The 57,671-nt window shown below is 66.1% G+C and carries 37 protein-coding genes, 2 rRNA genes, 7 pseudogenes and 1 other annotated feature (2 of these 47 cut by a window edge); of the genes and pseudogenes, 15 read left to right on the top strand and 31 right to left on the bottom strand.

The genetic code is table 11. The features are described 5' to 3' along the window. Both egtB and egtD read left to right on the top strand, forming a co-directional pair. Nucleotides 1-1,094, top strand: partial view of an ergothioneine biosynthesis protein EgtB gene (gene egtB, locus G4Q83_RS21140; protein WP_128420126.1) — the 3' portion only. It extends 196 nt beyond the left edge of the window; the window shows 1,094 of its 1,290 coding nt (coding positions 197-1,290); its start codon lies off the left edge, out of view; the stop codon is at nucleotides 1,092-1,094. Next, a complete protein-coding gene (gene egtD / locus G4Q83_RS21135; RefSeq protein WP_128420127.1) occupies nucleotides 1,091-2,074 on the top strand; it encodes an L-histidine N(alpha)-methyltransferase in 984 nt (327 codons plus the stop codon). Before egtB ends, egtD begins: the two co-directional genes overlap by 4 nt. A 231-nt stretch (nucleotides 2,075-2,305) precedes the next feature. Here the strand turns inward: egtD and G4Q83_RS21130 are convergent, their stop codons facing one another. Together G4Q83_RS21130 and G4Q83_RS21125 are read right to left on the bottom strand one after the other, a co-directional pair. After that, a complete protein-coding gene (locus tag G4Q83_RS21130; protein WP_128420128.1) occupies nucleotides 2,306-3,943 on the bottom strand; it encodes an NAD+ synthase in 1,638 nt (545 codons plus the stop codon). A gap of 275 nt (nucleotides 3,944-4,218) precedes the next feature. Then, nucleotides 4,219-5,169 (bottom strand): LysR family transcriptional regulator, encoded by a 951-nt coding sequence (locus tag G4Q83_RS21125; RefSeq protein ID WP_211288290.1) that lies wholly within the window; start codon nucleotides 5,167-5,169, stop codon nucleotides 4,219-4,221. Nucleotides 5,170-5,246: 77 nt separating this feature from the next. Here G4Q83_RS21125 and G4Q83_RS23855 point away from each other — a divergent pair. After that, a pseudogene (locus G4Q83_RS23855) lies at nucleotides 5,247-6,350 on the top strand (MFS transporter); the annotation flags it as partial. A gap of 518 nt (nucleotides 6,351-6,868) precedes the next feature. Here G4Q83_RS23855 and sucD read toward each other — a convergent pair. Both sucD and sucC read right to left on the bottom strand, forming a co-directional pair. Beyond that, nucleotides 6,869-7,741 carry a succinate--CoA ligase subunit alpha gene (gene sucD, locus G4Q83_RS21120; protein ID WP_128420130.1) on the bottom strand — a complete coding sequence of 291 codons (873 nt, stop codon included), beginning with the start codon at nucleotides 7,739-7,741 and terminating at the stop codon, nucleotides 6,869-6,871. Between the two features lie 26 nt (nucleotides 7,742-7,767). Then, complete coding sequence (gene sucC, locus G4Q83_RS21115; RefSeq protein WP_128420131.1) at nucleotides 7,768-8,931, bottom strand: ADP-forming succinate--CoA ligase subunit beta; 1,164 nt, start codon at nucleotides 8,929-8,931, stop codon at nucleotides 7,768-7,770. A gap of 241 nt (nucleotides 8,932-9,172) precedes the next feature. On the opposite strand from sucC, the gene G4Q83_RS21110 reads away from it, so the two are divergent. Both G4Q83_RS21110 and G4Q83_RS21105 read left to right on the top strand, forming a co-directional pair. Then, nucleotides 9,173-10,780, top strand: coding sequence for a sensor histidine kinase (locus G4Q83_RS21110; protein WP_128420132.1), 1,608 nt, complete (start codon nucleotides 9,173-9,175; stop codon nucleotides 10,778-10,780). Nucleotides 10,781-10,859: 79 nt separating this feature from the next. Then, entirely contained in the window at nucleotides 10,860-12,245 is a 1,386-nt protein-coding gene (locus tag G4Q83_RS21105) for a sigma-54-dependent transcriptional regulator (protein WP_128420133.1), read from the top strand. A gap of 148 nt (nucleotides 12,246-12,393) precedes the next feature. On the opposite strand, the gene pilB is transcribed toward G4Q83_RS21105, so the two are convergent. Next, entirely contained in the window at nucleotides 12,394-14,130 is a 1,737-nt protein-coding gene (pilB, locus tag G4Q83_RS21100) for a type IV-A pilus assembly ATPase PilB (protein WP_128420134.1), read from the bottom strand. 143 nt (nucleotides 14,131-14,273) lie between these two features. Next, nucleotides 14,274-14,735, bottom strand: coding sequence for a pilin (locus tag G4Q83_RS21095; protein WP_128420135.1), 462 nt, complete (start codon nucleotides 14,733-14,735; stop codon nucleotides 14,274-14,276). Between the two features lie 380 nt (nucleotides 14,736-15,115). On the opposite strand from G4Q83_RS21095, the gene G4Q83_RS21090 reads away from it, so the two are divergent. Genes G4Q83_RS21090 through coaE form a run of 3 tightly spaced genes read left to right on the top strand, consistent with a single transcriptional unit; the run spans nucleotide 15,116 to nucleotide 17,876 of the window. Beyond that, the gene (locus G4Q83_RS21090; protein WP_128420136.1) at nucleotides 15,116-16,372 is read left to right on the top strand and encodes a type II secretion system F family protein; all 1,257 of its coding nucleotides are present in this window, start codon (nucleotides 15,116-15,118) and stop codon (nucleotides 16,370-16,372) included. Nucleotides 16,373-16,378: 6 nt separating this feature from the next. Continuing rightward, on the top strand, nucleotides 16,379-17,242 hold the full coding sequence (locus G4Q83_RS21085; RefSeq protein WP_128420137.1) for a prepilin peptidase: 864 nt from the start codon (nucleotides 16,379-16,381) through the stop codon (nucleotides 17,240-17,242). 13 nt (nucleotides 17,243-17,255) lie between these two features. Further along, the gene (gene coaE, locus G4Q83_RS21080; protein WP_128420138.1) at nucleotides 17,256-17,876 is read left to right on the top strand and encodes a dephospho-CoA kinase; all 621 of its coding nucleotides are present in this window, start codon (nucleotides 17,256-17,258) and stop codon (nucleotides 17,874-17,876) included. 259 nt (nucleotides 17,877-18,135) lie between these two features. Here coaE and G4Q83_RS21075 read toward each other — a convergent pair whose 3' ends face one another. After that, nucleotides 18,136-19,473: a sensor histidine kinase gene (locus G4Q83_RS21075; protein ID WP_128420139.1), complete on the bottom strand. Its 1,338-nt coding sequence runs from the start codon at nucleotides 19,471-19,473 to the stop codon at nucleotides 18,136-18,138. A gap of 373 nt (nucleotides 19,474-19,846) precedes the next feature. Further along, the gene (locus G4Q83_RS21070; RefSeq protein ID WP_128420148.1) at nucleotides 19,847-20,524 is read right to left on the bottom strand and encodes a response regulator transcription factor; all 678 of its coding nucleotides are present in this window, start codon (nucleotides 20,522-20,524) and stop codon (nucleotides 19,847-19,849) included. Between G4Q83_RS21070 and G4Q83_RS21065 the strand changes: the two genes are divergently transcribed. Then, nucleotides 20,490-21,035, top strand: a complete 546-nt coding sequence (locus G4Q83_RS21065) for a hypothetical protein (protein WP_170069160.1) — start codon at nucleotides 20,490-20,492, stop codon at nucleotides 21,033-21,035. The genes G4Q83_RS21070 and G4Q83_RS21065 overlap by 35 nt on opposite strands. 223 nt (nucleotides 21,036-21,258) lie before the next feature. Here the strand turns inward: G4Q83_RS21065 and rimK are convergent, their stop codons facing one another. After that, nucleotides 21,259-22,152, bottom strand: a complete 894-nt coding sequence (rimK, locus tag G4Q83_RS21060; protein ID WP_128420140.1) for a 30S ribosomal protein S6--L-glutamate ligase — start codon at nucleotides 22,150-22,152, stop codon at nucleotides 21,259-21,261. A gap of 253 nt (nucleotides 22,153-22,405) precedes the next feature. Here rimK and G4Q83_RS21055 point away from each other — a divergent pair, with 253 nt between their 5' ends. After that, complete coding sequence (locus G4Q83_RS21055; protein WP_128420141.1) at nucleotides 22,406-24,691, top strand: TonB-dependent receptor; 2,286 nt, start codon at nucleotides 22,406-22,408, stop codon at nucleotides 24,689-24,691. Between the two features lie 164 nt (nucleotides 24,692-24,855). On the opposite strand, the gene G4Q83_RS21050 is transcribed toward G4Q83_RS21055, so the two are convergent. From G4Q83_RS21050 to G4Q83_RS21035, 4 genes are all read right to left on the bottom strand, one after another. Beyond that, nucleotides 24,856-26,943, bottom strand: a complete 2,088-nt coding sequence (locus G4Q83_RS21050) for a phosphocholine-specific phospholipase C (RefSeq protein ID WP_128420142.1) — start codon at nucleotides 26,941-26,943, stop codon at nucleotides 24,856-24,858. A 243-nt stretch (nucleotides 26,944-27,186) separates the two neighbouring features. After that, the gene (locus tag G4Q83_RS21045; protein WP_386272687.1) at nucleotides 27,187-28,956 is read right to left on the bottom strand and encodes a methyl-accepting chemotaxis protein; all 1,770 of its coding nucleotides are present in this window, start codon (nucleotides 28,954-28,956) and stop codon (nucleotides 27,187-27,189) included. Nucleotides 28,957-29,402: 446 nt separating this feature from the next. Further along, the gene (locus G4Q83_RS21040; RefSeq protein ID WP_128420143.1) at nucleotides 29,403-29,798 is read right to left on the bottom strand and encodes an H-NS histone family protein; all 396 of its coding nucleotides are present in this window, start codon (nucleotides 29,796-29,798) and stop codon (nucleotides 29,403-29,405) included. A gap of 291 nt (nucleotides 29,799-30,089) precedes the next feature. After that, entirely contained in the window at nucleotides 30,090-30,311 is a 222-nt protein-coding gene (locus G4Q83_RS21035) for a hypothetical protein (RefSeq protein WP_128420144.1), read from the bottom strand. Nucleotides 30,312-30,350: 39 nt separating this feature from the next. Between G4Q83_RS21035 and G4Q83_RS21030 the strand changes: the two genes are divergently transcribed. Continuing rightward, complete coding sequence (locus G4Q83_RS21030) at nucleotides 30,351-30,770, top strand: IS3 family transposase (RefSeq protein ID WP_128420145.1); 420 nt, start codon at nucleotides 30,351-30,353, stop codon at nucleotides 30,768-30,770. A gap of 155 nt (nucleotides 30,771-30,925) precedes the next feature. On the opposite strand, the gene G4Q83_RS21025 is transcribed toward G4Q83_RS21030, so the two are convergent. The 8 genes from G4Q83_RS21025 to G4Q83_RS20995 form a co-directional block, all read right to left on the bottom strand. Next, nucleotides 30,926-32,157, bottom strand: a protein-coding gene (locus G4Q83_RS21025; RefSeq protein WP_185817288.1) for an IS3 family transposase whose coding sequence is annotated in 2 segments (ribosomal slippage) — nucleotides 30,926-31,875 and nucleotides 31,875-32,157 — 1,233 coding nt in all. Because the reading frame shifts where the segments join, the coding sequence is not laid out codon by codon here. After that, nucleotides 31,760-31,876: a sequence feature (AL1L pseudoknot), on the bottom strand. (Overlaps the previous gene by 117 nt.) Nucleotides 32,158-32,187: 30 nt before the next feature. Beyond that, nucleotides 32,188-34,602, bottom strand: a complete 2,415-nt coding sequence (locus G4Q83_RS21020) for a hypothetical protein (protein ID WP_246432414.1) — start codon at nucleotides 34,600-34,602, stop codon at nucleotides 32,188-32,190. Next, a complete protein-coding gene (locus G4Q83_RS23850; RefSeq protein ID WP_246432190.1) occupies nucleotides 34,542-35,396 on the bottom strand; it encodes a hypothetical protein in 855 nt (284 codons plus the stop codon). Before G4Q83_RS23850 ends, G4Q83_RS21020 begins: the two co-directional genes overlap by 61 nt. Continuing rightward, on the bottom strand, nucleotides 35,393-36,802 hold the full coding sequence (locus G4Q83_RS21015; protein WP_128421297.1) for an RHS repeat domain-containing protein: 1,410 nt from the start codon (nucleotides 36,800-36,802) through the stop codon (nucleotides 35,393-35,395). Before G4Q83_RS21015 ends, G4Q83_RS23850 begins: the two co-directional genes overlap by 4 nt. Continuing rightward, nucleotides 36,792-37,502 (bottom strand): DUF6531 domain-containing protein, encoded by a 711-nt coding sequence (locus G4Q83_RS21010; RefSeq protein ID WP_185817287.1) that lies wholly within the window; start codon nucleotides 37,500-37,502, stop codon nucleotides 36,792-36,794. The genes G4Q83_RS21015 and G4Q83_RS21010 overlap by 11 nt, the downstream gene beginning before the upstream one ends. Nucleotides 37,503-38,003: 501 nt before the next feature. Further along, nucleotides 38,004-42,161, bottom strand: a complete 4,158-nt coding sequence (locus G4Q83_RS21005) for a two-partner secretion domain-containing protein (RefSeq protein WP_185817286.1) — start codon at nucleotides 42,159-42,161, stop codon at nucleotides 38,004-38,006. 106 nt (nucleotides 42,162-42,267) lie between these two features. After that, on the bottom strand, nucleotides 42,268-43,932 hold the full coding sequence (locus G4Q83_RS21000) for a ShlB/FhaC/HecB family hemolysin secretion/activation protein (RefSeq protein ID WP_128421294.1): 1,665 nt from the start codon (nucleotides 43,930-43,932) through the stop codon (nucleotides 42,268-42,270). A 520-nt stretch (nucleotides 43,933-44,452) separates the two neighbouring features. Beyond that, nucleotides 44,453-46,027 (bottom strand): SDR family NAD(P)-dependent oxidoreductase, encoded by a 1,575-nt coding sequence (locus tag G4Q83_RS20995; RefSeq protein WP_128421293.1) that lies wholly within the window; start codon nucleotides 46,025-46,027, stop codon nucleotides 44,453-44,455. 291 nt (nucleotides 46,028-46,318) lie between these two features. Here G4Q83_RS20995 and G4Q83_RS24915 point away from each other — a divergent pair. Then, nucleotides 46,319-46,426 (top strand): annotated as a pseudogene (locus G4Q83_RS24915) (transposase); the annotation flags it as partial. Nucleotides 46,427-46,504: 78 nt separating this feature from the next. Here G4Q83_RS24915 and G4Q83_RS20990 read toward each other — a convergent pair. Continuing rightward, nucleotides 46,505-46,828 (bottom strand): annotated as a pseudogene (locus G4Q83_RS20990) (integrase core domain-containing protein); the annotation flags it as partial. On the opposite strand from G4Q83_RS20990, the pseudogene G4Q83_RS20985 reads away from it, so the two are divergent. Beyond that, nucleotides 46,815-47,171, top strand: a pseudogene (locus G4Q83_RS20985) (integrase core domain-containing protein); the annotation flags it as partial. The pseudogenes G4Q83_RS20990 and G4Q83_RS20985 sit on opposite strands and share 14 nt — an antisense overlap. Before the next feature lie 267 nt (nucleotides 47,172-47,438). Here the strand turns inward: G4Q83_RS20985 and G4Q83_RS20980 are convergent. After that, nucleotides 47,439-48,589 (bottom strand): annotated as a pseudogene (locus tag G4Q83_RS20980) (IS3 family transposase). 37 nt (nucleotides 48,590-48,626) lie between these two features. Here G4Q83_RS20980 and G4Q83_RS20975 point away from each other — a divergent pair. Further along, nucleotides 48,627-51,098: an AAA family ATPase gene (locus G4Q83_RS20975; protein ID WP_185817285.1), complete on the top strand. Its 2,472-nt coding sequence runs from the start codon at nucleotides 48,627-48,629 to the stop codon at nucleotides 51,096-51,098. A gap of 118 nt (nucleotides 51,099-51,216) precedes the next feature. Here G4Q83_RS20975 and G4Q83_RS20970 read toward each other — a convergent pair whose 3' ends face one another. Then, a complete protein-coding gene (locus G4Q83_RS20970; RefSeq protein ID WP_128421899.1) occupies nucleotides 51,217-52,500 on the bottom strand; it encodes a hypothetical protein in 1,284 nt (427 codons plus the stop codon). Nucleotides 52,501-52,653: 153 nt separating this feature from the next. Here G4Q83_RS20970 and tnpA point away from each other — a divergent pair. Further along, a pseudogene (gene tnpA / locus G4Q83_RS20965) lies at nucleotides 52,654-53,085 on the top strand (IS200/IS605 family transposase). 73 nt (nucleotides 53,086-53,158) lie between these two features. Here the strand turns inward: tnpA and G4Q83_RS20960 are convergent. The 7 genes and pseudogenes from G4Q83_RS20960 to G4Q83_RS20930 all read right to left on the bottom strand — a co-directional run. Next, a complete protein-coding gene (locus G4Q83_RS20960) occupies nucleotides 53,159-53,989 on the bottom strand; it encodes a TIGR02391 family protein (RefSeq protein ID WP_128421943.1) in 831 nt (276 codons plus the stop codon). A 22-nt stretch (nucleotides 53,990-54,011) separates the two neighbouring features. Further along, entirely contained in the window at nucleotides 54,012-54,314 is a 303-nt protein-coding gene (locus tag G4Q83_RS20955; protein WP_020831613.1) for a helix-turn-helix domain-containing protein, read from the bottom strand. Continuing rightward, complete coding sequence (locus G4Q83_RS20950; protein ID WP_128421944.1) at nucleotides 54,298-54,681, bottom strand: type II toxin-antitoxin system RelE/ParE family toxin; 384 nt, start codon at nucleotides 54,679-54,681, stop codon at nucleotides 54,298-54,300. Before G4Q83_RS20950 ends, G4Q83_RS20955 begins: the two co-directional genes overlap by 17 nt. A 138-nt stretch (nucleotides 54,682-54,819) precedes the next feature. Then, nucleotides 54,820-55,209, bottom strand: coding sequence for a tyrosine-type recombinase/integrase (locus G4Q83_RS20945; RefSeq protein WP_425480346.1), 390 nt, complete (start codon nucleotides 55,207-55,209; stop codon nucleotides 54,820-54,822). 136 nt (nucleotides 55,210-55,345) lie between these two features. After that, nucleotides 55,346-55,983: pseudogene (locus tag G4Q83_RS20940) on the bottom strand (transposase); the annotation flags it as partial. A 254-nt stretch (nucleotides 55,984-56,237) separates the two neighbouring features. Further along, a 5S ribosomal RNA gene (rrf, locus tag G4Q83_RS20935) occupies nucleotides 56,238-56,352 on the bottom strand. Between the two features lie 169 nt (nucleotides 56,353-56,521). Beyond that, nucleotides 56,522-57,671: ribosomal RNA gene (locus tag G4Q83_RS20930) — 23S ribosomal RNA — on the bottom strand; it runs 1,730 nt beyond the window's last position.

Below are 57,671 nucleotides of genomic sequence, written 5' to 3'. Positions count from 1 at the left end.
GTTTCGTGCTGGCCGCCGACGGCGGCTACCGCGCGGTCGATCCGCAATGGGACTTCCTGTTCAACAGCTATTACCAGAGCGTCGGCCCGATGCATGCGCGGCCGCGCCGCGGCGTGCTGTCGCGCCCGTCGATGGCGCAGGTGCGGGACTACCGCGCCGAAGTCGAGGCGCGGGTGCTGGCGCGACTGCGGACCGGCGATCTGTCGGCGCAGACGCTGCATGTGCTGGAACTGGGCCTGCACCACGAGCAGCAGCACCAGGAGCTGCTGCTGACCGACATCAAGCACGCGTTCTGGAGCAATCCGCTGGCCCCGGCGTATCGCCACGACCTCGCGGCGGCGCCTGCGCCCGCCAGCGCGTTGCGCTGGATCCAGCGCGACGAGCAGCTGTGCGAGATCGGCGCCCCTGGCTGGCCGGCGCATGCCGCGTTCGCGTACGACAACGAGTCGCCGCGGCACCGCGTGCTGGTGCCGGCGCACGCGCTGGCCAGCCGCCCGGTGAGCAACGCCGAGTACGCCGCGTTCGTGGCCGACGGCGGCTACCGCAACGTCGCCCTGTGGCTCAGCGATGGATGGGCGCGGCGCAACGCCGGGGACTGGCAGCGGCCGCTGTACTGGCATGCCGACGGCGAGCGCGAGTTCACCCTGGGCGGCTGGCGCGCGCGCGATCCGCATGCGCCGGTCTGCCATATCAGCCTGTTCGAAGCCGATGCCTACGCGCGCTGGGCCGGTGCCCGCCTGCCAACCGAGGCCGAATGGGAACAGGCCGCCACCGGCGTCGCCATCGCCGGCAACTTCGCCGACGCCGACGCGCTGCATCCGCACTCCGCCGCACCGAACGAGGCCGGCCTGCAGCAGTTGTTCGGCGATGTCTGGGAATGGACCGGCAGCGCCTACCTGGCCTACCCCGGCTTCCGCCCATGGTCGGGCGCGCTGGGCGAGTACAACGGCAAGTTCATGAACGCGCAGTGGGTGTTGCGCGGCGCCAGCTGCGCGACGCCGCACGACCATGTGCGCGCCAGCTACCGCAACTTCTTCCCCTCCGATGCGCGATGGCAGTTCGCCGGCGTGCGCCTGGCCAAGGATCCCGCATGAACGCCGCGACCGCCCGCGCGCTGACCGAAGCCGCGCTGACCGACCTGCATCCGCAGCCCGACGACATCGCCGCCGACGCGATCGCCGGCCTGTCGCGCCGCCCCAAGCAATTGCCGTCCAAGTACTTCTACGACGCCGAAGGCTCGCGGCTGTTCGAGGCGATCACCCGCCAGCCCGAGTACTACCTGACCCGCACCGAGCTGGATCTGCTGGAAGCGCGAATGCCCTCGATCGCGCAGGCGGCCGGCAGCGGCGCGCACGTGGTGGAACTGGGCAGCGGCAGCGGGCGCAAGACCGAACTCTTGCTGGAAGGCTTGCGCGCGCCGGTGGCCTACACCCCGATCGAGATCTCGCGCGACATGCTGATGTCCAGCACCGCGCGCCTGGCCGAGCGCTTCCCGCGCATCCAGATGCTGCCGGTCTGCGCCGATTTCACCGCCCCGGTGGCGCTGCCGGCGCCGCGGCGCGCCGCGCGCCGCACCCTGGTGTTCTTTCCCGGCTCCACGTTGGGCAATTTCACCCGCGAGGACGGCGTCCGGCTGCTGGCCTCGATGCGCGAGACCATGCGCCACGATGGCCGCGCCCTGATCGGCATCGATCTGGACAAGGACCCGGCGCTGCTGGACGCCGCCTACAACGACGCGGCCGGCGTCACTGCCCAATTCACCGTGAACCTGCTGCGCCGCCTCAACCGCGAGATCGGCAGCGACTTCGACCTGGCGCAGTTCCGCCACCGCGCGGTGTACGCGCGCGACCGCCAGCGCATCGAGACCTTCCTGGTCAGCCAGCGCGCGCAGCAGGTGCACGTGGCCGGACGCCGCTTCGACTTCGCCGCCGGCGAAGCCATGCAGGTCGAATACAGCCACAAGTACACCGACCAGAACTTCGGCGAGATGGCCGCGGCCGCCGGCCTGCGGGTCAGCCATGGCTGGAACGCGCAGGACGACGCGTTCGGGTTGCGGCTGCTGCAGGCGGTGTGAGAAACACCGGGACTCGGAACCGGGGACTCGGGACTCGGACAGCGGCGAGCGACGCGCCGCACGTTCCCGGCGGCGGGCGCCGTCGGGGCTGAAGGCCCTCCAGTGCATCACTCCGGCGCCGCTTCCCGCCCCCTGCAGAAGCGGTTTTGACCGCGACCGACACCCGGCAACACGGCACATGGGGATGTGCTGCGAAGCGAACGCCGCCAGACCGCGGCGGCGGCGTCCCGACTACGCCTGGTACCCATTGGTGATCGGATAACGCCGCTCGCGGCCGAACGCGCGCCGCGACACCTTCGGTCCCGGCGCGGCCTGGTGCCGCTTCCATTCGGTGATGCGCACCAGCCGCACCACGTGATCGACCACCTCCGCGGCGTAGCCGGCGGCGACGATCTCGTCGCGCGATTGCTCCTGGTCGACGTAGCGGTACAGGATGCCGTCGAGCACGTCGTACGGCGGCAGCGAATCCTGGTCGGTCTGGTTGGCGCGCAGCTCCGCCGACGGCGGCCGCGCGATCGCCGCCGGCGGGATCACCGGCGCGCCGCCCACCGTGTTGCGCCATTTCGCCAGCCCGAACACTTCGCTCTTGTACAGGTCCTTCAGCGGCGCGTAGCCGCCGCACATGTCGCCGTAGATCGTGGCGTAGCCCACCGCGTACTCGCTCTTGTTGCCGGTGGTCAGCAGCAGCCCGCCGAACTTGTTGGACAGCGCCATCAGGATCACGCCGCGGCTGCGCGACTGCAGGTTCTCTTCGGCGACGTCGGGCTGTGTGCCCTCGAACAAGGGACCGAGCGCCTGCAGCAGGCCTTCGAACGCCGGCTCGATCGCCACCGTCTCCAGCTTCACGCCCAGTGCGCGGCACTGCTCGGCGGCCAGGTCGTTGGACAGGTCGGCGGTGTAGCGCGACGGCAGCCGCACCGCGGTGACCTTGTCCGCACCCAGCGCGTCCACCGCCATCGCCAGCACCAGCGCCGAATCGATGCCGCCGGACAGGCCCAGCCAGACCTTGGCGAAGCGGTTCTTGCCGCAATAGTCGCGCAGCCCGCGCACGACCGCGCGCCAGGCCAGCGCGTCCACGCTTTCGTCGCCGTCGTCGATCCAGCGCAAGAGGGTGAACGAACGGGTCTGCGCCGCGTAGTCCACCACCAGCCATTGATCGGTGAACGCCGCCGCGGCCGGATGCACGCTGCCGTCGCCGTCGGCGACCACCGAAGCGCCGTCGAACACCAGTGCGTCCTGGCCGCCGACGACGTTGAGATAGGCCAGCGCCACGCCGGTCTGGCGGGTGCGCTCGGCCAGCAGCGCGTCGCGCTGCGCGTGCTTGCCGCGCTCGTACGGCGAGGCATTGGGCACCAGCACCAGTTCGGCGCCGCTGCGCGCGGTATCGGCCAGCGGTTCGGGGAACCACAGGTCCTCGCAGATCACCACGCCGACCGGCGTGCCCTTGACCTCGAACACGCAACTGCCGCCGTCCGGATCGACGTCGAAATAGCGGCGCTCGTCGAACACCGCGTAGTTGGGCAGCTCGCGCTTGCGGTAGGTGCGCTCCACGCGCCCGCCGCGCAGCACGCTGACGGCGTTGTAGACCACGCTGCCGGCGCTCTGCGGCCAGCCGACCACCGCGACGATGCCGTGCACACGCACCGCGATGCGCTGCACCGCCAGTTCGCAATCGGCGAGGAAGCCGGGGCGCAGCAGCAGGTCCTCCGGCGGATAGCCGCTGACCGCCAACTCCGGGAACAGCACGATGTCGGCGCCGTACTCGTCGCGCGCCTCGTCGATCATCGCGACGATCCGGTCGGTGTTCTGGGTCACGGCGCCGACCGGGAAATCGAACTGGGCCATGGCGATGCGAAGGGAGGCGGACATGGGCAGACAGGCGGACTCGAGCGAAGGAAGGCGCGCATTGGCCGCAGGACGCTCGACGACAGGACCGGCGCCAGCGTCGGCGGCACCGGCCAGCGGCGGGCCCGCGCAGCGCAATGGCGCAGTGTAACCGTTGCGCCGCACCGCCGGCATGGCGCACCGCGCGGCGGTCGGCGACAGCGACGGATACGACCGGCGACGGCCGCCATGCGCCGCAAAGGCGTTGTGCCGCACCGTCGGAACGCGCACCGACGCAACGCCGCACCACCGCGCGCTCATCACTGCGGCCGCTGGCCGCCGCCGATGCCCCGCTGCCGCGTGATCTCGACCAGCGCACTGCGAAAGCGCGCCAGCGGCAATGCTAGCCTGCCGCTGCACAGACCTGGCGCATGCAGCAGCCACATGCACAGACCGTTCTCGAACTCGGGCACCGACAGAGCCCGTACTTGCTTGCGGAACGCGCTGCGCCTGAGCGCACTCGGGATGGTGATGCCGATGCCCACCCCACGCGCCACCAGCGACAACTGCAATTCGGCGCCGAAAGCCTCCACCGCCACGTCGAAAGGCAGGCGCCGCCGCTCCAGCGCCTGACCGATGGCACTGCGCATGCCGCAACCATCCTGGTTCAGCACCCAGGCATGTGCGGCCAGTTCCTCCAGACCGAGATCGCCCCTGCGCAATGGCGACAACCGTGCCGCCACGACCAATGCCGACTCGCGGCTCAGCACCTGCACCCGCAGCGGCGCCGGCGGCGGCACGCCATCCGGCACGACCACGACCGCGGCATCAAGGGTGCTTTTCTCCAGCATCTGCATCAGCCCCGGCGACCAGGCCGCAGTGACGCGGATGCTCAGATGGGGAAACTCGGCGCGCAGGCAGTCCAGCGACGCGGCCAGCACCACTTCGGAAAGAAACGGCGGCACGCCCAGCCGCCATTCGCCGCACGCCTCGGCCTGCGGCGACACCCGGTCGAGCAGATCGTCGATCGACGCCAGCACCCGGCGTCCCAAAGCATAGGCGTCGCGTCCGGCCTGGGTCGGCCGCAGTGGCTTGGATTGCCGGTCGAGCAACTCGACGCCGAGCCGGCTTTCCAGGCTCTGCACCCGCCGGGTGATGCCGGGCTGGGTCGGATGCGGCCGCGCCGCGGCGGCGACATGGAGCCGGTCTCGACCACTGCGAGGAACGCTTGCAGGTCGCGCGGACTCAACACGCTCTCGCATACTCTTCATTACGATGATTCAATTGTTGCATAGACTGCGCTTGCCTACCCTCTGGCTCCCGACTCGACCGATGCGGTCGACGCCAGATGAATGCCGTCATGCAACAGCGCAGCGAACCGCAGACCGGCGGCAGCGACCGGCCATCCGCTTCGACGACCGCCGGCAGCCCGGCAGCAAAGCGCATGGCCCCGCTCATGACCTTGCTGTTCGCCGTCGCCGTCGCCGTCGCGATCATCGTCATGAATCTCTACGCCGCGCAGCCGATGCTGGCAGCGATCGCCGCCTCCCTGCATGAGCCCGGCGCGGCCATCGGACTGATCGCCATGCTGCCGTTGCTGGGCTCTACCTGCGGCCAGTTCCTGCTGGTGCCGCTGGCCGACCTGCTCGAGAACCGCGGCCTGATCGTGCGCCTGCTCTGGGGCTGCGCGCTGTGCCTGGGCGTGGCGATGCTGAGTGCGCAGGCGTGGCTGTTCCTGACCGCGATCTTCCTGGCCGGCGCGCTGTCCAGCGCCATCCAGATGCTGGTGCCGATGGCCGCCTTCATGAGCGACGAGGCCGCGCGCGGCCGCATCATCGGCAACGTGATGAGCGCACTGATGCTAGGGATCATGCTGTCGCGTCCGATCGCCGGCGCGCTGGCCAGCAGCACCGGCTGGCGCGCCGTCTATGGCCTGCTGGCACCGACCGTCGGGCTGCTGGCGCCGGTGCTGGCCCGGGTGCTGCCAGAGCGCCGGCCGCATTCGCCGCAGCGCTATGGTCAGATCCTGCGTTCGCTGTGGCAGTTGCTGCGCCATGAGCGCGTCCTGCAATGCGGCGCGCTGACCGGCGCACTGGGGATGGCGATCTACATGGCCTACTGGACCACCATCGCGCTGTTGCTGACCAGTCCCCCGTTCTCGTTGCATGCCGGCGCAGTGGCCGCGTTCGCCCTGATGGGCGCCACCGCGGTCTGTGTCACCCCGCTCGCCGGACGCGCCGGCGACCGCGGCCACGGGCGCATCGCCTCGCGTGGCAGTCATCTGGCCATGCTGGCGGCAGCGCTGGTCGCCGGCATGGCCGGCGCCGGCTGGGGGCGCTGGATCGGCATCGACTTGCACGGGCATGCCACCGTCGCGCTGCTGGCGGCGATCCTGCTCGACGGCGGCATGGCGGCCGACCAGACGCTGATCAATCTCATGCCGCCGCACCTGCGCGGCCGCCTGAATGGCCTGTTCGTCGGCCTGCTGTTCATCGGCGGCGCGCTGGGCGCGGCGGCATCGAGGGATGGGCATGGAAACTGGGCGGCTGGTCGGCGGTCTGCCTGCTGCAACTGGGCCTCGACCTGGCGATCCTGCTGGTGGGCGCACACAGACAGTGCAACTGAGCCCGGCCATCGGCAATGGCGTTCGCCGTCGAAGGAAACGCCTGTGGCGCAACGCCGCGACCGCCGCGGCACTGCCCCGATCGCGCAAGGACTTCGGACGGCCGCCGACCATCGGCGCCGAAGACATCGGGGACCGTTCGCCGAGTGGCGTCGCAGGCTCGCCCCGCCCCGCCCGACGCCCGATCGTCGCGCGCGGCCTGGACGTCGCACCACCATGGCGCATGCATGCCCTGCCGCCCGATCGAACACGCGACGACGAAAAAGGCCTCGCTCGCGCGAGGCCTTCCCGATCACGGCAGCGGCAACGACGCAACCGCGTTGCGCCGCCGTCGCGGCAGTGGCCGCTTACTTCACCAGCGCCGCGATCGCCGCGCCCAGGTCGCCCGGCGAGCGCACGGTCTTGACCCCGGCCGCTTCCATCGCCGCGAACTTGCCTTCGGCGGTGCCCGAACCGCCCGAGGCGATTGCACCGGCGTGGCCCATGCGCTTGCCCTTCGGCGCGGAGGCGCCGGCGATGAAGCCGACCACCGGCTTCTCGACGTGCTGCTTGATGTACTCGGCGGCGGCTTCCTCGGCCGCGCCGCCGATCTCGCCGACCATGATGATGCCTTCGGTCTGCGGGTCTTCGTTGAACAGCTTGAGGCAATCGACGAAGTTCAGGCCGTTGATCGGATCGCCGCCGATGCCGATCACGGTGGACTGGCCCAGGCCGGCAGCGGTCGTCTGCTTGACCGCTTCATAGGTCAGCGTGCCCGAGCGCGAGACGATGCCGATCTTGCCCTTCTGGTGGATGTGGCCCGGCATGATGCCGATCTTGCACTCGCCCGGGGTGATGATGCCGGGGCAGTTCGGGCCGATCAGCACCACGTCCTGGTGCTGCTTCAGCACGTTCTTCACCCGCAGCATGTCCAGCACCGGAATGCCCTCGGTGATGCAGACGATGACCTTGATGCCGGCCGCGGCCGCTTCCAGGATCGCGTCGGCCGCGAACGGCGGCGGCACGTAGATCACCGACGCATCGGCGCCGGTGGCTTCGACCGCTTCGTGTACCGTGTTGAACACCGGCAGGTCGATATGGGTGGTGCCGCCCTTGCCCGGGGTCACGCCGCCGACCACCTGGGTGCCGTACTCCACCATCTGGGTGGCGTGGAAGGTGCCCTGCTGGCCGGTGAAGCCCTGCACGATGACCTTCGTCTTGGTGTTGATCAGAACAGACATGAATTCTTCCTAGTCTCGTGGGGGGGTCAGGCGGCGACCGCGGCGACGGCCTTCTTGGCGCCGTCGTTGATGTCGTCGGCCGGGGTGATGGCCAGGCCGGATTCGGCCAGCAGCTTCTTGCCCGCTTCCACGTTGGTGCCTTCCAGGCGCACCACCACCGGGACCTTGACGTCCACTTCCTTGACCGCGGCGATGATGCCCTCGGCGATCATGTCGCAGCGGACGATGCCGCCGAAGATGTTGACGAAGATCGCCTTGACCTTGTCCGAGGACAGGATCAGCTTGAACGCCTCGGTCACGCGCTGCTTGGTGGCGCCGCCGCCGACATCCAGGAAGTTGGCCGGCGCGCCGCCGTTGAGCGCGATCACGTCCATCGTCGCCATCGCCAGGCCGGCGCCGTTGACCATGCAGCCGATGTTGCCGTCCATGGTCACGTAGTTGAGGTCGTACTCGCTGGCCTTCACCTCGGTCTCGTCCTCCTGCGTGGTGTCGCGCATGGCGGCGAGGTCCTTGCGGCGGAAGGTGGCGTTGTCGTCGGAGTTGACCTTGCCGTCCAACGCGTACAGGTTCTGGTCGTCGAGGATCGCCAGCGGATTGAGCTCGACCAGCGACAGGTCCTTGTCGTTGAACAGCGTGTACAGGCCGCCCATGATGGTGGCGAGCTGGCTGGCCTGCTTGGCGGTCAGGCCCATCTTGAAGCCGATCTCGCGGCCCTGGTACGGCTGCACGCCTTCGGCGTAGTCCACGACCAGGGTGTGGATCTTCTCGGGGGTGTTCGCGGCGACCTCCTCGATGTCCACGCCGCCTTCGCTGGAGACGATGTAGGTGATCGACTTCTGGTCGCGGTCGACCAGCAGCGACAGGTACAGCTCCTTGACGATCTCGCCGGCGGTGGTGACCAGCACCAGGTTGACCGGCAGGGCCACGCCCGCGGACTGGTAGGTGGCCATGTGGGTGCCGAGCATCTTGTCCGCGGCGGCCTTGACGTCGTCGGTGGTCTTGCAGAACGTCACGCCGCCGGCCTTGCCGCGGCCGCCCGCATGGATCTGGGCCTTGACCATCCAGGGGCCGTTGCCCAGGGCAGTGGCCGCTTCGACAGCATCTTCCGGCGTGGACGCGACGCGTCCGGCCGGGACCGGGATGCCATAGTCGGCAAACAGTTGTTTCGCCTGGTATTCGTGGAAATTCATGCGTCACCGTGGGAAGAGGAACGACCGTCCCGCAGCGGTCCGGGCCCTGGGTGGCGGCCGGGACGGTACGGACGGGGCGCGTATTGTCGCCGACCCTGGGCGGCGGCGCAAAAGCCGGCGGCCCTGCGTCCCGGCGCGGGCCGCCCGCGGCGAACGCAGGCCGACCTCGCCGCCGCCATCGCATTGGTTCGCCGGCACCGCGCCTATACTCGCGTCGTCCCTCGTCTGGCTGGAGTCCGGCTTGCCCACAAGCCCCTCGCTCATCGACCGCATCGAATCCATCCCTCGCCGCGAACTGTATTTCTTCGCGCTGTACCGGGTGCTGGTGGCCGGGCTGATCGTGGCACTGGTATTCGGTCCGTTGAACGCGCTGGTCGGCGCCCCGCGCTTTCCACAGCTGGCGACATGGCTGGCCGGCGTCTACCTGGCGGTGGCGTTGCTGCTGCTGATGTGGGGCCGCAACGAACGCCATCTGACCCCGATCGTGCTCTGCGGCGCGACCGTGGACATCGCCGCGGCCACGCTGACCGCGCATGCGCTGCCGGCGGCCAGCGCCGGCAGCGCGATGATGCTGCTGTTCAACGTCGCCGCCGCGGCGATGCTGCTGCGGCTGCGCTACGGTTTCGGCGCCGCCCTGCTGGCCGCGGCGGCGACCTTGCTGGAGTACCTGTGGACCACGCTGGACGGGGGCGAGAACACCCGCAGCCTGGCCGAGCTGGCGATGTTCGCCACCAGCTATCTGGCGGTGGCCTACATCTGCCATCAGATCGGGCAGCGCGCGCGCAGCAGCCAGACGCTGGCCGAGCGGCGCGGCGCGGAAGTGGCCAATCTCTACGAAATCAACGAGTTGATCATCCGCCGCATGCGCACCGGCGTGCTGGTGGTGGACGCGCAGAACCGCGTCACCCTGGCCAACGAGGCGGCCTCGGTGCTGCTCGGCGACGCCGACGGCAACAGCGGCCGCCTCGACCTGCTCAGCGCCGCGCCGGAGCTGGTGCGGCGGCTGCGGCGCTGGCGCAACGGCTGGAACCAGGAAGAGGCGCCGCTGCAACTGTCCCCGGACCAGCCGGAGGTGCAACCGCGCTTCGCCCGGCTGCTGATGGAAGACGACCTGACCCTGGTGTTCCTCGACGACGCGAGCGTGGTATCGCGGCGCGCCGAGTCGCTGACCCTGTCGGCGCTGGGCCGTTTCTCGGCCAGCCTGGCGCACGAGATCCGCAACCCGCTGGCCGCGATCAGCTACGCCTCGCAGCTACTCGAGGAATCGCCGGCGATCGGCGATGCCGACCGCCGCCTGCTGCAGATCATCCACCTGCAGTGCCAGCGCACCAACGGCATCGTCGAGAGCGTGCTGGGGCTGGCCCGGCGCGAACGCTCCCATCCGGAGAACCTGGACCTGGGCGCGTTCGTGCGCCGCTTCGTGCTGGAATACCGGCAGACCCTGTCGAGCGAGACCGACAGCCTGGAGGCGATCCTCGCCCCGCAGCCGGTGCAGGCGCTGGTCGACCCCAAGCACCTGCACCAGATCCTCGGCGCGCTGGTGCACAACGCGCTCAAGTACGGGCGGGTGATGGAGGAACCGGCGCGGGTGCGGTTGCGCGTGGCGGTGCAGGAACGCAACGCCATCGTCGACGTGATGGATCGCGGCCCCGGCATCCCCGAGGCGGTGGCGGCGCAGTTGTTCCGTCCGTTCTTCACCACCTCCGAGCACGGCACCGGGCTGGGCCTGTACATCGCCCGCGAACTGTGCCGGGCCAACCAGGCACGGCTGGAGTACGTGCCGGTCCCGGCGGGCGGGGCCTGCTTCCGCGTGGTCCTGCCCGGCCCCCGCGCCATGCGGTCGGGTTGAGGGATCGCGCCGCCAGGACAGCATCTGCGTCGAACGATTGGCGCCCCACCCCATCCCTGGGCTATCTTTAGATCCCGACATGAACGAAACCCGAAGCGCGCTCGTCGTCGACGACGAGCGCGACATCCGCGAGTTGCTGGTACTGACCCTGGGCAGGATGGGGCTGCGCATCGGCACCGCCGCCAACCTCGCCGAAGCCCGCGAGCTGCTGGCGAGCAACCCCTACGACCTGTGCATCACCGACATGCGCCTGCCCGACGGCAACGGCATCGAACTGGTCAGCGAGATCGCCCGCCATTATCCGCGCACGCCGGTGGCGATGATCACCGCCTTCGGCAGCATGGACCTGGCGGTGGAAGCGCTCAAGGCCGGCGCTTTCGACTTCGTCAGCAAGCCGGTGGACATCCACGTGCTGCGCGGCCTGGTCAAGCATGCGCTGGAACTCAACAACAGCGAGCGCGCCGCACCGGCGCCGGCGCCGGAACAGGCCAGCCGCCTGCTCGGCGCCTCGACCGCCATGGACGCGCTGCGCACCACCATCGCCAAGGTCGCGCGCAGCCAGGCGCCGGTCTACATCCTCGGCGAGTCCGGCGTGGGCAAGGAACTGGTCGCGCGCACCATCCACGCGCAGGGCGCGCGCGCCGCCGGGCCGTTCGTGCCGGTCAACTGCGGCGCGATCCCGGCCGAACTGATGGAAAGCGAGTTCTTCGGCCACAAGAAGGGCAGCTTCACCGGCGCGCATGCCGATCAGGCCGGCCTGTTCCAGGCCGCGCACGGCGGCACCCTGTTCCTGGACGAAGTCGCCGAGCTGCCGCTGCCGATGCAGGTCAAGCTGCTGCGCGCGATCCAGGAGAAGTCGGTGCGCCCGGTCGGCGCGGCGACCGAGGCGGCGGTGGACGCGCGCATCCTGTCGGCCACGCACAAGGACCTGGCCGGGCTGGTCGCCGACGGCCGCTTCCGCCACGACCTGTACTACCGCATCAACGTGATCGAACTGCGCGTGCCGCCGCTGCGCGAGCGCGGCGGCGACCTGCCGCAACTGGCCGCGGCGATCCTGGCGCGGCTGGCCAAGGGCCATGGCCGGGTCGTCCCGCTGCTGTCCCCGTCCGCGCTGGACGCGCTCGACCGCTACGCCTTCCCCGGCAACGTGCGCGAACTGGAGAACATCCTCGAGCGCGCCCTGGCGATGGCCGAGGGCGACCAGATCAACGCCGCCGACCTGCACCTGCCGCAACCGGGCAACGCCGCCCGCGCCGCGGCCGAGGCCGCCCCCGTGCTGCCGCCGGGCGTGGTCGACATCGACCCGGCCGCGTCGGCCCTGCCCTCCTACATCGAGCAACTCGAGCGCGCCGCGATCCAGAAGGCGCTCGAGGAAAACCGCTGGAACAAGACCCGCACCGCCGCCCAGCTCGGCATCACCTTCCGCGCGCTGCGCTACAAGCTCAAGAAGCTGGGGATGGAATAGAGGGGCCGGGATCGGCGTTCGGGTTGGGGATTGGCGAGCAACGGCCTTCCCTCCCCTGCCCCCCCAACCCGGCCCCAGTCGACGCCGGATCGAGGAACCGGGCGAGGAGCCGCTACTGTGCTCTTGCCAATCCCCAATCCCGGCTTCATCAATCCTTGGTGACGCGATTGATCTCGGCCAGGCTGGTGACGCCGTTGCACGCCTTGCGCAATGCCGACTGGCGCAGGTCCTTGACCCCGATCCTCTGCGCCGCCGCGGCGATGTCCATCGCGTTGCCGCCCTGCAGCACGATCGCCGCGATCTCGTCGTTCATCGGCATCACCTGGTAGATGCCGGTGCGGCCCTTGTAGCCCTCGGTGCACTCGTCGCAGCCGACCGCCTCGTACAGCTTGACGCCGGCGGCGACTTCCGCCGCGGTGAAGCCCTCGGCCAGCAGCGCGTTTTCCGGCAATTGAGTCGGGCGCTTGCAGTTGTTGCACAGCCGCCGCGCCAGGCGCTGCGCGATCACCAGGGTCACCGAACTGGTGATGTTGTACGGCGCGATGCCCATGTTCATCAGCCGCGCGATGGTCTGCGGCGCATCGTTGGTATGCAGCGTGGACAGCACCATGTGCCCGGTCTGCGCCGCCTTGATCGCGATCTCGGCGGTCTCCAGGTCGCGGATTTCGCCGACCATGATGATGTCCGGATCCTGTCGCAGGAACGAACGCAGCGCCGCGGCGAAGGTCATGCCGCGCTTGTTGTTCTGCTGCACCTGGTTGACCCCGGGCAGGCGGATTTCCACCGGGTCCTCGGCGGTGGAGATGTTGCGGGTGTCGTCGTTGAGGATGCCCAGCGCGGTGTACAGCGACACCGTCTTGCCCGAACCGGTGGGGCCGGTCACCAGCACCATGCCGTAGGGCTTGTGGATCGCATCCAGGAACAGCTTCTGCTGCTCCGGCTCGTAGCCGAGCTTGTCGATGCCCAGCTTGGCCGCGCTGCCATCCAGGATGCGCAGCACGATCTTCTCGCCGAACAACGTCGGCAGCGTGCTGACGCGGAAGTCGATCTGCTTGCTCTTGGACAGGTTGAGCTTGATGCGCCCGTCCTGCGGCACGCGCTTCTCGGCGATGTCCAGCTGCGCCATCACCTTCAACCGCGCCGCGATGCGCTGGTTGAGCTTGACCGGCGCCCTGGCCACGCTCTTGAGCAGGCCGTCGATGCGCAGGCGCACCCGGTAGTCGTCCTCGTACGGCTCGAAATGGATGTCCGAGGCGCCGCGGCGGATCGCATCGACCAGCACCTTGTTCACGAACTTGACCACGGGCGTGTCGTCGCCCTTGGCATCGACGCCGCTATCGCCGCCGCTGCCCATGTCCTCGTCGCCGGCCCCGACCTCGAGGTTGTCCATGCCCTCGTCGTCGCCGCCCAGCCCATTGCCGAGCGAATCGTTGCTCGCCTGCCACTGCTCCAGGGTGCGCCGGATCTGGTCCTCGTCGACCAGGATCGGCTCGACGGTGAGATTGGTATGGAACTTGATGTCGTCCAGCGCCCGGGTCTGGGTCGGATTGCTGATTCCCACGAACAGACGCGTGCCGCGCTTGAACAGCGGCAGCACCTGGTGCTTGTGCAGCAGCTCCTCGCTGACCAGCTTCATCGCATGCTGGTTGGCGTCGAACACCGAGACATCCATCAACGGCATGCCGAACTCCACCGCATTGGCCGCCGCCAGCTGCGCGGCGGTGACCAGCTTCTTCTCCGCAAACCACTGCGGCAGCGGGATCTTGGCCTCGGCGGCATGGGCCATGGCGGTGCGGGCGACGGCTTCCTCCATCGCGCCATCCTGAACCAGGCGGCGGGCGATGCCGGTGATGCCGACCAGGTTGGCGGATGTCAGAGCATTCATATGGCCTCCAGGCGGCTTCGGCAAGGATAGCGCATTGGCCAATCGGAGATGGTGCTCACAGCCCCGACAGAAGCAAACCTCGAAATTAATCAATTGCAAAAAAGAACCCCGGCATAACCGGGGTTCTTGTTGATGCTTGGAAGTTAAGAGCTGGTGCCGGTGCAAGCAGTCGGCAAATACTTCTGCTGGGCAGTGGACGTGCAAGCCCAGACGTTGGAACCTTTGTCAGCGTTCGACAGCGTCAGAGTCAAAGTCTTGCCTTGGATGCCCTGGGAAATGCCTGTAGATTTCATGGTAGCCACGATCGTGCAATTACCGGTAACCGCAGCAGTGCCACCGACCTGCACCTGGCTTACGTACTTACCATTGATATCACTCGCTGCGGCGAAACCGTCACTAGCAGTAGTATTCGAAGGGCAGGTGGCCTTATTAGCGAAGACTTCAGACACTCCAACTTTTTGCCCACTTGCCAAGGTCATCGCCTCGGACATCTGGGCACGTGCGATGTAGTCCTGATAGGCCGGGATAGCAATGGCGGCCAGGATGGCGATGATTGCGACGACGATCATCAGTTCGATCAGGGTAAAGCCCTGCTGCTTCTTCATGGTGAATTCCCTAGAGATGGTGTGTGATTGGGCAGAACTCCGCTCGCAAGGCTTCCACCCCTCGAGCATCGCGCGGCAGAGCGCCACGTGGAGATGTACAAGCAGACAGCGTGCCAACTTCCTGGTGCGCCTCCCGACTTCCCGGACGCATGATGCCTCAGTGGCCTCTCGTCGAGCAGGGGCGAAAATGGGATTTGCGACAGGATCGTCGCTCCGCCTGAACACGTCACAATGTGACGCAAAGCGTCAGTCCGACACTCCTGCCTGCGGGCGGGTCCACGGCAGTGGCACAGGCGACCGCCCGCGGATGCGGGAGGCAGGGGAAACCGATACCATGCAGCAAGTGTCCGCCTGGGGATGGCTGGACGGGAGCCCACCTGATGTCCGCAACTCGCAGCGCAGTATCCAAACAGCCCGTCACGCGGGGAACCAGCCAGCAGGTGCCTTTCGTGTGGGAGGGAACCGACAAGCGCGGCGTCAGGATGAAGGGCGAGCAGGCCGCCAAGAACGCCAACCTGCTGCGCGCGGAGTTGCGCCGCCAGGGCATCACCCCATCGCTGGTCAAGCCCAAGCCCAAGCCGCTGTTCGGCGCGGCCGGCAGCAAGATCAGCGCCAAGGACATCGCCTTCTTCAGCCGCCAGATGGCGACGATGATGAAGTCCGGCGTGCCCATCGTGGGGTCGCTGGAGATCATCGCCAGCGGGCACAAGAACCCGCGCATGAAGAAGATGGTGGACCAGATCCGCACCGACATCGAGGGCGGCTCGTCGCTGTACGAGGCGATCAGCAAGCATCCGGTCCAGTTCGACGAACTCTACCGCAACCTGGTCAAGGCCGGCGAGGGCGCCGGCGTGCTCGAAACCGTGCTGGAGACGGTGGCGGCCTACAAGGAAAACATCGAGGCGCTGAAGGGCAAGATCAAGAAGGCCTTGTTCTATCCGGCCATGGTCATGGCGGTCGCCTTGATCGTCAGTTCGATCCTGCTGGTGTGGGTGGTGCCGCAGTTCGAGGATGTGTTCAAGAGCTTTGGCGCGGAGCTGCCTGCGTTCACGCAGATGATCGTGGCCGCCTCGCGCTTCATGGTCGCCTACTGGTGGATGCTGCTGTTCGTGTTGGTGGGCAGCATCGTCGGCTTCATCTTCGCCTACAAGCGCTCGCCATCGATGCAGCACGGCATGGATCGGCTGATCCTGAAGGTGCCGATCATCGGCCAGATCATGCACAACAGCTCGGTGGCGCGCTTCGCGCGCACGCTCGCGGTGACCTTCCGCGCCGGCGTGCCGCTGGTGGAGGCGCTGGACATCGTCGCCGGCGCCACCGGCAGCAGCGTCTACGAGAAATCCGTGCTGCGCATGCGCGACGACGTGTCGGTGGGCTATCCGGTCAACGTGGCGATGAAGCAGACCAACCTGTTCCCGCACATGGTCATCCAGATGACCGCCATCGGCGAAGAGGCCGGCGCGCTGGACGCCATGCTGTTCAAGGTGGCCGAGTACTTCGAGCAGGAAGTGAACAATGCGGTCGATGCGCTGAGCAGCCTGATCGAGCCGCTGATCATGGTGTTCATCGGCACCATCGTCGGCGGCATGGTCATCGGCATGTACCTGCCGATCTTCAAGCTGGCGTCCGTGGTCTAGTAGCGCATGGCATTTCTCGATCAACACCCCGGCCTCGGCTATCCCGTCGCGGCCGGGCTGGGCTTGCTGGTGGGCAGTTTCCTCAATGTGGTGATCCTGCGCATGCCCCGGCGCATGGAATGGCAGTGGAAGCGCGACTCGCGCGAGATCCTGCAGTTGCCGGACCTCTACGATCCGCCGCCGCCCGGCATCGTGGTCGAGCCGTCGCACTGCCCGCACTGCAAGCACAGGCTGTCCTGGTACGAGAACATCCCGCTGTTCAGCTGGCTGGCCCTGCGCGGCAAGTGCCGGCATTGCCATGCGCCGATCTCGATCCAGTACCCGCTGGTGGAGTTGCTGACCAGCCTGCTGGTGGTGGCCAGCGTGTGGCGCTTCGGCTTCGGCTGGCAGGGCTTCGGCGCGATCGTGCTCAGTTGCTTCCTGGTGGCGCTGTCCGGCATCGATCTGCGCACCCGCCTGTTGCCGGACCAGTTGACCTTGCCGCTGATGTGGCTGGGCCTGGTCGGCAGCATGGACAATTTGTACATGCCGGCCAAGCCGGCGCTGCTCGGCGCGGCGGTCGGCTATGTGTCGCTGTGGTCGGTATGGTGGCTGTTCAAGCAGATCACCGGCAAGGAAGGCATGGGCCATGGCGACTTCAAGCTGCTCGCGGCGCTGGGCGCCTGGTGCGGACTGAACGGCATCCTGCCGACCATCCTGATCTCCTCGCTGGTCGGCGCGGTGCTCGGATCGCTGTGGCTGGCGATCAAGGGCCGCGACCGGGCCACGCCGATTCCGTTCGGCCCGTATCTGGCCATCGCCGGCTGGATCACGTTCTTCTGGGGCACGGAAATCATCAACACCTATATGCGCTGGTCCGGGCTGCGCTGAGCGGGGCGCGGCGATGAGCGGCTTCATCGTCGGCCTCACCGGTGGCGTCGCCTCCGGCAAGAGCGCGCTGGGCCGCCGTTTCGAGGCCAAGGGCATCGTCGTGGCCGATGCCGACATGGCCGCGCGCGCGGTGGTCGCGCCCGGGCATCCGGCGCTCGCGCGGATCGTGGGCCGGTTCGGGCCGCAGATCCTGCGCGGGGACGGCAGCCTGGACCGGGCCGCGCTGCGCCAGCGCATCTTCGCCGATCCGGTGGCGCGGCGCGACCTGGAGGCGATCACCCATCCGGCGATCCGCGCGCTGCTGCAGCAGGCGTGTCGCCAGGCCGCCAGTCCCTACGCGATCGCGGCGATCCCGCTGCTGACCGAGGCCGGCGCGCGCACCGCCTATCCCTGGCTGGACCGGATCCTGGTGGTCGATGCGCCCGAAGCGACGCAACATGCGCGCCTGATGCAGCGCGACGGCATCACCGCCGAGCTGGCGCAGCGGATGATCGCGGCGCAGGCCACGCGCGCGGCGCGGCTGGGCATCGCCGACGATGTCGTGGTCAACGATGGCGATGCGGCGCAGTTGCGCGACGCGGCGGATGCGCTGGATCGGCGGTATCGCGCGTTGGCGGCGGCGAAGACCGCCTAGAGCACGTTCGATCCAAGCGATGCCCGTGTGGGAGCGACTCCGCTGGCTGCACATACCAGCGTCGGAAATGCTCCGGGCGTTTTCGGTCCGGGGCGCGACCGTCCAACACGGGTGGGAACGGCCCCGGTCGCGCTGGTCTGCATCGGTACGGCTTGAACGATGCCGAACGCCGGCAAGCGTGCGTCGAACGGCCCGATGACCGGCTGCCGGGAAAGCGAAGCATCTCAGGCAAACCCAAGACACGACAGCGGCGCATCCATCACGCCGGCCTGAACCACAGCGTCGCCACCACGCCCTTGGATGCGCCCGGGCGCACGTTGACCTGCCAGCCGTACAGATCGCACAGGCGGCTGACGATCGACAGGCCGATGCCGCCGCCCTGCGAGTGCCCGGCGTGGGTGCCGCGGTAGCCGCGCTGGAACAGCTTGGCGGCGTCTTCCTCGCTGAGGCCGGGGCCGGAATCGATCACCTGCACCGCGTCGCTCAGCACCCGCACCACCACCCGGCCTTGCTGGGTGTACTTGACCGCGTTGCCGATCAGGTTGCCCAGCGCCACCGACAGCGCCGCCTCCGGTGCGTCGATGGTCAGGTCGCGCTCGCCCTCCAGCAGCAGTTGCAGCGGCTTGCCGCCCAGTTGCGCGCGATGCGACTCGATCAGATGCTCGGCGACCCTGGCCACGTTGCTGTGGCCCTGCCCGCGCTCGTTGCGCGACAGCAGCAGCAGCGAACCGATCAGGTCGCTGCACTGCTGTTCGGCACGCTGGATGCGCTGCAGGCGCTGCAGGACCTTGTCGTCGAGGTTGGGGCGGGTCAGCAGCAGTTCGGTGGCGCCGCGGATCACCGCCAGCGGCGTGCGCAGTTCGTGGCTGACGTCGGCGTTGAACTCGCGGTCGCGCTGCACCACTTCGGTGAGCCGGGCCGAGTAGTCGTCCAGCGCTTCGGCCAGCTGCCCGACTTCGTCGTCGGGGAAATGCGGCGCCAGCGGCTTGGGCTCGCTGGTGCCGCCACGGTAGGCGCGCAGGCGCGCGGCCAGGTCCGACACTGGGCGCATGACCTTGGACGCCGACCACCGACCGATCAGCAGTGAAAAAAAACCAAACAGCAGAACTGAAAGGTACAACCAAGCCCTCAACCGATCCTGGGCAACGCTGGCTCGCGTCGTATCGTACGCAAGGAAAAACCAGGCATCGGGCGTCTTTCGCACTGCAACCTGGTACACCAGCGGCTTATTGAATTCATCTGTTCCGCTGTAGCCCTGGATACCTTCCTGCATCGTTCCCCACCCCGGAAAATCTCGCGCAAGCCGCGCCATCGCTTCCGGATCGTTCGGATTGACTGCGCGCGCATACATCTGTTCGACCTGAAGCGTGGGCTTCGCATCCGGATTCGCCGCATATGACCGCGCCATCACTTCGATGTTGCGATTCATCACGTCCTCGATCATCTTGGCTTCGATGTATCGATTAGCCCAGATTGTCGCAAGCGCAAACAGAATCGTCAGCCCAGTACCGAACAACAAGAACGACAGGATGATGCGGGTGCGTAGACGCCGCCGGCTACGGACCTTCATTATTCGCACCACTAATTCGGACCTCATGGCAAGACCGGCATACGGATGCCGACACTGCAGACAACCACACGAATCAGCAAGTCACACTCCGCAAAACAATAGCGGCCCGCTTGGGCCGCTATTACGAATCATGACAATCAAAATGGATTAGAAGATGCAGAATCAGCCCCCAGCGCCAGCCCAACCAACGCCACAATGGAAAATAGCTTCCTCATCTTTTGCTGTCCTCGCCGTCTGGACATGGTTGTTAGCCACCGCCTATCGATACAACAATAATTTTTTTGCGCCGAATAACTCACCGTACACCATCTAATGGCGAGGAAGCAATCCTCAGGAACCGCGTAGACGGCGTGAACCAACAACACGTGTTTCCGAAGGGACGACAGTGAGCCTTCAGCCGTCAGGCCTCGGGCGCGGCGATGCGGTAGCCGATGCCGTGGCGGGTCTGGATCATCGGCACCTCGAAGGGCTTGTCGACCACCGCGCGCAGGCCGTGGATGTGCACGCGCAGCGAGTCCGAATCGGGCAGTTCCTCGCCCCAGACGCGGGTCTCCAGTTCCTGCCGGGTCACCACGGCGGGCGAGGCTTCCATCAACGCCTGCAGGATCTTCAGCGCGGTGGGGTTGAGTTGCAACAGCTTGCCCTGGCGCCGCACTTCCAGCGTGTCCAGGTTGTACTCCAGGTCGCCGGTCTCCAGCACGCGGGTATGCACGCCCTTGCCGCGGCGCGACAGCGCATTGAGCCGCACCTCCACTTCCTGCAGCGCGAACGGCTTGATCAGGTAGTCGTCGGCGCCGGAGTCGAAGCCCGCCAGCTTGTTGTCCAGCGAATCGCGCGCGGTGAGCATCAGCACTGGGGTCTGCTTGCGCGCTTCGTTGCGCAGCTTGCGGCAGACCTCGATGCCGTCCATGCCGGGCAGGTTGAGGTCGAGCACGATCGCATCGAATTCGTGCACCACCGCCAGGTGCAGGCCGGTGACGCCATCGGCGGCGAAATCCACCGTATGCCCGCGGTCTTCGAGGTAGTCGCCCAGATTGGCAGCGATGTCGCTGTTGTCTTCGATCACTAGAATTCGCACCAACATTTACCCCATCAGTCGTACTTGCCAGTTGGATTGCGCCGCATCAAGTTCCTGCGCATCCTCGTTGTCGCGGCGGCGTTCCGCCACGGTCTTGCATTGCGTCGTGGTGCGCAGCGACCCGACGACCGCTTCGCGCCCGCAGATCGGCCGGCGGTCCGATGCGGCCTTGGGCAGCAGCGCGTCGACCGCTTCCTGGTCGTCGGACGGCGCGACCTTCTACTCCTCGCGCAGCGTGCCGACGTCGGAATGGGCGTTCAGCAGCGCGGCCATGCGCGGCAGCCTCCACCGTGCGGCGATGTTCTGCACCGAGTTCGGCATAGGTCTTGCCGTCGTCCAGTTGCTGGCGGATTGTACTGAGTTGCTGCGCGAACGATTTGTTCACGTTCATGAGCGCCTCACTTTTCGGCGCTGCGACCGCGGTGCACGCCAGCGCCATCCCGCATCGGACCGATCAACGCCTTCATCCCTGCCCCTACGCGATTGGTGGTGTGAATCGTCACGACTGTAGCCGTCCTGCGAACCGGGCCGCAAGCGGCGCGCGGCAGCGGTTCGGCACGCGCGCAAGACACCGGCGCCGCACGCACAAAAAGGCCCAAGCGGCGACGCCGCTTGGGCCGAAAGTGATACCCCGATACCGTTCCTGCGGAGGAGCGCAGAGCTGCGGCCCGACGAAACATACGCCGCCTGGAATTAAACCCTCGTTAAGCAAGAAAGGAGGGGTGAACATTGTCTCAAGTGACTGATTTCCTTCGGATCAGGCTGTTTTCAAGATGATCGATGACCTTGCCGGCGATATCCATGCCGCAGACCGTCTCGATGCCTTCCAGGCCGGGGGTGGAATTGACCTCCAGCACCAGCGGGCCACGCCGCGAACGGATCAGATCGACGCCGGCCACGCCCAGACCCAAGGCCTTGGCCGAGCGGACCGCCACGTCTTGCTCGCTGCGACTGGCGCTGGCCAACTGCGCGCTGCCGCCCAGATGCAGATTGGAGCGGAAGTCCCCTTCCGGCGCCTGCCGGCGCATCGCCGCGACCACCTGGTTGCCGACCACGAAGCAGCGCAGGTCGGCGCCTTCGGCCTCGCCGATGAACTCCTGCACCAGGAAATTGGCGTACAGGCCGCGCAGCGCCTCGACCACGCCACGCGAGGCGCTGGCCTTCTCGGTCAGGATCACGCCGGTGCCCTGGGTGCCCTCGTTCAACTTCACCACGTGCGGCGGGGGGCCCAGCATCGACAGCAGATCGCCGGTGTCGTCGGGGTTGTCGCCGAACACGGTCATCGGCATGTCGATGCCCTTGGCCGCCAGCAGTTGGTGCGCGCGCAACTTGTCGCGGGCGCGCAGGATCGCGTCGGACGGATTCGGGGTACGCACGCCCATCATCTCCAGCTGGCGAAGCACCGCGGTGCCGTAGCGGGTGATGGAATTGCCGATGCGCGGGATCACCGCGTCATAGCCGGTGATCGGCTTGCCCTTGTAGTGCATGGTGAAGGCGCCGGCGGCGATGCGCATGTAGCAGCGCAACGGGTCGAGCACGCGCACCGTATGCCCGCGCTCGCGGCCGGCCTCGACCAGGCGGCGCGTCGAATACAGCTTGGTGTTGCGGGACAGGATGGCGAGCTTCATCGAGGCACGACGGCGGTGGCAGGCCCGGCATCATACGTTGCGCCGTCTGCGCGCCGCCGCCCGGGCGCCCGCGCACGCGCCGGTGCAGCACGGGAAAGCGACCGGACGCGGTGCGCGCGCTGTCCCGCAGCCGACACGGAACCGCCCCGAAACCTTCACAAAACACTTGCATGGTGGCGAGCGGGCCGCACCGGCCGTGTGCTGGCCGTCACGCGGCAGGCCGGCGCCTCCCCTCTCCCACTGGTGAATTTCGATGACCCCTACTCCCAGATCCTTGCGCCTGCATGCGCTGGTGCTTGCCGTCGCGGCCGCGCTGCCGGCGTTCGCCGCGCTGGCCGAGACCGCGCCGGCCGCCGCCGAGACCGGCGGCAGCGACGCGACGAGGCTAGATGCGATCACCGTGGTGTCCACCGGCACCACCCGCCAGGTGCAGCGCATCACCCGCCAGGACATCGGCACCGCCGCGCCGGGCACCAGCGCACTGAAGGTGCTGGACAAGCTGCCCGGCGTGCAGTTCCAGTCGGCCGATGCATGGGGTGCGTACGAATGGTCGACCGCGATCAGCCTGCATGGTTTCGACCAGAGCCGCCTGGGCTTCACCCTGGACGGCGTGCCGCTGGGCAACATGAGCTACGGCGTCAGCGACGGCCTGCAGGTGACCCGCGCGATCATCTCCGAGAACATCGGCTCGGTGGAACTGGCGCAAGGGGCCGGTGCGCTGGGCACCGCCTCGAGCAGCAACCTCGGCGGCACCGTGCGCTACTACTCCGACGACCCGGACGCCGAGCCGGGCATCCGCTTCAGCCAGACCTTCGGCTCCGACTCCGCGCGCCGCAGCTACCTGCGCGGCGACACCGGCGACATCGACGGTTTCTCGCTGTACACCTCGGTCGTGCACGGCGAAACCGACAAGTGGAAGGGCTACGGCAACAACGTCTACAACCAGGCCAACGCCAAGGCGCTGTACCAATGGGGCGACGGCAACCGGCTCAGCCTGTTCCTGGACAGCTCCAAGCGCAAGGAATACGACATCATGGACCTGTCGCTGACCTCGCAGAAAGTGCTGGGGTGGGACTGGGACTACCTGATGCCGGACTGGAACAGCGCGGTGCAGATCGCCAACGCGCTCAACGGCCGCGGCGGCTACCCGGCGTCGTTGAACGGCCTGCCCGCCGGCTACGGCAAGGCCGACGCCTCGTACTATTCCGGTGCCGGCCTGCGCCGCGACAACCTGGCCGCGCTCAGCGGCGGCTTCAACCTCGGCGGCGCCGCCACGTTGAACCTGACCGGCTACTACCACGACAACACCGGCGAAGGGCAATGGACCACGCCGTACGTGCCCTCCTCGGCCAGCGTTCCGCTGTCGATGCGCACCACCGACTACCGCCTCGACCGGCACGGCGCCACCGCCTCGCTGAACTTCACCGTCGCCGGCAACGAGATCGAGATCGGCGGCTGGTACCAGAACGCCAAGACCGTGCAGGAGCGCAACTACTTCCGGCTCGACGGCCCGTTCACCGACCTGTTCTATTTCAACAGGTCCGGCACCCTGTTCGCGCGCCAGTTCGCCCAGCACTACGACACCCACACGCGCATGGTCTATGCGCAGGACACGCTGCGCCTGCTCGACGAACGGCTGACGCTGAACGTCGGCGCCAAGCATCTGCAGGTGGACGCCACCGCGCGCTCGCTGGTGCCGACCGGCTCCAACGCGGCCGGCAAGATCGAGGCCGACTCGGACCTGCTGCCGCAGGTGGGCGTGAACTACAAGCTCGACGAGCGCCAGGAAATCTACGCGTCCTACAACAAGAACATGGCCGGCTTCGGCTTCACCCCGTTCCAGGAATCGCAGGCCGCTTTCGACGCGATCAAGGGCTCGCTGCAACCGGAGACCGCGCAGACCTACGAACTGGGCTACCGGGTGCGTGGCGCCGGCATCGAGGCGTCGCTGGCGCTGTACCACACCATCTTCGACAACCGCCTGCTGGTGACCTCGCCATGCAGCGCGATCCAGACCTGCCCGGCCACGCTCAACAACGTCGGCTCGGTACGCAGCCAGGGTGCGGACCTGGCGGTGATGTGGCGCCCGATCGCGCAGCTGCGCTGGCTGAACTCGCTGTCCTACGACGATTCCAGCTACCAGGACGACTACCTCAGCGGCGGCGTGGTGGCCACGGCCGGCAAGCGCGTGGTCGGCATCCCGCAATGGATGTTCTCCAGCAGCCTGGCCTACGAGAACGCCGGTTGGCACGCCGCGCTGGACGGCAAGTACACCGGCCGCCGTTACATCAGCTACCTCAACGACTCGTCGGTGCCGAGCTACTGGCGCTTGGACCTGAGCGCCGGCTACGACTTCGGCCAGGTCGGCATGATGCAGAACCTGGGCCTGAGCGCCAATGTCACCAATCTGCTGGACAAGCGCTACTTCGCCACCGTCGGCACCAACGGCTACGTGGTCTCCGATCCCAACGGCTACAACCAGACGCTGATGGCCGGCGCGCCACGGCAGTTCTTCGTCACCCTCAGCGGCAAGTTCTGACCCGGCGCATCGCCAGGGAAGGCGCCCGCCTGTGGCGGATTTGCCGCACGGAAGAAGCCGCCGGTCGGTGGCTTCTTCCGATTGTGCATGGCGTTGCCGGTGACGTTGTCGCAGGCTGCGGAGGCGACACCTGTCGCGGCTGCAGCCGCGACGTGGGCCGGCCGCTAACCGGCAACGCCTGCGCCGATCGCCGGATCGCTCATGCTCGGGCGGCCGGTCTCGATGTGCCCGGCCAGGCGTCGCCGCCACTGCGGCATGGTCTGGCTCGCGACATCCAGGTCGTACCAGTGATGCTGCGCCGGCAAGGGAAAACACAGCCGCCTGCGCTCGCCGGCGGCCAGCTGATGCGCCTGTTCGGCCCCGTCGCGGTAGCCGTCGCGGACACGCAGCCGGCACGCCCGCGCGCCGGCATTGCGCAGTTCCAGCAGCAGGCATTGCGTGGCCGCGTCGTAGTCGGCATCGGCCTGCAAGCCGGCGTCGGCCACGCCGTCGCCGCAAAATTCGCGCAGGAAGCCGTTGGGACCATGCACGCGCAACGCATAGCCGGTGTCGGCCGCAGCGCCGCGCCAGGCGCGCGCGTCGTGCAGTTCGCTGCCCGCCGCCAGCGTGTAGAACCACGGTCCGGCGATGCCGCCATCGGCATAGGCATTGAAGGCCACACCGACCGCACTGCGATTGAGCATGCGCAGCGTTTGCCCCTGCGGCCCCGCCTGCAGCCGCACGTCGAAATCGTAGGGCAAGGCACGCGCCGGTCGCTGCCCAGGCTCCTGGGCGGGCAGCGCCTGCTGCACGGGCCGCTGCGGCGGCGGCAATGCCGCGCTCGCATCGATGCGAGCGACGAAAGCGCGCGTGTCCGGCAACGCGACACGGCCATCGTCGTGGCCGGCGAAATCCAGCGCCGAGGTCAGGTCGCCGGCGATCGCGCGCCGCCACGGGCTGATGTTGGGCTCGGCGACGCCGAACCGGCGCTCCAGGAAACGGATCACCGAGGTATGGTCGAACACCTGCGAATCGACCCAGCCGCCGCGGCTCCACGGCGACACCACCAGCATCGGCACGCGCGGGCCGAGGCCGACCGGAACGCCGTGGTAGTCCTCACCGCGCAGGTCCACGTTGCTGGCGCCCAGTGCCGGATCGATCGCCGGCAGCGCCGGCGGCACGTGGTCGAAGAAGCCGTCGTTCTCGTCGTAGTTGATCAGGAACACGGTCCTGGACCAGACCTGCGGCGCGCCTGCCAGCACCTCCAGCAGACGCGCGCTCAGCGATTCGCCATAGGCCGGGGTGGCGTCGGGATGCTCGCTGAGCAGGTACGGCGCCACGATCCACGACACCTGCGGCAGCCGGCCGCCGCGCACGTCGCGTTCGAACGCGGCGAGCAGATGTTCGCCGCGCGAGGCCTTGGCATTGTCGGCGGTGGAACCCGCCGCCCAGGCGCGGCCGCGTCGGTACAGCGGCGAGTGGCGGTCCAGATGGCGGAAGCGGGCGAAGTACGGATGGCTGTTGTCGCCGTAGTTGTCGAACTCCTGGTACACCTGCCAGCTGACGCCGGCCTGTTGTAGGCGCTCGGAATAGGTGGTCCACGCATAGCCGGGGAACTGCGGGTCGTCACGCGCCATGTCGGCGGTCCAGTTGCCGTCGTCGCGATTGTTCACCGCCTGCTCGCCGTCGTCGCCGACGCTCAGGCCGCTGGTCCCGGTGAACAGGTACATGCGGTTGGGATTGGTGGGGCCGAACAGCGAGGCGTGGTAGCCGTCGCAGATGGTGAAGGCATCGGCCAGCGCGTAGTAGAACGGCAGGTCTTCGCGCTGGAAATGGCCCATGCTCATCGCGCTCTTCTGCGCAATCCAGGCATCGTGGTGCTTCCATGTGTGGTGCGATCCCTTCCAGTCGTGGTTGAGATCCTTCATCCACTGCGCGCTGCTGGTCTGGCTGTTCAGGCGGAACGGCAATACGTAGCGATCGCCGGCGCCGGCCTCGGGCTGGTACCAGACCGGACGCCCGCCGGGCAAGCGCAGCGGCCGCGGGTCGCCGAAGCCGCGCACGCCGCGCAGGCAGCCGAAGTAGTGGTCGAACGCGCGGTTCTCCTGCATCAGGACCACCACGTGCTGCACGTCCTGCAAGGTGCCGGTGACCCGTGCCGGCGGCACCGCCAGCGCACTGCGGATCGCACCGGGCAACAGCGGCGCGGCCGCGCCGGCGCCGAGAGCCAGCGACGCACGGGCGAGGAAACGACGGCGACTGTGTTGGACCACGGGAGAGGGCCGGCGACGAGCATGCGCTCATGGGCCGTCCAGCGTAGGCGCGGCGGATGAAGCGGATTTGACAGGCCGGCCAGGGCCGGGAACGCCGCCCGCACGATGCCGCCCCGCCGCGCGCGCTTGCCTGCCGCATCATCGCCATGCATGGCGATATGCAAGCGGGCGCGGCGGCATGGATGCGGGCGCAGCGCGCCCCGCCGGCCCTGGGCCGGACGGTTCAGCGTGCTCCGGGTAACATCACGCCACGATCGCCGACGCTGGCTTGGAGGCGGAACGCCGCGAATTGCCGGCGACGCTTTTCGCCAGCGCGGTCGCCTGGTCCTCCAGCGCGCGGGCCGAAGAGGCCATCGTTTCGACCAGGACGGCGTTCTGCTGCGTGACCGTGTCCATCTGCACGATGCTCTGGTTGATCTGGTCGATGCCCGCGCTCTGCTCCTGGCTGGCGGCGGCGATGCCGCCCATGATGTCGTTGACCTGCTTCACGGCAACCAGCAGTTCCTGCATCGCCTGGCCCGCCACGTTGACCTGCTGCGCGCCCTGGCCGACCTTGGCGCCGGACTCGGAGATCAGGTCGCGGATCTCTTTCGCAGCGGTCGTGCACCGCTGCGCCAGGCTTCGCACTTCGGACGCGACCACGGCGAAGCCGCGTCCCTGCTCGCCCGCGCGCGCCGCCTCCACGGCGGCATTGAGCGCAAGGATGTTGGTCTGGAACGCGATGCCATCGATGACGGTGATGATCTCTCCGATCTTGCGCGAGGACGCTTGGATGTCGGCCATGGTGCTGACCACCCCGTTGACCAGCTCGCCGCCGCGCAACGCCGTCTCGGCGGCGCCGCTCGCCAACCCGTTGGCCTGGTGCGCGCCATCGGCGTTCTTGCGCACGATGCTGGTCATTTCTTCCATGGAACTGGCGGTTTCCTCCAGCGCCGCGGCCTGCTGTTCGGTACGGCGCGCCAGATCGTCGTTGCTTCGCACAATGTTCCCCGCCGCGCTGCTGAGCGTGTTCGCCACCTCGCCAAGCTGGCGTCCCGCCTCGACATCCATCAACGCCCCCACGGCGCGCAACGGGGTGCCGTCCGCTGCGCGCTTGGTCAGGCCGCGTGCCCTGAACCAGCGATACTGCCCGCTCTTGAGTTGCAGGCGATACTCGATGTCGAAGCCGGTGCGGCCGCTACGGTCGTTCAGGTGCGCGGCGAAGGCGTTCAGCGACCGCTCCTTGTCCTCGGGATGCAGGCGTGACGCCCAGCTGTCCAGGACATTGGGAAAATCCTGCTCGGACTCGAAGCCCAGCAAGTCCCGGAACTGCTGCGACCACCAGAACTCGTTGTTCGGATTGATCGGGTCGCCTGCGATCACGCTCATGTCCCAGAGCCCGTCGCTGAGCATCTGCGAGCCGAGCTCGAAGCGGATCAGCGTGACGTCCAGGAAATGCTCGCGCGCGCGGCGCTCGGCGATGTCGGTGAGGGAACCGGCGACCCGCAGCGGCGCCCCGTGCGCGTCGCGCTCGGTGGTGCCGAAGGCGCGGAACCACCGATATTCGCCGGATTTCAAGCGAAGCCGGTTTTCGACGTCGTACGGCGTGTTGCCGCTTCGGTCGTTGAGATGGGCCGCGAACGCATCCAGCGTCCGCTGCTTGTCTTCCGGATGCAGGCAGGCGACCCAACTGTCGAGCACGTCGGGAAAGTCCTGCACCGAGGAAAAGCCGAGCAATCGCCGCATCTGCGGGGACCACCACACCGGATTGTCGGGATGGCCGGGGTCACCGGCAACGACGCCGATGTCCCACAAGCCATCCGTGGTGCCGTTCGCCACCAACTCGAAACGGCCCTCCAGGTGTTCGAGCGCCAGCGTGGCCTGCTCAGCCTGCGCCTTGGCCAGATCGCGCTCGCGCTGCGCGCTGTACACACGCTCGGCCAACTGTTTCGCAAGCGCGGCCTGGGCCGTCGCAGGCCACGCCGCCGCAGCGCCCTGCAACGTGGCATTCACAGCCTTGGCCAGCGCTTCCACTTTGATGACTACGGGTGAACCACATGGGCGTCTCTGAAGTTGGGTCGATCCGCACTTTAGCGGCTTGGTGGACAACTTCTTTAGCGGCTCCCGCACCGGGCGACATGCTTCGGCCGGGCGCACGGCACCCTGCACGGGGCCGCTGCGATCGCCGATCGCCAGGCCATGCGTCCTCCACCTCGGTCCAGTCCTGGCTGCACCACGGCCGGAGCTTGCCGCCGCGCCCGCACCCAACGGGACCGGGGAACTGGCCTGCACCTCCGTCATGGCGCTCACAGACCGCAAGGCATCGGGGCTGCCGCCTGCCTGGCGACCGCTCGCCGCGTCGCCCGAGTGTCCCGCGCCGGGACGCCGCCTCGCTGCAACTCAAGCCGGGGAACCGCGCATCCTTCCCACGGGCTGCGCCCAGCCGACGCTTCTCTTGGCGACGGCCGCCTCGCGCGAGCTCATCCAGGATAGGCGGGGAACTTCTCATCCGGATGCTTCGATTTCCAGTTCTTGTAGGCTGCCGTGCCTTCCCAGGCCGCGAACGCACGCGGCGTGCGCCCACGTCCGGACCAGGTGTCCTGGGTGTGCGGAAGCCAGTATTTCGGCGCGACCTCTTTTTTCACGGACGCCGCTTTCTTCGACTTGACGGTTGCGGCGCCGGCCAGCGTCGCGACCTCGGACCGTTGCTTGGCACTGAAGTATTCAGCATATTGCCCGAGCAGGCGCACGACCTCGGCGAATGCGCCATCCGCCTGGCCTTGGCGCAATTGCGCTTCCTGTGCTTCCAGATTGCGAAGTTCTTCTTCCAGCTTGGCCTTGGCGGAAGCGATGGATTCGAGAGATTTCTTGTTCACATGTTCCCCTTGTTCAGAAATGGCTTTTGCGACACGGCATGCGCTGGCGATCGACTGCGAACGCACAGACACCTTGGATGTTACATGGACGCGGCATGCCAATTGCTGACTTCCGGGACAGGCCTGCGGCGGCGGCGCGCCGCCCCGGCAGTCGACACCGCCGCCACACCGCAGTCGATGCATCAATCGCAGGTCGTGAGCCAGACAGCGCCCTGACTCCCCCTACGTCCGGCGGGAGCCAAGCGCAGCACCGTGCCCGGCACGCCGTAAACGGCGGCGCGCCTGCCTCCCTCATCGATCAGCCAGGAACGCGGCGAGAAGGCCAGTGAGCGCCTCGGGCCGCTCTTCCGGGATGAAGTGCCCGCTGTCCACCATGATCTGGCCACGCACATCGTCGGCCACCGCGCGCAGCGGCCCCGCCATCAACTCCAGGCACCGCCTGCCGGTTGCGGAAAATCTGCTCCAGCAGCACTTCACCGCGCAGCGTCCCCACCGGGCATGGGCCATCGACATCCCCTACATCCACACCGACGAGGGTGACTTTATCTGGCGATGGTCCTGGACCTGTACTCGCGCAAGGTTGTCGGCTGGGCCATGAGCGATCGCATGACGGCAGTGTTGGTCTGCGATGCGCTCATGATGGCGCTGTTTCGTCGTAGTTTTCCCAAGGGCGTGATCGTACACAGCGACCGCGGCATGCCGTACTGCGCCAAGGATCACCGCACCATCCTGGAGCAACACGGGTTGGTGGCGAGCATGCGTGCAAAAGGCAACTGCTATGGCAATGCAGCGATGGAAAGCTGGAATCACAGCCTCAAAGTGGAGGCCATCCACGGCGAGCGATGCTCAACGCGTGTACAGGCCAAGGCGCAGGTGTTCGACTACGTTGAGATCTACTACAAGCGCAGCCGACTGCATTCCACGCTGGGCTATCTCAGCTCCGAGCAGTTTGAGGCACAAAATCTAGCTTAAGCGGGTGTCCGTTGTTCGGGGGCAGGATCAGACTCTATCAACCCCTGCAAAACGGATCTGGCCATGAAAAGTGGATAGCGCTTAGAGTCCATATAATCATCCGGGATGCGACACCTTGAACCGCCCCGACTTTCGCGGAGGCTATTTTGTTTAAGTTAAGCCGGCATCAAGGCAGTGCTCATGAATTGGCTGTAGTAGTTTGCCTCAGCTTCTGCCAGAGGGATATAGCCGATGGATTCCAGCAGTCGATGATGGTTGAACCAGGCCACCCATTCGAGCGTGGCCAGTTCGACGGATTCCCTGGTTTTCCAGGGTCCACGACGATGAATCAATTCCGCCTTGTATAGGCCATTGATGGTTTCGGCCAAGGCGTTGTCGTAGCTGTCCCCACGACTGCCAACCGATGGCGCAATGCCGGCTTCGGCCAATCGTTCGCTGTAGCGAATTCCAACATATTGCGATCCTCTGTCGGAATGATGGATCAGGCTAACCTTGCTCTCCGGTTGGCGAGCATAGAGCGCCTGTTCCAGTGCATCCAGGACGAAGTCCGTCGTCATGCGGCTGCTCACGCGCCAGCCAACGATACGCCGGGCATACACGTTGATAACGAAGGCGACGTACAGCCAACCTTGCCAAGTCGATACATAGGTAAAGTCGGAGACCCAAAGCTGATTGGGACGATCCGCCTTGAACTGACGATTGACTCGGTCCAGCGGGCATGACGCCTTCGGATCGGCACGCGTGGTGCGAATATGTTTGCCGCGCCGTGCTCCCTGAAGTCCTTGCTGACGCATCAATCTCTCCACCGTACAACGTGCGATAGCAATGCCTTCACGGTTCAACTGCCGCCAGACCTTATCGGCACCATACACGCGCATGTTGGCGTGCCACACCCGGTCGATCTCAATACGCAGTACCGCGTCGCGCTGGCTGCGGGCGCAACACAATTGAGGGTTACGTTGCCGCGCTGCATAACGCCGGTACGCCGATGGGGCAACCTGCAATACCTTGCAGATCGGCTCGACCCCGTGGCCATCCCGGTAGCGATCGATATAAGTATTTACGACTTCAGTTTGCGGTCGAGCTCCGCCTGCGCGAAAAAAACACTAGCGGTCTTGAGAATCTCGTTGGCTCGACGCAATTCCTTGACCTCACGCTCCAGTGCCTTGAGACGTTCACGCTCAGCAGTGCTGATGCCATCCCGCTCGCCGCTATCTATCTCGGAGCGCTTGACCCAGTCCAGCAGCGTCTGAGGCGTGCAGCCTATCATTGGTGCAATCGATTCGACCGCAGCCCACGTCGATGAATGCTCGCCGCGTTGCTCCCGAACCAGGCACACCGCACGCTCGCGGACTTCAGGGGAAAACTTGCTTGATTTCTTGTTCATGGCTCTATTCTCTCAAGAGTTCGAGCCTCCTCAAAATCCGGGGCGGTTCACCTGGCCCACGTCGTCGGTCGCCAACGACGGACGGCCGAGATGATCGCCACGGACATGGTAGAGCGTGTCCACGCGCACCACGCCCACCAGCTGCCCGCCGAACCACAGGTAGTTGCTCCAGCCCGACGAGGACTCCTTGTCCGCCATGAGCTGGTTCTGCCCGGCGTAGAGGTAACTCGCCGCGCTGCCATCGCCGCGCCGCTTGCCGCTGCGCTGGCCCAGTCCGTTCACCAGGTACTGCGTCCCCGCGCCATCGACCTCGACCCGCGCGAGCCGATTGAAGCCGTCGTAGTGGAAGGAACGCCGACTCCCCTGGGCCGTCTCGCCGATCCGATTGCCGACCGCGTCATATGCGTACTGCCGGTCGGCGTCGCCTTGACGATTGGTGACGTATCCCGTCAGGCGATTGCTCGCCGCCTCGAACCGGAACGTGCGCAGCGAACTTCCATCCGAATGGGTCAACCAGTTGCCGTTGCCGTCATATCCCATCGCATGCGACACGCCACCGCGTTGCAGGGTGCCGAGCCGCCCGGCCGCGTCGTAGGTGATGGTCTGGCTCATGGCGCCGTCCAGTCGATCGGTGATCGCCGCGATGGCGCCCGCTCCGTCGTAGGCATAGGACAGGTCCTCCAAGGCGGCGGCTGGATTGTCCAGCAGGGCGGTGCGACGATCAACCCTGCCGACTGCGTCATAGTGATTCCGATAGCGCGTTCCATTCCCAAGGGTCAGGGTCGTCACGCCGCCATGGGCGGCGTACGTGGCGCCGGCGACGACCTGCCTGCTCCAGCCATTGCCCCGCACGTTCAAGGAAGTGAGCCACTTTCCACTGTAGCCATAGCTCGCCGCCATGCCGTCGGGATAGATCACCTCGGACACTCGACCTGCCATGTCATGCGAGATCCGCAGCCGGCTCGCCACGACCGCCGGCATCGCCGGGAACTCTTCACGCAGGGCCACCTGCCCATCCTGGGCGTATCCCAACTTCACGGTGGAACCGGCAACCGTCACGGTGCACAGCCTGCCAATGCCATTGGCGCAGCCGTCGTACTCCAGCAGACGGTCGTCCTGGCCCGCCGACAGTGCGCGCGTGCGCCCCAGCGCGTCGTAGGTAGCGGACACCGTCACCCCATCGGCGCGTGTGCGGCTGGTGACCCGTGCGGGTGCGGCATAGGTGAAGGTGGTCACGCCCGAATCCGGGCTTTCCTGGCGCCAGAGCCGCGCGAATCCATCGCGAGCGTAGCGTGTGACGAGCCCGCGAGGATCGGTGACCGCGACAAGACGGTCGTGCGCACTGTACTGGTAGGTCGTCAGGCCGCCGGTGCCGTTGCGCGACGTCGAGCGACGCCCCAGCGCGTCATAGGTGAAGACGTCACGCTCGCCTTTCGCGTTGGTTTTCTCCAGGAGGTTGCCGTTGCCGTCGTAGCGCATCCGGCTGGCCGTGCCATCGCCCTCGGTGTGGGAAATCATCCGCCCCAGCTCGTCATAGGCGAACTCCGTCCTGGACAGCACTTCGCCTGACTGGACAGCCGCCACGGCGGAAACGGACGACGTGGCAAGCGTTTCCCCGCCACTGACCAGCCAAAGCCGGAGACCGGCCGCGGTGATGTCGTTCAGCGCCACGCTGCCGCCGGGGCCGCTGGCCAACCGCGTGCCCGCGCCTGCTCCCACCGCTCCCCACAATTGCGCATCGCCCTCCGACACCAGCCATTGCACGGTGGTCGCGCAGGCAGACTGTGCCCACGCGATGGTGCAAGGGTTGGGGTTGGCGGTGATGCTTCCCACGAGGGCCGGCGCTACGCGGTGCGTGCCGGACCCGGCGATGACGCTGTTGGCGCCACCCACCGGCGAAATTCCGTGGACATAGAGCAGTTGCCCGGCTTGCTCGCGGCGCTGCGCGTAGGTCAGTGGCAGGCTGAACCGGTACTGGTTCCCCGACGCCTTGCAGGCCGCGGCCACGGCCGGCTCGCTGGCAAGGTTCGCCCGCGCCGCGCCGAGGAACACCCCGCCCTGCCCATACGCGCCACGCGCATAGAGATGCACGTCGATCGGGTCGTTGCGATGGGTGCTGCAGGCCCACCCCCGCAATGCGCTGCCGTCCGCGGCCAGGCCGTCGATGTGGCCAGTCACGATGGAGGGCGGGGCGGTGACGGTCACGGCCACGTGGGTGGTGTGGACGCCGAACCATTCCACCCCGTCCTGCACCATCTGCCATCGGAAGTCGTAGACGCCCGGCGTGGTCGGCGCGCGCACCTGGGCCGCGAATGTCGCCGCCGCGCCCGGGCCAACCGCTTCGGCGAGCGCCAATCGCCCGGTGCCCCAGACGGTGTTGTCGTTCAATGCGCCCAATGCGTACCTGGCAGCCGATGTCCAGGTGGTGTTGCCCGCATTTCGCATGCGCAACGAGATGTTGTAGGTCTTGCCCGCCTCCATCCGGTCGGGGACGACCTGGTCGATGAAATGCGCCTTGTTGATCGGCCCGTCCACCCATCGCGTGGCCAGCTCGGAAGCTGCGCCGAACCGGCCGGCGCCATTGCGGTGCATCTGCCATTCTCTCCTGGTGGAGGCGAAACGACATTGAAGGTGAAGGTCGCCGTCTGCCCGGGCGCAACCGCATGGGGCGCCGAAACGTTGGAAAACGACCAGGCCCTGGCGTTGCCGTCATGGGCCATCGCCAACTGGTAGTCGTCGCCCGCCGGCCATGTGGTGTTGCCGGCATTGCGGACGGTCGCGGAGAACGTATAGGACGTGCGGTGTTGCAGGGGGCCGGGAATCTGCAATGATACGAATTCCGCGCCATCGAATGGCGCGGGCGGCGCATTGACCGTGATCGGTCCCACCGCCGACACCAGGGATCGCCGGGTCTGGTCGCCATCGGGGAGATTGCGCACGGCGTCCGCGCGAAGTTCGTAGGTGTAGGCGCCCGGGCTCAACCCCACTTCGCGATAGACCCCTCCCGCTTGCATGGTCACGACCGTGCCATTGCGCAGCAGGCGCAGATTGTCCAGATACTCCGCCTTGGGGCCGGTCGTGGTCACTCCCCAGCGGACACCGAGATCGAAGGCGGCGGGCGCCTGGTAGGCGTTGCTCGGCGGACCGACAAGTTGCACCCATGCCGCGGCCGACGCGCTGCCGATCCAGGCGAAGAACAGCACTGCGGCCAGCAGGACATTGCGGATGCACGCGCTCATGGCTGCGTCCCCCGGCCCGGATCGGCAAAGACCCGCTGCACGGTCATGCTGGTCGGAAGCGACAGCGCGTTGTACGTGTACCGGGTCTCGGCAAAGCTCCCGCCCGGCTCGGGAATGGAGGTCGAAAGCAGGCACCCTGCCACGTCGTAGAGGTTGGAGGTCCGCACGTCGTCCGGTCCCGTCATCGCGGCGAGCTTTCCGAAGGCATCGTATTCATAGCGCGTGGTCCTGTTCCCGGCCGCCAGCACCAGACGCACCTCCAGCGGCCGCCCACGCGCATCGTAGGCGATGTGCTTGCGCAGCCCGTTCGCATCGATCAGGTAGCCGGGGTAGCCATAACCGTTGTAGTCCCCCATGACGATGGCGTGGCCCGCGCTGTTCTCGATGCGGATGAGGTCTCCGGCGCTCGAATAGGTCGATGTCACCGCATCGCCGTTGCCCGCCGCCGGCCCATCCTCCACCATGCGGCTGACCAGGCCATTGGGATGAAGCTGGTAACTGAAGGTGGTGGTCTGCACTTCGCCTTGCGCGTTGCCGGCCGCAAGGCTCTTCTCAGTACGCACGGTCAGGCGATTGTTGCTGTCGTAGCTGTATCGGGTTTCCAGGACGCCCTGCAGCGTTTCAGCGGCCACGCGATTGGCCTGCTCGTCCCATTCGAACGTGGTGACGCGTGCGACCGGGGTTCCACTGGCCTCTTCCCGGCGCAGCAGATGGCCATGCGCGTCGTACTGGAAACGGGTCAGATTGCCTTCGAAGTCCGAGGTGAACTGCTTGTTGCCGTTGCCGTCGTAGTGCGTTTCGCTGTGGCCGGCGGCGCAATTGGCGGAAGGCAAGCCTTCGATCGCCACCAGGCGGCGGTCCTTGAAGCGGTATCGGGCGACCTTCCCCAACGGATTGGTCTCCACGGTGACACGCTCGCCATTGCGGCCCTGCTCGTACGAGAACCCGAAGCGTTCGACACCCCCGGCGTGCGCGGTGGAGGTCGCCCGGCGCTGATCGTCGTAGGTGTACATCGAGTAGCGCCGACCATCGATCGATTTCCCGGTGAGCAGCGGTATCCCGTAGGTCTGGCCGAGCTCCTTGTACAGGTAGTGGTATTTGATCGTGGTGGCCGGATCGCCTTTGTGGGTCACCGTCTCCAGGAAGCCATACATGTCCTGGGTGTACCCGTACTCGATGACGTTCCCCTGCGGATCGCGCACGCCGACCACGCGCGGACCGACACCCGTCTGTGCATTCTTCTGGATCCAGGTGAACTCCATGGACCGTCCATTGCTATGGGTCACGCGCTGCAACTGCGCACCTTCGGGGCCGCCATAGCTCAGCGTCCAGCGAACGCCGTTGGGGTTGCGGATTTCCACCATCCTGCTGCCGAGATAAGTCTCGGTGGTGAGATCAGGGTTCACGTAGACCCACGTGTCCGGGCCGGCGGGCAGCCGCCGCCCCCCCCTGCTGGGAACCGCCTTCCCGGTAGATGCCGTCGGCACCCTTGGCGAACTTCAGATAGCGCCCGTCGGGCCGGCGCATGCGGGCTTCATTGGTATCGGGATGGAGAATCAGCTGTCGATCGAGGTTGCTGTACCAGGAATCGAAGATATTGAATCTCTCCATGACCAGCGAGTTGAACGTGCGCTGCAGAGTCAAGGGCATCTCGCCGCCGCCGGTGAAGTCGACGTCGGTCTCGACCTTGGTTCCGGTGCGCAACACGACGGGATTGCCGCTCTTCGGGCATTCGTCAGCGGCATCGTTGCCTGCTGGATCCGGTTCGCCCTTGCTGGGTTCGATGAAATCGTCCCAGCGGTCCGGCCGCGGGAACATGTTCGTGGGCACGCCCCATAGCGCCATGAAGCCGTCCAGACGCCCGGGCGCAACGCCATCGTGCACGGCATTCACGGTGGGCAGCGTGGGCACGCCGGCTGCGCCGCCATCCCCCGCTTGGCTCTGGATGAGCCTGGCACTGGATTCCCTGGCCACCAGACAAGCCAGGGCGGCGATCATGACCGACGCGGCAAGAGCGCAGCGCCGTCGCTCGACGGACACCCCGGCGGCAGAATGGGCCGGAGCCTGGTAGAGGAACATGAAAGTGGAGCGGCAAGACCAATCCATGTGCATTCCCTCGCATGGATCCGCGCACCGCGTCATCCATGACGTTGTCATCGAATTGATTACGGCGCTTGACCCGCCGTGTGACTGGCGGTTTCCCCGGATGGGCCTCCCCCGACCCATGCGCGCCAGCAAACTACATCCCATTCCCGGGTCTGTCAAAGGGGGCAGCCGAGAGGTGGGCCTGTCCCGCTGCAACGGACGCCGGGAAGCAACACTTTCATCCCCAGGACGGCTGTACTTGGCCGCCGTCATCGACCTGCTCGCCCGGCAGGCGCGTGGCGACAGCCCGACCGAACGGGATCGGCGACGACCTGGTGCGGCTAGCGTTCGTCGACGCCTGGGTGGCGTCGCCGGACGGCGCCGGCGCGCTCCAACCGCGGAATCCAGGACGCCAGGCGGCAAGCCAACTATCAGGAGGCCAGACGCTGCCGCACTCACGGCGAGGGTACGGGTTTTCCCATGCCCACGAAGCAGGCATGCGCCCGCCGCATGCCGCCCTCATCACCACAACCGGATGTAATCGGGCTCCACCGTCAATGGCACGCCGGTCAACGTCTGCTCCACGGGCACACCACGCCGGGTCGGCGCGCGGCGCGGCTCAGGCCCATCCTGCTCCTGATACAACAGACGCTGGATGTCGCCAGCGGTAACCCGTCGAGTGGCGCGCGGCGTTTCCGGGGGCAGCGGTACCTCGGATTCCAATGCCTCGATCGCCAGGCGGCCGTTTCGGTAGTCGAAGGCGTAGTTGTTCGAGGCAAGCCCCGAGACGGCGATGGCGTAATTGCCCGCCGCCGCCGCGCCTTGCGCCGAGCCGCCATAGACCAGTGCACCGCCGAGCACGGCTTCGTCCTCGCCGCCGACGAAGCCTGTGTAGCGCACGCCGTTGCCGCCACGGTAGGGCTGGCCGTCTTCGAGCTTGAGGTCGCCGTTGGCGATGACGACCAGAGGGGCCTTGTCGATGGTGAGCGCGCCGTCGACGAACGTCAGGTCGTAGTTGCCGTCGCTGCCGCTGGCGGTGTGCGCGTAGCGGCCGGCGTTGCGGCCCTGGCCGCCGCGAGTGATCACGCCGGTCAGCACGCTGGCGTCCTCGCCGTTCACCAGCCCCGATGCGGCGAAGCCGTCGACCCGCTGCGCCAGGCCGGTGTACAGCGTGCGGCCGCTGTTGGCGGTGACGGTGGCGCTGGCCTTGTCGATGGTGAGCGCGCCGTCGACGAACGTCAGGTCGTAGTTGCCGTCGCCGCCGCTGGCGGTGTGCGCGTAGCGGCCGGCGTTGCGGCCCTGGCCGCCGCGGGTGATCACGCCGGTCAGCACGCTGGCGTCCTCGCCGTTCACCAGCCCCGATGCGGCGAAGCCGTCGACCCGCTGCATCCGGCCGGTGTACAGCGTGCGGCCGCTGTTGGCGGTGACGGTGGCGCTGGCCTTGTCGATGGTGAGCGCGCCGTCGACGAACGTCAGGTCGTAGTTGCCGTCGCTGCCGCTGGCGGTGTGCGCGTAGCGGCCGGCGTTGCGGCCCTGGCCGCCGCGGGTGATCACGCCGGTCAGCACGCTGGCGTCCTCGCCGTTCACCAGCCCCGATGCGGCGAAGCCGTCGACCCGCTGCGCCAGGCCGGTGTACAGCGTGCGGCCGCTGTTGGCGGTGACGGTGGCGCTGGCCTTGTCTACTGTGTAGGTTCCAGGCGCATAGGCGATGTCGTAGCTCGACTGGTCGGAGTACAGGCCGTCCATCGTCAGGCTGTAGGCGCCAGCGTTGCGGGTATTCACGCTCTGGAAGCGCGCGCTGCCCTGCAAGGCGGCGTTGCCATCGGACAGCGTGTACTGGTTGCCGCTCACCGCCACCGTCTGCCCGTTGTAGACGCGGCTGCCATTGCCCACGGTGGCGGTCACCGGCTTGAGAAAGCTGCGCAGCAGCGGCGTGGTGAAGCCGCCGTAGCTGCGCCAGACCTTGCCGGTGCCGCCGGCATCGTCGATGTCCCAGTTCTGGAAGGTCGCCAGCGAAGTCAGTTCGTTGTAGGTCTTGCCGGTGCCAGCACCGGTGTTGTAGTCGCCGTTGATGGCGTTGCCATTGCGGTCGGTGGTGGCGTAGAAAACATCGGTGGGGGTCGAGAAACTCTGTCCGATCAGGCCGCCGACGAAGCGGGCACCCAGGCTCGTCGCGCTGGCCCTGCCGAGCGCATAACTTTGTCCGACGGTACCGGCGTTCTGCCCGATCAGCCCGCCCGAATAGGCCTCGCCATTGCTATTGTTGGAAGAGGCGACGACCGCGCCGGTGGCATAGCTTTGATCGACTGTCCCAGAGGTTTGAGCGCCGATCAGGCCACCGGCGAAGGCGCGATTGCCCGTCGCCGAGACGGCGGCGGCCGCGTAGCTGCCCTGAATGCTGCCAGCACTCCCCGTTGCGCTGTTGTTTCCGACCAGGCCGCCCGCGGTGCCTTGCGTGGCACCAAGCGCACTGGCCGCAACCGTGCCGGTGACATAGCTGCCTTCGATATGGCCCAGATTGTAGGCGACGAGTCCACCCGCCGTGTTGGTCCCACTGCCGTTGGCCGCGATCAGGGCGTCGGTCAGGCCCAGGCGCGAAATCCTTCCCCCCGCCCCCAGCGCACCGAACAGGCCAGCATAGGCATCGACCGCGCCAACGGAGACGCTGAGCTTGTCGATGCGCCAACCGTTGCCGTCGAGCGAGCCGGTGAACGGCGCATTGCGGCTGCCGATCGGCAAGAAACCGGCGCAGGTGGACGAGGCGCAGTTCCAGAATCGGGTGCCCTGGGCCGGGATGTCGTTGGCGAGGGAGAAATGGCTGCCGAGGAAGCTGCGCATGCCTTGCACGCCGTAGATGTCGGTGAGCCGGTAGGGATTGCCCGCGCTGCCGTCGCCGCCGCCGGCCCGCAGGAAGGAGCCGGCGGACAGGCGGAAGTCGCCGGCCTGGAAGCCGGGCAGGGCGGCGCCGTTCTGCACCCAGGTGCCGTTCTGCAGGATGAAGGTGCCGATATCGACCGGCGCGCCGGCGTTGAGGGTGCGCCCCGCGTTCAGGGTCAGGCCGCCGTTGGCGTTGGTGATGGCGGCGTTGAGGTTGATGTCGCGCTGGGCGTTGAGGGTCAGTGTGGTGCCGCTGTTCCAAGCGATGGCGTTGGCCACGCTGATGTCGCCGGCCTGGCTGCCGCCGGTGCCGGTGGACACAGTGACGTTGGCGTTGGCCAGGGCCGCGGTCAGGGTGCCGACATTGATGACGCTGTCATCGCCGTTGCCGGTGAAACCGCCGCCGGTGGTCTGGGTACCGTTGGAAATCGTCACGTTGTACGGATCCAGCAGCAGATTGCCGAAGCGGCCGCTGTCGGCGCGCAGGTCGGCGCGGCCGCCGTAGGCCAGCCGCGCCTTGCCGGAGACCTCGGCGTTGCCGCCCTTGCCCGTGCGCTTGCCGCGGGCGGAAATGTTGCCGGCAAAATCGGTGTGCTGGTCCGACCAGACGACGACGGTACCGCCGTCGCCTTGTCCAGTGGCGTCGGCCTTCAGGACGCTGCCTCGATCGATCTGCGTGGTGCTGGACCGCGCCGTGCCGGCCCCGCCCTGCCAGTCGCCGCCCACTTTCAGGGTGCCGCCGCCGGTGGCGCCGGAGGCATCGAGTGTGGCCCCGGTCAGGGCGATCCTCTGGCCGGTGACACTGATGGCGCCACCCTGTCCGTGGCCGCTGCCGGCGTCGAGCAGGCCGGCGCTGCGTACCGCGCCGCCATGATCGGCGTCGGCGCTGAGGACGATCTTGCCGCCGCGCTCGGCGACGCTGCGCGCCTGTAGAATGCCGGTGTTGCCGACCACTGCGGAAGCCAGGGCGTTGGCACCCTGGGCATTGAGCACGATCTGGCCGCCATCGGCCTGGATGGCGCCGCCATTGCGCACCGCCACCGCCAACTCGCTGGCGTCCACCGCGATGCTGAGGTGGCCGTCGGCGCCGGCGGCGAAGCGGACTTCCCGGCCCGCCGCGAGCACCGTGTCGCCGCCGACGGCGGTGATGGTGCCGGTGTTGCCGACGCTTCTGCCCAGCAGGGCGACCTTGCCGCCGGTGGCGGTGATGCGGCCCTGATTGAGCACCTCGCCCGTGCTGCTGCCGGTGAGGCTGAAGCGGTCCCTTCCGTTCAGGAAATCATCGTTGGCGATGTCCAATGTGGAGGCGACGATCCCGCCCACGTCCACCTGCGCGCTCTGGCCGAACAGCACCCCGGCGCCATTGACCAGATAGACTTGGTTGTTGGCCGAGAGCTTGCCCAGGATCTGCGAGCGGCGGCCGCCGGTGACGCGGTTGAGCGTGGCGGCGTTGGAGCCGGGCTGGTTGAAGCGCACCGCCGCGTCTTGTCCGATGTCGAAACGCTGCCAGTCGATGATGGCCCGCTGCGTGCCCTGATCGATGCTCAGAGTGTCGCCTTGCTGGCTGATCGCGGCCTGCCCGGCGACGACCTGTCCACCGCCGGGCAGCGCGCCGGGAGGCAGGGCGACGGCCAGGGGTGACAGGCCGAGTAGCGCCATGCCGGCGAGCAGCACCGCATACCGGCGCCGGGGCCCGCTCGCCTTGCCTCGTCCGCGCGCGGTTTCGGGGGCCGCCGCCCAGACGCCGCGGTTGCGGTCGAAGACCAGTCGATACACACGATTGCTGCTGCCGTGTCGCCACATGATGTTGTCCTCCGCGGGGGGATGTCGCCTTGCTCGTTCCTGCGCCGAGCCCTGTCGGCAACGCCTGCAGCACGCGTCTGCCAGTACAGTCGTGGGGCGCGCCCGACTAGAACGCTTGGTTCAGCGTCAGCCAGAAGCGCGGGCCGGTGCCGCTGCCGTCCTGATCGCGATCCCTGATCGCGCTTCCCGGATTGCTGCCCAGTGGCGATGCAAGCACGCCGTTGATCGTCAAACCGCTTGGGTGCGTCCACGACACTCCCAGTCCAGCGCTGTAGAGCGGATAGGTGTTGCGTCCGCTGTCGGCCGCCTCCCAGCCCGGCCAAGTGCGGTGGTGCTGGCGGACGCGGCCGCTGTCCACGAAGACATAGCCGTCTAGGCCGGGGACGCCTGCCCACGGCAGCAGGCTGTGCAGTTCCACCTGCAGCACCGCGCCGCCATCGCCCCGGCTTTCGTTGCCCGGGTAGCCGCGCACGCCGTAGGGCCCGCCCAGAGCAAATTCCTGGGACGCGTCGAGATTGTCGAAAGCGAGGTGTCCGGCCAGGCTGGTGCGCAGATAGAGCGACGGGGCGAGCAGTTGATCGCGGCGCAGATCCAGCGTGAGGTAGGCGAAGCCGCCATCGATGCCTGCACTCGCGGCGTCCTGCGCACGGCCGCCCGCCAGGCGCAGATCGGCTTGCCCCAGCGTGAGGGCCACGCGGCCGCTGGTCAGGCCGCCGCCGTCCCGGTCGTCGCGCGCATCGCCACGCAGCGCCACGGTGGCGGTGTTCAATTGGCGCCGGCGCAGGACCACGCCGAGCGTCTGGTCCTGTTCCCGCGTGCGGCCCAGATCCAGCGACAGCCACAGGTTGCGCCGACTGCCGCGCACCAGCGGGTAGTCCAGCCCGGCGCTCACGCGGCGGGTCGCACCCTTGCTGTCGAGGTCGGCGAACTCCCGGCCCAGGCGATAGTGCACTTCACTGTAGCCCACATTGGCGCGCAACCCGTCATGGCCGATGGGCAGGCTCTGGTCGGCTTCGAGGTACTTGAGGCGTTCGGCGCGCAACGCGAAGAATTGCAGGCGGTCGCCGTAACCGCTGAGGTCGTTCAGGAATAGATTGGCGGACGCCTGGACACGACCGGTGAAGCGATTGCCGTAGTTGTTCGCACCCAGCACCCCGCTCAGGTATGGCCCGTCGGCGACCTGCAGCGCGAGATCGCTGGTGCCGACTTCGCGCCCTGCGCGCAACGTGCCGTCGGCGCGGATGCCGGGCAGGTCATTGGCGAGCAGCAGACCGCGCTCGAGCGCGGCCAGCGAATACGGCTGGCCGGTGCGCAAGCGGCGACCGGCGACGCCGGCGACATAAGCGGCATTGGCCCGCGTGCTGGCCGGTTGCAGGTCGATCCGTCCCAAACGGCCCTCGACGATGCGAATGCGCACGATGCCATCGCTGACGTCCTGCTCGGGGAGTTGCACCCGCGCGAACCAGCCGCGCTCGCGGTACGCCTCCACCAGCGTCTGCGCGGCGGCCTGAAGTTCGCCCAAACTCATGGAACGGCCGATGCAAGGCGCGAGACGGCCGCTGAGTTCGGCGCTGGGAATCAGGGCAGCGCCCTCGATCGCCACGCCGCGGACGGTCACCTGGGGACCGCTGCGATCGACCGGCGCCGCGGGCGGGGTCGCGGGCGGCGGCGCGACGGCCGGGGTACGGGCATCCTGTCGGATCTGGCGCTGGATGTCGCCGGCGCTGGGAGGCACCTGGGCGTGGACCAACGATGCCAGCGACATTCCCATTAGCAGACCAAGACCGGCGCGGTGCGGCCCCGTCGGTATCGTGCCGTTTCCGATGACTATTGCCACCTTCTATTTAACCTCTACGGGTGCGGTGGCGAGGCTCCTTCGGGCTTGTCGTCATCCAAACGATGAATGCAGACAGGTTAACGCAGATTCGAGCGGACGCCGCTGCAAGAAGCGATGACCATCACGAAACGATGCGCCGTCTACGTACGCAAACACAACGAAGTCGCTGACGCCGACGGGATCGGCGCCGAATTTCGCCAGCGGGCGACGGCCTTACCGCCACCGTTACCGGTGTTCCTTATCGGGTCGGCGCGCACTTCCCCGCGCCAGCTCGACCCGTTGCCCGGGCGGGCGGCCGCACAAGACCGGAGCCCCTGAAGAAAGCAGATGAAGAAGTCGCACAACGCCTTTCTTGAGCTTGCGGCAGCGTGTGCGCCCTGCAGGCCGGTCGATGTGCGGCTCGATCAGGCATCGTCAGCGCCGCTTCCGGGGAAGCCCCGCAACGGTCGCTGCTTCACCAATCGGTGGGCGCGTAGTCCTTCAGGAACTGGCCCCACACGTGCTCGCCGGTGTTGAAGCCGTGGATGATCGGATCGACGATGCGCGCGGCGCCGTCGACGATGTCCAGCGGCGGGTGGAAGCGCTCTTCCTGCACCTTGCGCGCGGCGATCTCGGCCGGATCCTCGTCGGTGACCCAACCGGTGTCCACGCTGTTCATGTGGATGCCGTCGTTCTGGTAATCGGCCGCCGAGGTGCGGGTCATCATGTTCAACGCGGCCTTGGCCATGTTGGTGTGCGGATGCCGGGTGGTCTTGAAGTTGCGGTAGAACTGCCCTTCCATCGCCGACACGTTGACGATGTGCTTGTCGCGCTCGGGCGTGCGCAGCAGCAGCGGCTTGAGCCGCGCGTTGAGGATGAACGGCGCGATGGCGTTGACCAGTTGCGTCTCCAGCAGCTCCACCGACGGCACGTCGGCCATCAGCAGGCGCCACGAGTTGCGCCCGCGCAGGTCCACTTGCTGCAGGTCCTGGTCCAGCCGTCCTTCGGGGAACAGGTGCTGCTGACCTAGCAGTTCGTCGGCCAGCAACGGCACCTGCGACAGTTCGGCGGCACGGGCCAGCCCGTCGGCGCCGCCTGGGCCATGGCCCAGGCCCGCCGGCAGCGTGGTCGCCGATGTCGCCGGCAGCAGATCTGGACTGCGCAGGCCTTCGTAGTGGCCGACCAGGCGGCGCACGTGCCCGGGCAGTTCGTGCAGCGCGGCGGTCTCGCCGGCCATCATGTGCGTGTAGAACTGCGGTGGGCGGCGCACGGTCTGGCAGGCGTTGTTGACGATGAAATCCAGACGCTCGCGCGTGGCCAGCAACTGGCTGCAGAACGCCTCGACGCTGGGCGTGTGGCGCAGGTCCAAGCCGAACACCTGCAGGCGATGCCCCCACTCGGCGAAATCCGGTTCCTGCGCGTAGCGCGCGGCCGAATCGCGCGGGAAGCGCGTGGTCACGATCAGTTCGGCGCCGGCGCGCAGCAGCTTCAGTCCCGCCTGGTAGCCGATCTTGACCCGGCCGCCGGTCAGCAGCGCCACGCGCCCGCGCAGATCGGCGCTTTCGGTACGCTTGACGTAGTTCAGCTCGGCGCAGACCGGGCACATCTGGTCGTAGAAATGGTGCAGCTTGGTGAACTTCTGCTTGCACACATAGCAGTGGCGCAGCTCGGGCGAATGCGGCGCGGCAGGCTCCTGGCCCGCGCCATTGCCAGCATCGTGCAGGCCGGCGGCATGCGGCGGGAAGTAGTTAGGCGTGCTGAACACCGGCTTGCGCCGCAGCGCGCGGATCCCGGTCCGCTCGAGCAGCGCCTCGGCCTTGCGCACCTTTTCCTGATGGCGTTCGCGCGCCTGCTGCTTGAACAGTTGCCGGCGCGCCTTGGGTTCGGGGTGGTAGACCTTGGCGACGACCTGATGCAGGCGCACGCGGTCGGCCTCGGGCAGCGCATCGAGCACGCGGCGGTCGGCGTCGATGGCTTCGAGCAGGTCCAGGGCGACGCGCAGGCGCTCGGTCAGGGGCAGGTCGGCGGGATGGTCGGCAGTGGCGTTCAAAAGCGGATCCGTGGTGAACGGCGGGCAAGCCGTGGCGAAAGAGCGGCAGGACTGCCGTCGCGACAGCGGTCGGGGACGCCGCGCTGCGCCCGCCGCCATTGGCGTGTGGGCGCCGGCAGGAGCGGAGCGGCGATGGAAGCGGCCGGTGACGCGTGGCCGAGCGGCATTTTCGCCGATCCGGGGCCGTCGGCGCCATGCGTGGCGGCCGCGCCGTGCAGGAAGCCTGCGCCGGGTTCACCACCGATTTCACGGACACTGACAAGAAAGCCGATAGAGGCAGTAGGCGTGTTCATGACGAAGCAAAGGAAGTTCAGTGCGCAGTTCAAGCGTGATGGGGTTGAGCGCGTCGGCCGGCCGGGTGTCCGTTGTGCCCAGGTGGCCCGGGAACTGGGGATCCGGTGACCTTGATGTTGCCCCCGTATTCCCGCCCCCGAGGTATTCGCAGTAAAGCGCCTTGTCATTCCTTGCGGCCTGCTGCCGCCTGAACTCCCGAGGCGAACGCATTTTCAGCGACGAGTGCGGATGCACCTCGTTGAAGTGCTCGAAGGCGGCCGGCAGTTGGGCCAGAACCGTCCGTGCGTCACGCAGGTCCATGCGCGCCACGTAGTCGCGCTTGAAGGTGTTGACGAAGCTCTCGGCCATGCCGTTGCTCTGCGGGCTGCACACGGGCGTGTTGATGGGCTTGAGGCCCAGCGAACGCGCCAGTGCCCGGGTGTCGGCTGCGATGTAGGCCCGGCCGTTGTCGCTGAGGAACTCCAGCTCCTGGCCTGCCGGCACTGCCTCCACCGTCCTGGACCGCCTGGCCGTGAGCCGCGGGCTGCCGCAGGTGATCCGCACGGACAATGGCAAGGAGTTCTGCGGCAAAGCGATGGTGGCCTGGGCACACGAAGGTGGCGTACAGCTTCGTCTGATCCAGCCAGGCAAGCCCAACCAGAACGCCTACATCGAGTCGTTCAACGGCCGCCTGCGCGAGGAGTGCCTCAACGAACACTGGTTCCCAAGCCTGCTGCATGCACGGACGATCATCGAAACCTGGCGCAGGGAGTACAACGAGGAGCGGCCCAAGAACGCACTGGGCGGGCTGACGCCCGCCGCCTACGCCAAACAGCTGGCCAACACCGATATCATCAACCCCGGACTCTAAAGTCGACCGCTCCTCAAGGCGGGGGGATGTCGCAACGGGGGCAGGATCACTCCGCGCTGAACTTCCTTCGCTTCGACATGAACACTCCTCATGGCCTCGATCGGCCTTCTCGTCAGTGTCGGTGAAAACGGGGGTGAACCCGCGGGCGGAAGGTCATGTCGGGCTCGGTCCTCGTAGGGGATGATCATCTCCTATCGAGGGGTCCACGAGAAGTAAATATCCCCCGGCAAAGCCCGGGGCTTGGACCGGCCAGATTTCCGTAGACACTCAGTCGCCGCTCTGCGCGTAGCGCCTTTCAAACTCTACCGGTGACACGCCGCCAGCGGAACCATGCCGGCGGATCGGGTTGTAGAACATCTCGATATAGTCGAACACGTCCGATGCCGCCATGGCGCGTGTCGGGTAGATCCGACGCTTGATACGTTCCTTCTTCAAGACGCTGAAGAAGCTCTCGGCCACGGCGTTGTCATGGCAGTTCCCGCGTCGGCTCATGCTCGGCACCATCCGGTGCGCCTTCAGGAACGACTGCCAATCGCTGCTGGTGAACTGGCAGCCCTGGTCGGAGTGCACCATCACGCCAGGACCGGGCTTGCGCCGCCACGCCGCTGCCACCAGTGCCTGCAGCACCAGATCGCTGGTCATTGTCGAAGCGGTTGCCCAACCCACGATCTGGCGCCAATACAGCTCCATTACCGCTGCCAAGAACAGCCAGCCCTCGTAGGTGCGGATATAGGTGATGTCCGTGACCCAGACCTTGTTCGGGGCCTGCGGAATGAAGTCCCGGTTGAGCACATTCGCCACCACGCCGACCGGACCTCCCCGCTAACGCGGCTTGCTGCCGTAGCCAACCTGCGCTCGCAAGCCTTCGGCCTTCATCAAGCGCCGCACCCGGTGACGGCTGCAACGCTCGCCGGCCTCACGCAGATCCAGGGTGAGCTTGCGATAGCCGTACACCGCGCCGCTGGCCAGCCAGTGGTGCTTGATCAGGCCCAGCAAGCGCTGGTCCTCGCGTTCGCGGACGCTGGTGCCGTTGCGCAGCCAGGCCTAGTAACCACTGCGATGCACGCCCAGCACCCGGCACATCGTCGCCAGACGAAACTCCCGGACGTGCGCACGCATGAACGCGTACTTCGCCCTTACCCCTTGGCAAAGTACGCGGCGGCTTTTTTTAGGATGTCGCGCTCCTCGGTTACCCGCCTCAGTTCGGCCTTGAGCCGGCGAATCTCCGCTGAGTCGGTCGACGCCGCTGCAGCGCCGGCTGCCGGCGCCATCTTCCTGGCGGCCTGCACCCACCCGTATAGCGTGTGCTTGGGAATCCCGATTCGGGAGGCCACATCCACCACCGTGAAGCCGCGTTCGATCACCTGCTTCACCGCCTCGGCCCGGAACTCATCCGTGTACTGCTTGCTGTTGCCCATAAACACCTCGGTCATTGCCATCAATTATGGCGTCCGGATGTCTACGAAAGGCTGGCCGGTCCAGGTCGAGGCGAACACGCATATCGAACTACGGGCCATCAAGAATCTGCGTAACGTCAACGCTATTGCAGAAAATCAGCAGTTGGCGGTTGGTCCGGTCGGCATGACTGTCATATACGGCGATAACGGTTCTGGCAAATCAGGATACTCGCGTGTTCTCAAGCGTGCCTGTCGGGCGCGCGATCAATCGGAACCCATCCACCCCAATGCTAACTTGCCCGGGGCCAAAGCCGGCAATGCCAAAGCGTCGTTTGATATAGCGATTGACGGTGCTTCCCAAGAGGTGGTGTGGCAACAGGGCAAAGAGGCACCGGCAGAGCTTTCGTCGTTCGCAATATTCGATGCGCATTGCGCACGCGCATATTTGGATACGGAAGACGATTTCTCCTACGTGCCGTATGGTCTGGAAGTATTCGAGGCACTCGCCAAGGTATGCCAACAACTCAAAATCTCCGTTGAGGCCGAGCAAAAGCAGTCAGCTGTAGACCTCACCGCATTCGCCCCATTGCAGGGAGAAACGGCCGTCGGCAAGCTGATAACGGGGCTTTCTGCAAAAACGACTACTGCACAGATTGAAGCGCTTGCCGCTCTTAAAACTGAAGAACTTGAGCAGCGGGAAACGCTTGAGAAAAGCCTCAAAGAGAACAACCCGAAAGAGAAAGCTGGCCTCTTGCGCTTACGCGCGCGCCGCATTGCGGCTATCAGCAAAAATGCCACCGAGAAAGGACTTGTAGTCGCCGCCGAAGCCGTCGCCAAGTTGAAAGCCCTGGCCGATAGTTTCCGCGCGGCGCAGACTGCCGCAGCCCTCGCAGCGAAGAACTTCAAGGAAGGGGAAAACCTTCTGCCGGGAACTGGGGGAGAAGCGTGGCGGGAACTGTTCGACGCAGCCCGGAAGTTCGCGCTAGAAGCGCATCCAGACAAACAGTTCCCAGATTTGGGCGCAGACGCCTCGTGCCCGCTGTGTCAGCAGCCGCTGGCTGCAGGCGCGGAACGGTTGCTGCGATTCGAGGCGTTCATACAAGCGGAAGCGGAGAAGACGGCCCAGGCGCGGCGCCAAGCGCTCGCTGCCGAGTACCGTCCGTTTGCCGCCTCGGTCATGGCGTTGAACCTTGATGAGGCGACGCAGGCGGAAATTGAAGAAATCGACCCACATCTGGTAGCCGACACAAAGGCTTTCGAGGCCGCACTGACGGTTCGGCATGAGGCGATCAAGGCTGCGATCGTCTCCCATGACTGGACGGGGCTGGATCAAGCGCTAGTCAGCCCGGCTGAACGGTTGCAGATGCTCGCTGACAAGCTGAACGCTGAAGCGGAGGCATTGGAGAAGGCCTCGAATGAAGACGCCCGCGCGGCCTTGCAGAAGCAACTTGGCGAGTTGGACGCCCGCGTAAAACTCAGCCAGGTCAAGGATGCTGTGGTTACGGCGGTTGCGAAGCTGGAACACCAAGGGAAGCTGAAGAACTGCCTGACCGCCGTCAGGACAAATGCCATATCCCTCAAGGCATCGGAACTGGCGGAAAAAGTCGTCTCCAAGGAACTGGCCGATGCGTTGAACCGCGAATTCAAAGCCTTGGGCGTAGGAAGCCTGAGTGTTTCTCTGCAAAGCCGAGCCGATAGAGGCAAAGCGCTGCACAAGCTGAAGTTACAGCTTCCGCAAGTTCGTAGCCCGGGTGAAATCCTGAGCGAAGGCGAGCAACGCGCCATCGCGATCGGCTCGTTCCTTGCTGAGGTAGGGTTGAGCGGTGGCAAGGGAGGGATCGTCTTCGACGATCCAGTGTCATCGCTCGATCACCGTCGGCGCGAGCGCGTGGCCAGGCGCCTCGCTGGTGAAGCGGTGCAGCGGCAGGTCATCATTTTCACGCACGACATCTATTTCCTCTGCTTGTTGGCCGAGGAGGCGAAACAGGTGGGCGCCACGGTGGTTACGCAAAGCCTGACGCGGCGTGCGGAAGGCTTTGGCATAGCGGACCCGGAATTGCCGTTTGAGGGAAAGAACGCCAGCAAGCGCATCGGCGCGCTGAAAGCGCAACAACAGGTCATTGCCAAGCTACACAAAGATGGCGACCAGCAGGAGCATCACCGGCAGACCGTTGATGCCTACTTCCGCCTGCGTATGGCATGGGAACGAGCGGTGGAGGAAGTCCTCCTGCGCGAAGTCATTCTCCGCTTCCGTAAAGGCGTGGAGACACAACGGCTCGTCGGTGTGAGTGTGGACGATGATGACTACGCGCAGGTCAATGCGTGGATGAGCAAGTGCTCCAACTACGCCCATGACAAGGCGATGATGGGGGGCGTTGCCGTTCCTGAGCCGGACGAACTGCTCGCAGACATCCTCGCGCTGGAAAACTGGCGAGCACAGGTGCACAAGCGTTCGGAAGAGACTGCCAAGAAGCGCAAGGCTGGGCCGCCGGTTGCCGTGGGGGCTGGCGTGCAGGGTGCGCCAGCTTGAATCAACCGAATCGAGTGCATTAACCGGACAAACTATCGTGCTGCGGGGGCCTGTAACCGTGCTCGCCTTGTTGTCCGCTGCAAGCCGTCCACCATGACCGCACGAGGCGTCAAGTTGGTCACGCCCCTTGGCTAGCTGCTTCGTGATTGCGATGCAGGTCTGAAACCACCGCGATCAACCTGTTGATCGGTTCGGCCAGACGCTTCGGCAAGACGCGATGCTGGGTATGGGTTTTCAAGTCGGCGATCCAGCGATGCGCAACCCACACGTCTTCTTCAGGGTGGTTGTTGTCTACGCCGTTGCAATACTTGTAGCCAACGAGCGCATCCGTGTGCGACAGCAGGATGCGCGCCATCGTCATGTGGAAGCGATGGGCCTGGAGATCCGCCGGGCCTTTGGGACGCGGCAGGGTCAGTCGTAGGCATCGCTGGCCGTTGAACTCGCTCCAGTCGGGGCCAACGACTTGTCCCGCGCGTTCCAGCATCTTGCGCGACTGTTCGTTCTTGCCATTGACCAAGGCAACGGCGACCGTACCCTTCGGGTACTCCAGCTTTTCGGCGAGCAGGTTCATCCAGCGGACCAACTTGTTCAGGGTCTCATCGTCGGCAAACACAAGGAACTGATGGCGCTGCTCATCGTCCAGAAACGCCGGCAATTGCGCGTAGAGGGGGTACAGCAGGTCGTGGAGATAGATGTAGGTCTGCCGGCGTCCTTGCTCGTGGCTCCGCGTGGTCGCAGTCAATACCTGCCGTGCCCACTCGGGCGTGAGTTCGTCCAGCGTCATCTCGGTGATGTCGATGGAGATGAGCGGGAATCCGAGCGACTTCCCGATAAGGGCCTTGCGCCCGTCGAAGGCGTGGCCGAGTTCGATTTCAACGCCGCCCAGCACCATCGGTTCAGCCTGGACCGGGGGGCCGAGCACGGCAACGTCGAGCCGGAATTTGCTGCCGAATGGCGTCTCCAGGGGATGCTCGGTTGCCACCTGATCGGCGCCGAGCAACAAGTTGCCTTCCAGCGGATAGTCCGACGCATCCATATCCTTGAACGCCCACGGCATCGCAAGCCCGGCATTCAAACGTCGTGAGAGTTCGGCCGCGACAAGTTCTTTCGCCCGCCGGTGTTCGGGACTTTCCTGCACGGCGCGCCATCGGCTGGCTTCTTCATCGTCGAAGTGCGCTTTGGGGTTAAAGGTATGCTGGACAGGAAGTACGCGGAAATGGGATCGCCGACGCAGCTTCCCGCTTTCAAAGGAGGGGCTGACCCATGTCACCATCTGGCGCTCTTCGCCTGGAGACACCAAGGGCCACAGCTTGCGCGCATGTTCCCGGCTGCGAACGTCGCGCGCGGCAATCGTGGTCTGGAAAATCCCTTTTCGAGAGAAGACAATGATCGCCTCGTCCATTCCTGTCTCTCCCTTACGGCGATACGGCCGCTAAACCAACCTGAGAGTTCCCCCGGCTCTGCCGGGGAGGCAGTAGAAGTTTGACGTATCCGGGAGTCCATCCCGGAGACTCCGCAACGTGAGCGGCCAAGCACACGAGACGGAGAAACCGAGATGGATGAGTTTGAGAGCTTAAGTCACACCAGGTGGGAGTGTCTGTACCACGTTGTGTTCATACCGAAGTGTCGCCGTAAGACACTGTATGTGGGTCTGAGGAAGCATCTAGGAGAGGTGTTCCGGCGATTGGCCGAGCAGAAGGAGAGCCGGGTCGAGGAGGGCCATCTGATGCCAGATCACGTCCATATGCTGTTGAAGATTCCGCCGAAGTAGGCGGTGTCGCAGGTGGTGGGCTATATCAAGGGCAAGAGCGCCATCCACCTAGCGCGGGTGTATGTGGAGCGGAAGCGGAACTTTGTAGGGCAGAGCTTCTGGGCGCGAGGTTACTTCGTTACGAGGGTAGGTCGGGATGAAGGGTTGATCGGGGCATACATCCAGAACCAAGAGGCGGAAGATCGGCGCTTGGACCAATTGCAGTTGCTGAGGTAGTCGGCCACCTTCAGGTGGCCCTAACAAGGGAGGCGCGTAGCGCTCCCGCAGCCGCTTTGAGCGGCTCACATCTCTAAAGCCCCCGGCTTTGCCGGGGGATATTTACTTTCGTGGTGCCATCCAGCTTGCGGTGAATCAGCGATACCAGCGTCAGGATGTCCAGTGCATCCTGTTCGGACATGGGCCAATTCGTCTTGGGCGCATGGGCCAGCGGATTGCGCACGGCGCCAAATAAGCCGATCAGCAGGTTGGCAAAGCCTTTCTGCTCGCTCTTTTCGGACTCGGTGGAGAGCGGTCCCAAGGCGAGAACGGGTTGCTGACCTGCGAATGCCTTGTTCACCAAGTCCGCACCGTCGCCGTTAAGGCCCGACAGCAGGCGAATCCGCTCCGCAACACCTTTCGTTGCCTCGAACACGGCATGGAAGTAGTTTTCGTCCAGCAACTCGGCGCGGCAGTAGTTCAGCACTTCCGCATGGACGACGCGGCTTTCTAGTGCGGCCTTGAATCGTCCCGCGCGGGCGCGGGCGGCATCAAGCGTCGTGGCTTTATCGGCGTGAGCAACCTTGCCGTCATCGCGCACGTAGAAACCGGAGAAGGCAAGGACGACATTGAGTTCGTCGCGCCGCCAAGCGAACGTCGCGGGATCGCGGGCGTAGTTCACCGGGTTCATCGCGCGATTGATGAACATGATGAGATGGTTGCCGATCTGGTGGTGGTTCTGCGCACCGGCCAGCGCATTGAACAACCGCTTCCACTTTGTCATGCCGGGCGACGTGTCGGCAACTTCGATTTCCTGCAGCAGCCGCTCGATCTGTGTACTGCTCAGACCGCGTTCGGTATCGGCGAGCACGCGGCAGGCGGCTTCAAGATGCTGTGAGCTGAAAGGGGTAATTCGCGTCGCCAATGCCTGTCTCCCTCGTCAGGCATCAGATGATGGCCTGCAGGCCCTTGTCGGCGATGACGTTGAGCAGTTTGAGCGCTGGCCCAGTAGGGTGGGTTTCACCTTGTTCCCACTTGCGCACCGTCGAGGCCGACGTGTGCAAATGAAGAGCGAACACCGGCTGGCTGAACATCAAGGCTTCGCGCAGGCGTTTGATGTCGGCAGCGCTGAACTCCCGCACTGGTGGTGGGCAGATCGCGTCGAACTCGCGCATCGTCACCTTGCTGATCGCTCCCGCTTCGTGGAGCGCAGCCAGGTCGCCACGCAGGGATTCAATGATTTTGCTCACAATGCACCTCCAATAACACACCCGACTGCAGCGCCTTCGACAAAGCCTCGGCAGACAGATCTAGGAACACCTTGCCGGCGAATTGCAGCGCCTTCTTCTCGTCTTGCGTGATGTTCGCCTTGTCGTTCTTGGGGAACCCATGCAGGAATACATAGCGGCTACCGATCCGTGCCGACAGCAGCGTGCGGTAGCCGCCGCTCTTGCCGCCACCGGGGCGGGCAACCCGTTTCTTGTAGAGGAAGCCGCCCAAGTCCGCATCAATCAGACCGCTTTCCATCTCCTGAACCGCTTTGCACAAGGCGGCATCGGACAGCTTTTCGCCCGCCTGCCACCGTGCAAAATCCTTTCGCTTGAGGATGCGCGTCATCTTGACCTCCAAACTATACCCGAAACGGGCACACTTTTCCAGTGCTTAGTACGATACGCAGGCGGTGATGGCCACTGAGCCAATTGTCGTAGCGGTGATACGACAATTGGGGCGGCAAGGTGGATTGCTGGCCTCTGATCATGCGGTCACCTCTTTCGGTTCTTGATGCATGCTGACGACCGATTTGCGTCGATTCGCCACCAGTTCGGCGGCTTCCCGCACGGGCTTGTCCTCGGTGTGGACGTAGCGCATGAACATCACCACGGTCTTGTGTGCCGTCAGCACCATGCCAACCTTGACCGGGATTCCGGAATTGGCAATGTCGGTCGCCGAGCGGTGGCGGATGCCGTGCGTGCCGACGTGCGGCACGCCAGCCGCCTTGAGCGCCCGGCTCCAGCCGCCGTAGTGCTCGCCATAGGTCAGGTGCTTGGCCGGGTCTTTGGGCGACGGCAGGACATAGGGGCAGCCCTCCCGGCGCGGCGCGGTCGAAAGCAGCCGGTGGGCTTCTTCGCTCAAGGGCTTGGACATGCCGCCAGTCTTGCTGTCCGGCCGACGTCCCCCCGCTTCAGTAGCGGGGCTCTTTAGAGTCCGGGTTTCATCGTAGCGGCTTTGGCCGCTAGCTGTTGGGCATAGGCGGCCGGGGTCAGGTCGCCCAAGATCTTCTTCGGTCGCTCCTCAAGTCCATCGACCAGACCTGGTTGGCGGTTCCAGGCCGAAGCAACGGTTGGCGCTCGCCCAGCAGCACCTTCTTCCGCTTGCGCCGGCGCACCTGCAACCTGGCCTCCTGATACAGCCGTTCCACCCGCTTGTAGTTCACCGGCCACTGCTCCTGCCGCAGCTTCAGATAGATCATCCCGACGCCGTAGCGCTTGTACCGCTGCGCTAGCGCCAGGATCCGCTCGCGCAGCTCGACGTTGCGATCCGGACGTGGGACGTAGCGCAGCGCGCTGGCGCTCATCCGCACCACGGCCAGCGCCCGCCGCTCAGGGAGCCCGCGCTCCATCAGGTGCCGCACCAGCATCCTGCGCGCCGGTGCGGTCACCACTTTTTTCGCAGGGCGTCCTTGATGACGTCGTTCTCGAACAGCTGCTCGGCCAGCAGCTTCTTCAGCCGCGTGTTCTCCGCCTCCAGCTCCTTGAGCCGCTTGGCCTCCGGCACGCTCATGCCGCCGAACTTGCTGCGCCACAGGTAGTAGGAGGCCTCGCTGAACCCGTGCCGCCGGCACAGGTCCTTCACCGCCACGCCGGCTTCGGCCTCACGCAGGAAGCCGATGATCTGCTCTTCGGAAAAGCGCTTCTTCACGTCCAATCTCCGTCTCGTTGGGGATTGGACTCCAAATCGCCGTGCTACTCAAAACCGGGGGGACGTCGCATGGCCTCGATCGGCCTTCTCGTCAGTGTCGGTGAAAACGGGGGTGAACCCGCGGGCGGAAGGTCATGTCGGGCTCGGTCCTCGTAGGGGATGATCATCTCCTATCGAGGGGTCCACGAGAATTAGACCAGGACAGAGGCAATAAAAAATCCCCGTCCTTGCGGACGGGGATTGGGGTGTAAAGCCCCTGGCGATGACCTACTCTCGCATGGCTTGAGCCACACTACCATCGGCGCAGCTGCGTTTCACTTCCGAGTTCGGGATGGGATCGGGTGGTTCCACAGCGCTAATTTCACCAGGGAGACGGTTGGAGCGTCGCCGAGTCGCTTGCTTCGGACCTCGCACGGAAGTGCGGTGTACGAAGGAAGGCAACGGGCGCCAGCCTCTCATAGGGTGTGACGTAGCGAGCGATTGGAGAGCGATCGACGTGTGTCGTGCTAAGGGATGCTTGGAAGCACCTTGAGGTTATATGGTCAAGCCGCACGGATCATTAGTATCAGTTAGCTCAATGCATTGCTGCACTTACACACCTGACCTATCAACCACGTAGTCTCCATGGTTCCTTAAGGGGGCTTGTGCCCCGGGAAGTCTCATCTTGAGGCGCGCTTCCCGCTTAGATGCTTTCAGCGGTTATCGCTTCCGAACATAGCTACCCGGCAATGCCACTGGCGTGACAACCGGAACACCAGAGGTTCGTCCACTCCGGTCCTCTCGTACTAGGAGCAGCCCCTCTCAAACTTCCAACGCCCATGGCAGATAGGGACCGAACTGTCTCACGACGTTCTGAACCCAGCTCGCGTACCACTTTAAATGGCGAACAGCCATACCCTTGGGACCGACTACAGCCCCAGGATGTGATGAGCCGACATCGAGGTGCCAAACACCGCCGTCGATATGAACTCTTGGGCGGTATCAGCCTGTTATCCCCGGAGTACCTTTTATCCGTTGAGCGATGGCCCTTCCATACAGAACCACCGGATCACTAAGACCTACTTTCGTACCTGCTTGATCCGTCGATCTTGCAGTCAAGCACGCTTATGCCTTTGCACACAGTGCGCGATGTCCGACCGCGCTGAGCGTACCTTCGTGCTCCTCCGTTACTCTTTGGGAGGAGACCGCCCCAGTCAAACTACCCACCATACACGGTCCCCGATCCGGATCACGGACCTAGGTTAGAACGTCAAGCACGACAGGGTGGTATTTCAAGGATGGCTCCACTGCAGCTAGCGCCACAGTTTCATAGCCTCCCACCTATCCTACACAGACGAACTCAACGTTCAGTGTAAAGCTATAGTAAAGGTTCACGGGGTCTTTCCGTCTTGCCACGGGAACGCTGCATCTTCACAGCGATTTCAATTTCACTGAGTCTCGGGTGGAGACAGCGCCGCTGTCGTTACGCCATTCGTGCAGGTCGGAACTTACCCGACAAGGAATTTCGCTACCTTAGGACCGTTATAGTTACGGCCGCCGTTTACTGGGGCTTCGATCAAGAGCTTCGCCTTGCGGCTGACCCCATCAATTAACCTTCCAGCACCGGGCAGGCGTCACACCCTATACGTCCACTTTCGTGTTTGCAGAGTGCTGTGTTTTTGATAAACAGTCGCAGCGGCCTGGTTTCT

Origin of the sequence: Xanthomonas theicola (assembly GCF_014236795.1) — a bacterium.
In the GTDB taxonomy this organism is placed as follows: domain Bacteria; phylum Pseudomonadota; class Gammaproteobacteria; order Xanthomonadales; family Xanthomonadaceae; genus Xanthomonas_A; species Xanthomonas_A theicola.
The sequence above is the reverse complement of the archived record's forward strand: the minus strand, read 5'-3'. Positions and strand labels throughout refer to the sequence as shown.

Coding starts and splice junctions, on each gene's coding strand:
- egtD (WP_128420127.1), top strand. CDS start 1,091: ATGAACGCCGCGACCGCCCGCGCGCTGACCGAAGCCGCGCTGACCGAC.
- G4Q83_RS21130 (WP_128420128.1), bottom strand. CDS start 3,943: ATGTCCGCCTCCCTTCGCATCGCCATGGCCCAGTTCGATTTCCCGGTC.
- G4Q83_RS21125 (WP_211288290.1), bottom strand. CDS start 5,169: ATGAAGAGTATGCGAGAGCGTGTTGAGTCCGCGCGACCTGCAAGCGTT.
- sucD (WP_128420130.1), bottom strand. CDS start 7,741: ATGTCTGTTCTGATCAACACCAAGACGAAGGTCATCGTGCAGGGCTTC.
- sucC (WP_128420131.1), bottom strand. CDS start 8,931: ATGAATTTCCACGAATACCAGGCGAAACAACTGTTTGCCGACTATGGC.
- G4Q83_RS21105 (WP_128420133.1), top strand. CDS start 10,860: ATGAACGAAACCCGAAGCGCGCTCGTCGTCGACGACGAGCGCGACATC.
- pilB (WP_128420134.1), bottom strand. CDS start 14,130: ATGAATGCTCTGACATCCGCCAACCTGGTCGGCATCACCGGCATCGCC.
- G4Q83_RS21095 (WP_128420135.1), bottom strand. CDS start 14,735: ATGAAGAAGCAGCAGGGCTTTACCCTGATCGAACTGATGATCGTCGTC.
- G4Q83_RS21090 (WP_128420136.1), top strand. CDS start 15,116: ATGTCCGCAACTCGCAGCGCAGTATCCAAACAGCCCGTCACGCGGGGA.
- G4Q83_RS21085 (WP_128420137.1), top strand. CDS start 16,379: ATGGCATTTCTCGATCAACACCCCGGCCTCGGCTATCCCGTCGCGGCC.
- coaE (WP_128420138.1), top strand. CDS start 17,256: ATGAGCGGCTTCATCGTCGGCCTCACCGGTGGCGTCGCCTCCGGCAAG.
- G4Q83_RS21075 (WP_128420139.1), bottom strand. CDS start 19,473: ATGAGGTCCGAATTAGTGGTGCGAATAATGAAGGTCCGTAGCCGGCGG.
- G4Q83_RS21065 (WP_170069160.1), top strand. CDS start 20,490: ATGTCGCTGTTGTCTTCGATCACTAGAATTCGCACCAACATTTACCCC.
- rimK (WP_128420140.1), bottom strand. CDS start 22,152: ATGAAGCTCGCCATCCTGTCCCGCAACACCAAGCTGTATTCGACGCGC.
- G4Q83_RS21055 (WP_128420141.1), top strand. CDS start 22,406: ATGACCCCTACTCCCAGATCCTTGCGCCTGCATGCGCTGGTGCTTGCC.
- G4Q83_RS21035 (WP_128420144.1), bottom strand. CDS start 30,311: ATGTCGATGGCCCATGCCCGGTGGGGACGCTGCGCGGTGAAGTGCTGC.
- G4Q83_RS21030 (WP_128420145.1), top strand. CDS start 30,351: ATGGTCCTGGACCTGTACTCGCGCAAGGTTGTCGGCTGGGCCATGAGC.
- G4Q83_RS21020 (WP_246432414.1), bottom strand. CDS start 34,602: ATGCGAAATGCGGGCAACACCACCTGGACATCGGCTGCCAGGTACGCA.
- G4Q83_RS23850 (WP_246432190.1), bottom strand. CDS start 35,396: ATGAGCGCGTGCATCCGCAATGTCCTGCTGGCCGCAGTGCTGTTCTTC.
- G4Q83_RS21010 (WP_185817287.1), bottom strand. CDS start 37,502: ATGGATTGGTCTTGCCGCTCCACTTTCATGTTCCTCTACCAGGCTCCG.
- G4Q83_RS21005 (WP_185817286.1), bottom strand. CDS start 42,161: ATGTGGCGACACGGCAGCAGCAATCGTGTGTATCGACTGGTCTTCGAC.
- G4Q83_RS21000 (WP_128421294.1), bottom strand. CDS start 43,932: ATGGGAATGTCGCTGGCATCGTTGGTCCACGCCCAGGTGCCTCCCAGC.
- G4Q83_RS20975 (WP_185817285.1), top strand. CDS start 48,627: ATGTCTACGAAAGGCTGGCCGGTCCAGGTCGAGGCGAACACGCATATC.
- G4Q83_RS20970 (WP_128421899.1), bottom strand. CDS start 52,500: ATGGACGAGGCGATCATTGTCTTCTCTCGAAAAGGGATTTTCCAGACC.
- G4Q83_RS20950 (WP_128421944.1), bottom strand. CDS start 54,681: ATGACGCGCATCCTCAAGCGAAAGGATTTTGCACGGTGGCAGGCGGGC.
- G4Q83_RS20945 (WP_425480346.1), bottom strand. CDS start 55,209: ATGTCCAAGCCCTTGAGCGAAGAAGCCCACCGGCTGCTTTCGACCGCG.